Here is a 56,806-nt window from a genome sequence, read left to right on the forward strand (position 1 = left end):
TGCGGTGCGCGCTATTGTCCCATCGCCGCGTAGGGGTTTTGCAGGGCGATGCGCGGCAGGAGCCAGGCGGCGGTACCCATGAAGAGCGTGACGAGCGCGACCAGGCCGATGCGCAACTTCGTTTCGGCGGAGAACCGGGCGAAGGGTCGATCGAGAAGCACCATCAGACGGAGTACGAGATTCACGAGCGCCACCGGCACGGCAGTCACGACGAACCAAGCGGCGCGGCGAAAGTTGGCAAGGCGGGCCTTGAGCGGGATTCGGGCGGCAGGTTCGACGGTTTGGGCCGGCGCGTCGTTCACCGGTTGAGGTTCGGCCGGCTGCTCCGACATCGCCGCGGGATGAAGATGTCCGGTCGTCGCGACCTCTTGAGTTGCGGGCGGTTCGCGATTCGACAGGTCGCCGGATGTGAGTTCATCGGTGATTTCGTCCAGGATCGCGCGAGGAATTGCGCCGGGTGTTTCCGAAGGCGATGCGCCGGATCGGTCGGGAATTGGCTCGGCGGCGCTCGCTTCAAGTTCGCGGGCCTGCATCGGAGAAACCATTTCCGAAGCTTCGTCGAGTATGGCCGTGAGTTCGGCGGCGATGGCCTCCGTATTCTCGATGGCCTGGAGCGGGTCGGCGGCCCGCGGTTGAGTGTCTGACCGCGGCGGCAAGGAAGCATCGAAAGGGACGTCGTCCGCCAGGGGGACTGCGACGGTCCAGGCCGGGTCATCGAGCAATTCGGCGGTCGAGACCGATTCAGCGATCCCATCGGGGGCGACTCCGGGCGTAGTGGAAGCGGGATCGTGGGACGCCGGTACGGGATCGTCGGCAATCTCGCCAACCAGCGACTCGGCTTGCTGAAGCAACTGCTCGACTTCTTCGTCGGTGATGGCCAGGGATGGAGGCTGGGGACTATCCATAAACGGCGATGCCAGCGCGGAGACAGACGCCCGCGTAGACCTTTATCGGCCTTGGCGCGCCGGCCGCTAAATCCCGAGGTATGCGCTGGGAAGCCGGAGTCTTCCCCGTGGCGTTTGCCGGCGGACGGCTGGACAATGGTAGCATGACGCCCCGACGCTTCCTGGTCGATGATCTCTCTCCGGCAGTCATTCGCGTCGTGGGCGAGCAGGCCCGCCACGCGTTGCGGTCGCTGCGGCTGACAGAGGGTGCGGAGGTTCATCTGTTCGACGGCCGCGGGGGCGAGGCTGTGGCGCGGATCACCCGGCAGGGGACTGGAGAGTTCGAAGCGACCGTGACGGACCGAATGGAAACTCCCAAGCCAATCGGTCCGTCGCTCGTCTTGGCAGTGGCGATGCCAAAGGGGCCGCGCGGAGATTGGCTCGTGGAGAAGTGCGCGGAATTGGGCGTTTCGCGGCTCATCCCCTTGTCCTGTGCGCGGTCGCAAGTCGAGCCGGGCGAGGGCAAGCTCGACCGATGGCGGCGCAAGGCGGTCGAGGCGGCCAAGCAGTCGAGACAGTCGTCGGCGATGATGGTGGAGCCGACGACGAGACTTGCGAAGCTGCTCGAATCGCATCGTCGGCCGACGCGTGTCTATTACGGAGCACCTTATCAATCAGCGCGGTCATTTGCCCAAGAGTTGCAGGCGGGCGACGGGAGCGCGGATGCTACCAGTCCGCTGCTGGTCATCATCGGCCCGGAGGGTGGACTGAGCGACGAGGAGTCCGGGGAGCTTGAAGCGGCAGGGGCGAAAGGTGTGACGCTATCACCCACGATCTTGCGGATCGAGACGGCAGCTGTTGCCTTCGCGGCAGTTTGGGCGTGCTGGGTTTCCACGCGTTCATAGGCGATTCCGCCTAGATACTCAGGGCGGCGCCGGCCAATAGGCGTGCTTTGTCAGCCGACCGTAAACATGGTATATTAGAGTGTTTGTTGTTTGTAGAAGACGTTAGAGAGGATGCTGAAAGTGTCGAATGAAACCACCCCGTTAACCACGGCCGAGCGGGCGGCCCGAGACGCGGCCATCGCTGAGTTTGTCGCCAAGTACGCTCCCGGACCCGACCACGAGTATTTTGAAAGCATGATCAAGACGGTCTGCCGGCTGTCGAAAGACGAGACCAGCCGGGCCGAGGTCAAGCTTGTCGATACCGCGCTGGCGGAGCTGCGTTACGCATTCAAGATCTTCGCCCCGTACGAAGACATTCCGAAGGTCTCCATCTTCGGCTCCAGCCGCACTCCCGAGGGACATCCCGACTATGAACAGGCGGTGAAATTCGCCGAGCGGATGCGCGAAAGCAACTGGATGGTGATTACCGGCGCGGGTGACGGGATCATGAAAGCCGGACACGGCGGGGCCGGGGCGGATGCGAGCTTCGGCGTGGCGATCCGGCTGCCATTCGAGCAGCGGACCAACACCATCATTGCGGATGACAAGAAGCTCATCAATTTCAAGTATTTCTTTACCCGCAAGCTCATGTTCACCAAAGAGGCCAAGGCCGTCGCGCTGTTCCCCGGAGGGTTCGGCACGCAGGACGAAGGCTTTGAGGTACTCACCCTTATTCAGACCGGCAAGACGCACCTCGTTCCCGTCGTCCTGGTCGATGCGCCGGGCGGGACGTATTGGCAGCACTGGCGGACCTATGTGAAAGCCGAACTGCTGCGGACCGGCATGATCAGCGAAGAGGATATGAACCTGATCAAAGTGACGGACGACGTCGAGGCAGCCGTGCAGGATATTCTGACGTTTTATCGCCGCTTTCATTCGTACCGCTATGTGAAGGACAAGCTGGTGATCCGTCTGAACGAGGAACTACCGATCACGGCCATCACCCATATCCAGGAGCAATTCGCGGACATCTGCGAAGAGGGCGCCATTGAGTCGATGCGGGCGCTGCCGGAAGAAGGCGACGAGTGGCCGGACAAGCCGCGCCTGGTCATGCGGTTTAATCGGCGCTCGCACGGGCGGCTTCGCCAGATGATCGATTACATCAACACGGCGGGGGTTCCCTCACCGATCGCGGCCGGTCGCGCGTAAGCACCATGGTTCGATCAATTCTATTGATGCTTGCGCTGGCGGCGCCACCGGTTGCGGCGATCGTCGGCGCGGAGGTCCGCGAGCGCCAGCGTTACCCGCGGCGGTTCGCGGAAGTGGTTCCCAACGAAGTCTACCGCGGCGGATTTCCAAGCGTCGATGACATCGTTCATCTGAAGGAAGACAAATCGATTCGTACGATCGTCAATCTTACGGGGCCGACGGATCGGCCGGAAGAACGAGAGATGCTCGCGAAAGTCGAAAGCCTTGGGATTCACCTTCTGCGCTTTCCCATGCCCGGCGACGGGCGCGGGGATTTCGCGATGCTGGAGCAGGCGGCGGTGGCCATTGCGGATCAGGGGAATCGCCCGATTTTTTTTCACTGCGCCGCGGGCAAGCAGCGGTCGAACGCGGCGTGGGCGGCTTATCGGATGAAATTCTGCGGCTGGTCCGTCGAAGAAGCGCTCGCGGAATTGGAGCGCGACTATGATCTCGATCGTAACGCGGAGCGCGCCCTGTGCGATCATCTGCGGGACTACCAGCGCTGGCGGTTCGAGTATCGACCCCAACCGACCACGGCGGCAACGAGGGAAGGACGTTAGCTCATGCTCATCCTGATGAAACAAGGCGCGACGGCGGAGCAGATCGCGGCCGTCTGCCGGCGCATCCGCGAGATCGGTTTTGCGCCCCACGAAATCCCCGGCACGATCCGTACGGCCATCGGCATCACCGGTAACCAGGGGGCGGTCTCACCGGAGAATTTTCAGGACCTGGCGGGCGTCGCGGAATGCGTACCGGTTTCCAAGCCGTACAAGCTGGTCAGCCGCGAGGTGAAGCCGGAGCAGACGATCGTGGACGTGCGCGGCGTCAAGGTCGGCGACGGAACGCTGGCGATGATGGCGGGCCCGTGTTCGGTCGAGTCGCGCGCGCAGACGATGAAGACGGCCGAGGCCGTGTCGGCGAGCGGGGCCAAATTCTTCCGCGGCGGGGCGTTCAAGCCGCGGACGTCGCCGTACGCGTTCCAGGGACTGAAGGAAGAGGGGCTTCAGATTCTGGGAGAAGTGAAAAGGTCCTTTGATCTGCGGATCGTGACGGAAGTCAAGGACGTCGAGAGCCTGGAGGCCGTCGCCGAGGTGGCGGACGTGCTGCAAGTCGGGGCGCGGAACATGCAGAACTTCTCGCTCCTGGAGGCCGTCGGCCGCCTGCGCCGCCCGGTGCTTCTGAAGCGCGGAATCAGCGCGACGATCCAGGAACTGTTCATGGCGGCGGAGTACATTCTGTCGCTGGGCAATTACGAGGTAATCCTGTGCGAGCGCGGCATTCGCACATTTGAGACGATGACACGAAACACGTTTGACCTTTCCGCCGTCGTCATGATCAAACGGCACTCGCACCTGCCGGTGATCGCCGATCCGTCGCACGGCGTCGGGATCAGTTGGGCCGTCGCGCCGCTGGCCCGCGCGGCGGTCGTCGCGGGCGCCGACGGGGTGATGGTCGAAACGCATCCGGAGCCGAGCAAAGCGCTGTCGGACGGGCAGCAGGCGCTGACGCTGGAGGCGTACGGGCGCTTGGCTACGGAACTGGCGGATTTGGCCAGATGGACGGCAAGTCATCGCTGACGCGGGCCCGCATGGCCGCTATGATCCGGGCAGCTTCGCAAGCATGGCCCAGTAGGTGTCCGCTATTCCATCTCCGACAAGCAGCATTTCCCTGAACCATGAAACCGCTCCGTCGCGCCGCGCGTTTGGCGTCTTTGCGGCAGTTTGGCTGGCGGGGACGGGCTTCGCGCTGGTCGGCGGTCCGCACCTGGCGGAGCACGAGGTGATCGTCGCGCAGTCCGCGCGCCAGATGATTGCGTCGGGCGATTGGCTTATTCCCCGCTACCTGGATACTCCGTTTCTGGTGAAGCCGCCGCTCGCTGCGTGGCTGGTGGCGGGGGTGTCCCTGGTGACGCCACGCTCCAACGATACCGCTCAGCCGGTCACGGATTTCGCGGCACGATTTCCATCGGCCGTCGCGGTGGTGCTGACGATTCTCCTGGTCTGGCGTTTGGCCGGGAGCATGTTCGACACCCGTATCGCGGCAATTTCGGCAGTCGTTTGCGCAAGCAGCCTGGGGATGCTTCTGTTCGCGGTCAATGCGACGGCGGAGGCGCTCTTGACGCTGTTTTGTACGTGGGCGTTTGCGGAGTTCTGGTGGGCCCAAACGAAACCCGAGCGCCGGACGATGCACCTCGCCCGGTTCTATATCGCGCTGGGACTGGGGATGCTCGCCAAGGGTCCGATGCCGATGATGGTGGTCGTCGTGCCGCTGGCGGCGTGGTGGTTCGGGCATCGCGGAATTCGAAGACTGACAACGCTCGACCCAGGTCGTATGGCACGTATCGTTCGCTCGACGTTGTTTAGCGCCGGGCTGAGACTCAAAGAGGCGCTGACGACAACCGGGCTGTGGTGGGGATTTCCCTTGTTCGCGGCGATGTTCGTGCCATGGATGGTCCTGGTGGCGCGACGGGAGCCTTACGCCTGGGCCTTGTGGGATTACGAGTTCCTGGACCGGGCCAAGGGCGACTATCCCGGATGCCATTGGGGCGATTTTCTCTATTACCTTCCGCTTTTGTTCGGGCTCTTGCTGCCGTGGTGCCTTTCGCTGCCCGAGGCGCTGGCCAGCCCTTTCTTGCGAGTCTATCGACGACAGCTTCGTCCGCTGACCTACGCATGGTGCTGGGCAGTTGCCGCGCTCGCGCTGCTTTCCATCATGAGTTTCAAGAAACCGTATTACATATTGCCGGCCGTGCCGGGTTGCGCCATTCTGCTCGGGCCCGTTCTGGATCGCCTTTTTTTTCGAAGCGATGTCTCCGCGCGGCTTGCCAAGGCGACCGTCGGTGTGATCGTCGCCATCCTGACGACGATCGCCGTGGTCATGTGGTTTGTCGGGCGCCGGATGTATCCCGAGGAATGGCATGGGATTCTGGCCTGGGGGACGCCGCTGTTTGCGGTGCTCGCCATCGGGGGGATGGCGATGGCAGGATGGTTGTATGTGCGTGGGCGGCGCTGGCCAAGCCTGACCGCCGTGGCGATGTCCGGCCTCGTGACGTTCGGGGGGGTGTGGTGCGTCATTGGGCCGTCGGCGGGAAATATTGATGCGCCCCACCGGCTGGTGGAGGAAATGGCCAAGGCGCGCGTGCCGGACGACGTCGCGGTTTATTGGGCCAGCAATCGCCCGGACGGTCGCGTGACGTTTTACTGGAATCGAGGCCTGCGTCAGGTGGTGGATCCTTACAAACTGATGGCGGAGCGGAGCAAATCTGCCAGCGGGTTTGAACTACGGCTGGAGGTCGCCGGCCGAATCTGCGAATTGCTGGACGGGCCCGGCATCGTTTACATGGTGTTGCAACTCGAGGACTTCGCCAGCCTCCAATCGCATTTCGATCCCAGGGCAAGAGAACTTTGCGTCGTCGATCGCGGGAACAGGGGTCGGGACAAAGACGACTGGGTCGTTATCACCAATCAAGGTGTCGGCAGCGAGGCGACCGGCGTCCGCCTGCACGCATATAAACACTAGCGCAGTAAACAGTTAAGAGAAGCCATCTGGACAACCGGATGGAACTTGACGCGGAGTTATGCTAAGCATACTATGTATTACATAGTACAGGAGATTGGCCATGCAGATCGAACGTGAACTCTTGAAGGGCGTGCTGCCCCTCGCGGTGCTCAAGCTTCTCAAGCGCCGGAGCATGTACGGCTACGAATTGGTGACGGAAGTGACCAAGCGATCGGACGGTGTGCTCAAACTGGGGCAGAGCACGCTGTACCCGCTACTTTACAACCTCGAAGCGCAGGGCCTCGTCGAGAGCGAATGGACAAGTTCTGAGAGCGGCCGCGATCGGAAGTATTACAAATTGACGGACAAGGGTGCGCAGCGGCTGGAGCGCGACCTGACGCAGTGGGAAGCGCTGGTGCGGGGGATGGGACAACTGGTGTTGGGGGGTACACAGGCGCAAAAGGCTTGGCGACTGGCATGAGCGCGGCTCCATCAATTCGTGACGATGCCTCCACCTCAGCGCTGCCCGAAGCACTGAAGGACCTGGTTCGCCGCGTCGTCCGCAAGGCGCGGCTGTGGCCGTCGGAACAGCGCGAGTTGAAGGCCGAACTGGAGAGCCATTTTCGCGAGGGGCTGATCGAATTGACGAAGGACGGCGTTTCATTGGAACAATCGATCGGAATCCTCTGCGAGGATTTCGGAGACCCGGACCTGGCGGCGAGACTCATTCACCGCAGCAAGAAGAGAGGAAGACCCATGATCTGGAAAATAATAACGTCGACGGCGCTGGTTTTGCTGGTGATCGCGGCGGCGGGCGGCGGGTATTTGGCCTATGTCTCGCTGGGCTCGCCGACGCCCACGGTGGACTACATCGCGAAGATCAACGAACCGACGCAGCGGACACCGGAAGGCGATCGGGCCTGGCCGATCCTCCGCGAAGCGCTCCTTCAATTCCGACCGCTTCCGAAGGAATTGGAAGCGACGCCGAAGAGTTTGCCGCGGCCGGGTGATGAAAAGTGGCCTGTGGCCCTGGCCTGGGTGGAAGCGAACCGCGTCATACTCCCGCGCCTCGAAGAGGCGGGAACCAAGCCGACGTGGGGCTTTCTCTACGATCATGAGCAGACCATTGAGTTCATGCGCCAGCGGGCGTTGAGGGGCGGCGAGCCCTTTGAAGAACCGAGCGAAACCGTCGATCCTCTGGTCCCGCCGACGCTCTCGGTGCTCCTGCCGAATCTCTCGGAAGAACGAAATGTCGCGCGTTTCCTGATACTGGATGCTCGAGACCGAATGACAAGGGGCGAATTCGCCGAGGCGTGGCGTTCGCTGGATATCGCGCACCGGCTGGGCGCGTTGCTTTTGTCGGGACAGACCATCATCGAGCAACTGGTCGGGACGGCGATGATTTCGATGTCGACAAACGAAGCGCGCCAAATGTTGCATGGAACGGCAGATGCCCTGACGCCGGAGCAGTTGGCTCTCGTCAAGGCGAGTCATCTCCTGACCATGCCGATCTGCACGCTGAAGGGCGATTTCCGGTCGGAGCTGTTCTTCTTTAACGACGTGGTGCAATACACGTTCACCGACGACGGAAGCGGAAACGGCCGCCTCATTCCCAGCCAATTCGCCAAGGTTTCGGCCTATGGAAACTCCTCGCCAGGAACAGATGAAACGGGCTTCATGAACGACGCCGCACTGGTGGCGATGTCCGCGATCCACGCGGATCGGCGCGAAACGGTCGCCAAATACCACGAGATCTTCGACAAGATGGAGGAGCTGTATTCCCTGCCGCTGTACGACCCGCGGCGGGCGGGCGCCGATCGCGTGCTGGATGGCGTGAAGAGCGACGGGCCGACGGGGCAGCGTTTCGCGCTGATCAACACGATGTTGCCGATCCTGTCGCGGGCGAATCAGCTCATTCGCGAAGCGACGATGAACGAACTGGCGACGCGGACGCTCGTGGCGATCCTGCGTTACCGGCTGGAGCGCGGGGCGCTGCCGCAGCGGCTGGCCGAATTGTCGCCGGACTACCTGGCGGCCGTGCCCGTCGATGAGTACAGCGGGATGCACCTGAAATACGCGGTGGATGGCGGCCGCTTCACGCTTTACAGCGTCGGCAACAATTTGGAGGATGACGGCGGCTCATCCGAGAAGGTCAAGAATGGAGCGTATTTCGGCCGAGAGGGCCCGGCGGATATCGTGTACTGGCCGCCGGCCGATTGAGGACGCTCTGTAAGAAAGGCCGCCCGAATGAGCATTCGGCGGCCTTTTTTGATGCGCGAGGGGGGAGTCGAACCCCCACGGGTTTCCCCACAGGATCCTAAATCCTGCGCGTCTGCCAGTTCCGCCACTCGCGCGCGGGCGCTGCGGTGGATTGTCGCTGCGGGATATTAGCGGGTCAATCGCGCGATCACTTGCGACCGGCGAGGATTCCCCAGATGCCGGTGCCGAGGGCGATGGCGGCGAGGCCGCCGAAGACGGACCAGTGCACGACGTCCTTGGCGATCGGCGAGAGGATCGTCGCGGGCCAGACGCCCTGTAGCTGCGCCGCGGTGGCCAGGCCGATCAGGGCGAGGCTGATGATCCCGAGGATGAGCGTGATGTTCATCGGGACGGCGCCGGGCATGCTCGTGGAAACGGCGGAGCGGGCGGCCATCGCCGGGGCCATGCCCGCTGTCGGCCCGACGTATTCGGCGCCGGACTCCGTGAGCGTGCGCGTGCCGCCGCTGCTTTCGCTGATCGTCTCAGCGGCCTCAATGACTTCGACGGCTTCGCCTTCGGTCTGAGTCTCGGCGGCCTCGGTAGGCGAAATGACGTCCAGCAGGGCGGCGCCGAGGCTGGTGTCGTCGCTTTCCTGCGTCAGGTCCAACAGACCGCTGCCGCTGCCGACCGTCTCCATCTCGGCGACGCCGGCGGAGATGCGCGTCTCGCCCATTGGATCAACGTCGATCTTCAGCTCGTCGTCGTCGAAGACGCTGATGCCGACCTTGCCGGTTTTGGCAGGCTCTTTGGCGGCGGGCTTGACCGGCGTGGACGTATCGTCGAGGCCGGTGGTTTCCAGGCTGATGATGCTCGAACCGGAGAGTCCGAGGTCGGGAACTTCGAGGTCCCCCCCGGGCGCCTTGGCTTCGGGCACGACCGGGGAGAGCCCCATGCTGGAACCCTCGGCGGTCGGGAGCAGGTCGATCTCGCTGGAGAGTTCGGGAATTTCGATTTCGTCCGCCGGGGGAGCGGCGGCGGGGAGGTCCTCCGGGAAGGATTCGGCGTCCAATTCCAGCGGCGGCGAGGGATCCTTGGCCATCAGCTCTTCGACGCCGGGGCTGGGCGTGTTGGCTTCCAGCACGCCGAGACTTGAAGACTCGTCGGCGAGGCTCGACAGGGCGGAGGCGAAGGAGTCGGGCTGGCCCTCGCCGTCGATCTGCGGGCTCATGTCCTCGGCAGCGGCGAGGTCGACGATGCTGCTGCCTTCCTTGGCGGCCATGCGCCGTACTTCGTCGCGCTTGAAGAAGATCTTGCCGGCGTCGCGCAGCTCGTGGAGCCGGCCGTCGGCGACCATCGCCTTGATCTCGGTGTCGGACATCCCGAGCATTTCGCAGGCTTCGTCCAACGTGCAGTATTCGGTATGAGCCATGTCAATCAGCTCCTCATCGCGGGGTAGGTGTTTTCATTTCGTCCTAGGGCGCCGTGGATCGATCGGCCCCGGAGGGCATGCCGGGGACGGTGATACCCAGGGCCTCATCGTCGGCGTCGTCGATGCCCTGCATCTCCCGGCGCTCTTTGATCCGTCGCTGCTCTTCCAACATCTGCTTGACGACTTCGATGGTCGGTCCTTCGAAATTGTGGTCTTCGAGGTAGCGATCGTGGCTGAACGAGCGGGCGGCCACGAGTCGAAGCTTGCGCGTCGAGGGCAGGTACTGGTAGCACCAGACCGTGCGGTTGTCGACATCCACCATGAAAAGTCCGTAGCTGTTCTTGTCGAGCTGGCCGGTGAAGGCAAAGACGCCGCGGGCGCCGACCATGGGAGAGTCGCCGAAGGCCGGGGCGACCCATGAGGAGGCCGAGCCGCGCACGAGCAGCGTCGTGGCGATGACCGCCAGGAGCAGGGCGATGATCCAGAAAACAGTTTGCCGTTCGCGCGGCGCAGTGGCCACGGCCGCGCGGACCGTCGGTTCAGTTTGCATGTCGATTCGTCCTCGGACCCGGCAGGAACGGAAAAACGGCTACCCAAGTGGAAACTGTTTTGGGTACGTTATCTCCCGTTTCAACTTCGTCCTCCTAATGCCCACCCTGTCCTTATCATTATAGACAATGGGCGGCTTAACTCAAGGGTTAGGACACCTCCTCACTGGGGGGCTATACTGCGGGCGCATGGCTCATGATACGCGGGTTCGATGCTATTCGCGGACGATTGATCCGCCCGGTAACGTCGCGGCGTTGCGGCGGGCCATCGCGGCGCGCCCCGGCGCGGCGATGCTGGAGTCCCATGGAGAATCGGATGGCCGCGAGCGGTACTCGATCTACGGATGGGATCCGGTCGCACGATTGACCGTCCCGACGACGGCGTCGGATGATCCCTTCAAGTCCCTGGCCCATAGATCTTCACTGCGGCAAGCGGTCGAAGTTTCGGACGTGCCGTTTGCAGGCGGGTGGATCGGATACATGGCCTACGAGGCGGGGCGATGCGTGGAGCCATCGGCGGGTTGGGGGAAACCTGACCCGCGCTTGCCCCTGGCGCATTGGGGGCTGTACGACACCCTTTTGGTACACGACCAACGGACGAACCATTGGGCCGTTTCGACCATCGAGGTTCCGGAGATTTGCAGCGGCGGACGCCCCGTCGCGAGCGAGCGAATCGGGTCTGTCGAGCGGTTCGTTCGCGCCAGTCGTGCAGCGTCCGATTCAGGGCGTGCCGATGCAGGGCGGCTGAAGGCCGATGGTCGCTGGAACTTTGATCGGGCGGCTTATGTCGCCAAGGTCGGGCGGGCGATGGATTACATCCGCGCGGGGGACATTTTTCAGGTGAACCTCGCCCGTCGGTTTCGCGCAGAATGGAAAGGTGACGCCTCGGCGCTTTACGAGCGGCTCATCTACGAAAACCCCTCCCCGTACGCTGCCTATCTGGATGTGCCCGGCGGCCAGATCGTTTCGTCGTCGCCGGAGCTTTTTCTTGAGTTGCGAAATCGCGTCGTCGTGACGCGGCCGATCAAAGGAACCCGACCGCGGGGGGCGACGGCAGCGGGCGATGAAGAGGCGCGGCGGGCGCTGGAAAACAGCGAGAAAGACCGCGCCGAACTGAACATGATCGTCGACCTGGAACGAAACGACCTCGGCCGCATCTGTGAATATGGAAGCGTGCGCGTGGTGGAGGATGGTCGAATCGAGGCGTATCCGACGGTATTTCATCGGACCGCCACGATTGTCGGGCGGTTGCGCGAAGATGCCGGCGCGATCGACCTCTTGCGGGCGGCGTTTCCCGGCGGATCGATCACGGGCGCGCCGAAGGTGCGGGCGATGCAGATTATCAATGAACTGGAGCCGGACCCGCGCGGGGCCTATTGCGGAGCCATCGGTTACGTCGGGCTGGACGGATCCATGCAGTTGAATCTCGCGATCCGGACGATGAGCCTCGTCAACGGGCAGGTCGATCTGTCGGTCGGCAGCGCCATTGTGGCGGACAGCGATCCCGAGGAGGAATACCAGGAGCTGGCGGCCAAGGCGGCGGGGATGCTTGCGGCGCTTGGGATTCGCGAAGGCGCGGCACCGGTGAGGTCGGGCGGGTATTGCAAACCGGAGCCCGCCCTGTCATGACCCAACACGAGGAATGGGTTTTCCTGAACGGTCACGTCGTCCCCGCCGAGGAGGCGACGGTCTCCGTGTTTGACGCGGGTTTTACGCACGCCGCCGGACTCTTCGAGACGCTCCGGGCGTATCGCGGCAGGGTCATGCGCCTGGACGATCACGTGGAGCGGCTGGCGACGTCCGCGGCGACGCTGGGCTTGCAAATCCCCGTGGATAAGGACCTGATCCGACGTGGCGTGGACGACGTTTTGCAGGTCAACAACCTGAGCGATGCGCGGCTGCGGATCGTTCTCACGCCGGGCGGCGTTCCGCGGCCGGGAAAAGAGGGCGAAACGTCCGCGCCGCCAACGCTACTGATCACAGCGGGGGTAGTGCGGGCGTATCCGCCGGAGCTTTACAAGAGCGGGATGCGGGTGTGTATTTGTCCATACAAGCAAAACCGACTGGACCCGCTGGCGGGGCACAAGACGCTGGCGTATCTGTCGCGGCTGATGGCCATGAAGGAGGCGGCGGACCGGCGATGCAACGAATCGCTGTGGTTCACCACCGAAAACCGGTTGGCCGAAGGATCGGTGTGCAACGTGTTCGTCGTCCATGAAAAGACGATCCTCACGCCGCCGCTGGACACGCCGGTCCTGCCGGGTACCGTGCGCAAGGCGGTCATTGAACTGGCGCGCGAGAATGAGCTGGCGCTGGAGGAGAAGCCGATTGATATTGAAACGCTTCTGGCCGCGAAAGAAGTCTTCCTGACGGGCAGCGTATTGGAGATCATGCCGGTGACGTCCATTGAGAAGCATCAGGTCGGCGAGGGCCTTCCGGGGGAGACGACGCAGCGGCTGTCCACCTTGTACCGCGAACTCGTGGCGCGAGAGTGCGGCGGATGAAAAGAGTTAACCACAGAGGCACAGAGGCACTGAGAACAGCCCTGGCGGGTTTTTTCCTGATTAGTTGTCGTCTCGGTGTCTCTGTGCCTCTGTGGTGAACGTGGTGCGGGGCGATGAAAAAACGCCGAAATATGAAGAGATCAAATCGAATATCCACCATGGCGGCATTGTGCGACGCCATGGAACAGATTGCGCCGACGTGGGCGGCGGCGGAGTGGGATAATGTGGGATTGTTGGCTGGCGGGGCGAAGTGGCCGTTAGCGCGGGTCTTGTTGACGATAGACCTGACGCCGGCGGTGCTGGATGAAGCGATCCGAACGAAGGTCGGGGCCATCGTCTCTTATCACCCACCGATTTTTCGACCGATCAAACGGATGTCGGTCGATCGCGCCGCGTCCGAGGGCCTGGCCGCCGAGGCTGTCGCCCATCGGATCGCCGTTTATTCGCCGCATACGGCGCTGGATTGCTCACCGGACGGGACGAACGACGTGATCGCCGCATTGGCCGGGCTGGAGGACATTGTTCCTTTCGAGATCGCCGCCAAGGCGGATCGCCTTTGCAAACTGGTGGTCTTCGTTCCGGCTCAGCAGGTCGAGAAGGTCTCCGACGCCGTCTTCGCGGCCGGGGCCGGGCGGATCGGCGCATATGAACGGTGCAGCTATCGCGTGAACGGTCAGGGCACTTTTTTCGGGACGGAGTCGACAAGCCCGACGATCGGCCGCAGGGGACGGCTGGAGCGCGTGGACGAGGTGCGACTGGAAGTGATCTTCCCGCGCCAGCGCCTGGCGGATGTAACGGCGGCGGTGCGGAAGAGCCATCCGTACGAGGAGCCTGCATTCGACGTGTACCCGCTGGAAGGATTGCCGGATGGGCGGACCGGACAAGGGCGCATCGGGCGTTTTCGAAAGCCGATTGCTTTAAGCATGTTGGCCAAACGGCTGGCGATGAAGACCGGGGCACGCTGTGCGTCGCGGATCGGCCGGTCGAGTGAGCGGCTGCATCGCGGGTTAGTGTGCGTCGGAGCGGCCGGTTCGCTGCCGTTCGAGATTCCGGGCGAATCCCTGGGCTGGGGCGATGTGGTTATTACCGGCGAGATCCGGCATCACGACGCGCTGCGGTACGCGCGATGCGGCGCCGCGGCGATCGCCCTGGGACACTCAGTCAGCGAGCGGCCGGTGTTGGCGCCGCTGGCCGCACGGCTCAAAAAACTGCTGCCGGGAGTTTCGATAATTGTAAGTCGTGCGGATCGCGATCCCTTCGAGGCGGTATGAGGACGAAAAGTCAAATAGTCAAGAAGTCAAAAAGTCAAAACGCCCTCGCACTCGTCGTCTCAGTGTCTCTGTGCCTCTGTGGTGAATTCGGTGCGTTGCTCCTGGCGGGATGCCATAACCAAGGCAGCGCACATTCCGTGCGCGATCAGCTCGCCGCTTCAGAAGCACCCTCCCAGCGCGCCGATACTAAAGCTCCCGCGCGCCAGGACTCCAAGCCTCAAGCCTCAAGCCTCAAGTCTCGTCCCAACCCCGTCGCCATCGTCAACGGTGAGGCGATTGACCGGGGCGAACTGCTCGCGCTCCTCCTGGAGAGCCGGGGGTTGGCGATGCTGCAACAGATGATCCTGGAAGAAGTCGCGGTGCAGGAAGCCCGCCGCCAGGGACTGAGCGTAAAGGCGGCGGATATCGACCGCGAATACGACCTGACGCTCCAGGCGAATCGCTTCAATGGCCACGATCCGGAAAAGCTGACGCCCGCGCGGCGGGAGAAGATCGTCGACGATTGGTGCCGGAAGAACGGCGTCACACGCGAAGAATTGGCCATCGCCATGCGCCGCCAGGCCCACCTGCGACCGCTGGCGGAGGGGCGCGTCTCGATCACGGAGGCCATGCTCAAGCAGGAGTACGACCGCGTGCATGGCGAAAAGGTCGTCGTGCGGCATATTCAATTGGCCGCGCCGCGGTTCTATCCGCAATTCAAGGAGCGACTCGATCAGGGGGAGTCGTTCGAAGTCCTCGTGACGAAGTTCAGCCAGAATTTGCTGTCGCGGGAACAGGCGGGGTTGCTCCCGCCAATCTCGGCGTCCGACGACACCGTCCCGGCGGTGTTCGTTAAGGCGGCGTTTGCCATGCAGCCGGGCGACGTCTCGAACGTGATCGAGGCGGAGGGCTCGTTCCACATCCTCAAGCTGGAGCGGCGGATCCCCGCGGACGAGGCGAAGTTCGAGGACGTCAGGGCTCATCTGGAGAAGAACTTGCGGGCGCGGTTGGTTGCGCAGGAGATGGAAGCCCTGGCAGAACGACTGCTTCTGGCCGCGCAGTTACAAATCAAGGATAAGGTCTTACACGGGCAATATCAGAAGCAGCTGGGTACCAAAGAGATTGTCGGTCCGCCGCTCGCGGGGCCGTGATTACAACTGAAGTGCAGTATGGTATCGGCGAACCACGGCCTGGCTGCTGCCAGACCGTGCCACCCCGATGGCGTTGACGGTCAAGGTCCCGTTGTTACAATCGCCTCCGCGTCGGCAGGAGGCCGTCGCGAATGCAAGGGATGTGCGGGATGACGCGAACAGCCAGTGTGCGGCAGGGCGTGGGGATGGCGTTTTTCGCCTGCGGCGTGCTGGCGTGCTGCGGGTGCGGTCGCGGGCAGATTGAGGAAACCGAACAAGGGCCGACGACCGAAGAACTGGTGGCCTTCTACAGCCCCCGCACCATCAAGATCCTCCCCTTTACCAAGCCGCGCAGCTTCGACGACGACGCGCTCCCCGATGGCATCGGCGTCTCCCTCCGGGCGCTGGACAGTAGCGGCGATCCCGTCAAGGCGTACGGGACTTTTGTCTTCGAGCTGTATGGATACAAGAACGCGTTGGGCGGTCATCGGGGTCCGCTGATTCAGTCCTGGACCCAACCGGTGCGGGACGTCTCCGACCAGAAAAAATTCTGGGAGCGGATCACAACGATGTACGAGTTTCAGTTGAGCTGGGAGGGCGCGCCCATCCCCCCTCAGAAGAAATACATCCTGGTCGCGAGTTTTCAGGCGGCGGGCAGCGACCGGCTCTTTGATGAGTATGAGTTCGAGTTCACCGTGGCCCGCGAAGAGATTTTGGACGCCCTGTCTCAAAAAGAATAAGAAGGAGTCTTGGCATGCGCAAAGCGTTCTTACTGATCCTCACGTTCGTCGGAATTTTCTCGTTATCCTCGGGCTGCGCCGAGAACAAGCTGACGCGGCAAAACTACGACACGATCGTCGAAGGCAGCTCCAACAAAATGGAAGTGGAGCGGACGCTGGGCAACAAATACATGGCCCGCTCCGGCAACGAGTGGGAATATGAGGACGAAGACCGCAACCTGTCGGTCGTGATCCATTTTGATGCGTCGGACAAGGTGATCGCCAAAGAATGGCGCGACGCCTCGACGGGGACATGGGAGGGCCAGGATCCGAGCATTAACCCCAACCCGCCGGGCCGGAAGGCGTCGGAGTCGGGCTCGACGACGACGATCAAGAAGTAGATGCTGCAAAACTCGTAGAGACGTCGAAACCGATCCACAGATGGCGCAGGTCGAGGAAACCCGACTGTCTTCGTGCGCTTACTTTCGTGTCAGGTTCGCTACGAACTCGAAAAAACAATCGTTCGGATCGCTGAATCCGTTCGATTCAACCGACCAACGACACCGCTTTCTCGTTTCACGTGTAGCTGAACCAGGTCGGCCTGCCGAGTCCCGGGCAGAGCGTGGCTCGCGGTGGCGTTGCTTGCGGCGCGCATCGGTATTCGGCTGAAGGGTACGTGTGTCCTGCGCCGAATATTTCCACGCCATAAGCGTGCGGCCCAACCCAAAGTACGCCGAATCGTTTGCGTCAGGCCCCACATGCCGATGAGCTGCATGTACGCTTCGGCGAAATACAGGCGACTCCTGGGGCGGACCAATGCGATCAAGAACCGCACCGGATTGTAGAAATAGAGATACGCCGCCAGGATATTCAACTGCTTTCGCCAGGGCTTTTCATGGCCCGACGCGACGACATGGTTGCCGTCAAGCAAATGTTGCTCAATCTCCTTGCCGGCAACACTTTCGAACACGAGCCCCGCGGCGAACATTTCTCCATACCCCTTCGACCCATTTGAAGGCGTCATCATCGAAACTTGCAGGCTGATGGCCCCGGCCCCCCGGAGCAACCGAGCCTGGTTGATCAGTCCATAGGGGCTCCCTCGCGTGTAAAGTGGTTGCGAGTCGTGGTGGATCATCATCGGCATGCCGCAGATGCCGCGGTCTCGCAACAGGTGAAACGCTTCCAGGGTCTTGTCGACGCTTTGGCCCTTCTTGACCAGTGTGGCCGTCATGTCTTCGACGCCAAGCCAGAGCGCTCGGAGCCCTGCCTTGCGCATGAGGCGCAAGTGATCCTTCATGACCAGGGTGTCGTGAACGGTGGCCTCCGTGCCCCAACGGAATTTGTGGCGGAAGTTGGCACCGCAGACGGCGGTGCGGGCCATGGTTTCCGCGATATCGAGCGTCCGATTCTTGTCGTTGAAGAAATTGTCGTCGGTCCCAAAGAAGTACCGAATGCCATACTCGCGGTGGAGCCGGACCATCTCGTCGACGATGCGTTCGCCACTTTTGACTCGGTGCTGACGCTGGTTGTAGGCTGGGATCGGGCAGTATGCGCAGGCGAATTTACAGCCAAACGTCATGACGAGGGACCCAATCGGGCTGTACTTCCGGACTTTTCCGGCCTCAAGTGCGCGCGTCGCAAGCGTCGTCCGGTTGCTCGGTGGCTCCAGCAATCGATAGCCGTGAATCGGATGCGGCAACTCATCGAGGTCTCCGACCAGACGTTGAATCCCCGTGTCGACCAACTCTTCGGCAATGCCCTCTACGTTTCCCAGGGGATAAACGAGGCCTGCGATGTCGTCGACCAGACCGCTAATCTTCGATCGCATGAACGTCGTCCGCAGAGCCTCGCCCGGCGCGCGCATCGAAAGCAATCGCTCCAGCAAGCTCAAGAGGACGTATTCCTCCCCGGTGACGGCGCAATCGGCGCCCCACGGGTCGGTCGGATCGACGTTGAAAGCGTCCCACGGCTCGTAAATGGCTTTCGCCCCGCCCACGATGATCAAAGGTCGATGGGCGGGATCGATCCGGCAAGCGTCCCGAATTAGCGCACGACACTGCGCCGAGTGGATTTGCATGCTCGACACCATGAAGATGTCGGGAATTCGACCATCCAAACGGGCCTGCGACGGGCGGAACCTGCGGTTCCATTGCTGAAGGACAATTCGCGTCTTCTCGAATCCCGCATCGAACATGGCTGACCCGATTGCTCGGACGCCGGCCGGGACCATCCGCGTGTCCGCATAGGTGAAGGGAAGCATACGAGTGCGATGGTCGAACGCGCAGGCGATCACACTGGTGAGGTCATGCCGGTGCGCCAAGGGGCGCAGGCGCTGGCGAAGGGCGAGGAGCTTACCGGGTTGCAGCAGCTCGTCGCCTCGATCACGGCGGGGAAGTTCCAAAAAAAATGCTCCGTCATTCTCTCGCCAAATGCAGGAAGGGCAGACTTGGCACGTAGAAAACGACCCTGTTTTCTATCGAACGAATCTCGGCCCGGAGCATACTAATAGCAAACATCTTCGAATGGAATCACCTGCGTCAGATTTCTTTTGCCCGGTTATCTTGCTTTTGGGCCAGTTCAAGGGGTGATTCAGGTCACGCTGAAGGCGGGTGGTGATCGTAACTCGCTATCTCAACGCTCGGAAATCGCCGCCCTGTCGGCACCGTTGAACTTCCAAAACGACGACAGCAGGACCTGCGGATGGGTGATGACCCGCACTCACGACATGCCTGCGCGCCATGGGAAACGGCCGTCACTTTGAGTGGTTAACGGCTTAATAGAGAATTATTGCGACGAGTAAACGAATTGACGAACATGCCTTCTTGACCTCGTCCCGGCGTTTTACTTGCGGTTTTGCTGGCGGCGCGGAGTATCCGAATGCGCTCCGCCGGTTTTAGGCCTGGACTCTTCCCGGATGCTTCCTTATAGTCTGCTCGGTTGGTCCGACGACCGAGCTTCCAGGCTCCGTGACAAGTCCTACGGCTTCTCGCCCCTGTTATTCTCTTTCGCCCCTCCTGCCATTTGGTCCAAATTTCGGACTCTTTCACTTTGACCCTGAAAGCAAAGGCGCGGGTCGTTCGGCACACATCGTTATGAAAGAAAAACATGGGCAAGAAATTGTACGTCGGAAATCTGAGCGTCGGCGTGACGGACTCGGACCTCCAGCAATTGTTCTCAACGCACGGGACTATTGTCAGCGTAAGAGTCGTCATGGACCGTGACACGAACCAGAGCAAAGGCTTTGGTTTCGTGGAATTTACTACCGAAGACGAGGCCCAGACGGCCATTACCGCCCTGAACGGCAAGGAGCACAGCGGGAAAGCCCTCAAGGTCAACGAGGCCAAGCCCAAGTCGCCAAGGACCGCGCCGGCGGGCGCCTCGGCGATGGCGGGGATTGCCAACTCCCCTTGGTAGCACAGAAAACGCGCAAGACGCTTCGTCGGCACGACGATGTTGGACTCGCGGGTACACGGGCATACGCAATTCAGTCGGGCTTGGCCGCCAACCTGGAGGGGGGGTCGGTGGCTGAGCCCCCTGATTGCCAAAGATCGCCAGTTTGAGCTGTTCGCGCGGTGGCATCGCCACGAATCAGTCGGATGAATCGGGTACTTGACGGAGAACGCCCGTGAACAACATAGGGAGATCACGAATGCGCGCCATTCGCCCACTTTTCATTTCGACGTATCCACCGGAGGAATGCGGCCTGGCCACGTTTACGAAGGACTCGGCCGATGCGCTGGATTTGGCCGCGCGGGAGCCGGTGTCGTTGGTGGCCGCAATTCAGAAATCTCGTGCCATCCACTATGACGACCCGCGCGTGGACTACGTGATCAACAATAATCAAGACAACGCTTACCGGCGGGCGGCGGAAGCGGCCAACGATGGACCGTGTGACGTGATCAGTCTACAGCACGAATTTGGCTTGTATCCCGGCGAGTGGGGCGCCGGAGTTCTCGACTTCGTGCTCGGCTGCCACAAACCGATCGTTTTAACCCTGCATACCCTGATGACCGATCCGGCGCCGCTCCCCCGACGCATCATTCGACACCTTGCGGCACACAGCCATGGAATTGTGGTCATGACAAAAATCGCAGCACGGCTACTGGCGAGCGTCTACGATGTGCCGGGCGCAGGAGTACGAGTGATCCCCCATGGCGTCCCCGGTGTCGCCCCCAATAATGAGAAACTTCACAAGAGCCGGCTGGGTCTGACGGGCCGTCGAGTCATTTGCACCTTCGGCCTGATCAACCGCGGCAAGGGATTGGAATACATGATTCAGGCCATGCCGCGCATCGTCGCGGCTGTTCCCGAAGCGATTTATCTGATCGTGGGCGTGACACACCCGGAGGTCAAACGACAAGAGGGGGAGGCCTATCGCGAGCATTTGGTTGCTATGGCTGAGTCCCTGGGCGTCGCTGCGCACGTGCGATTCGTAAACAAGTTCCTGAGTCTTGATGATCTATTGGAACATTTGCAGGCCTGTGATGTCTATGTGACTCCCTATGTAGGCAAAGACCAGATCGCCAGCGGCACATTGGCCTATGCCATCGCCGCAGGGCTTCCGGTGGTGAGCACTCCCTATCTGTACGCCGAGGAAGTGCTGGCCGAAGGACGGGGATTGCTCGTGCCGTTTTCGCAAAGCGGCGGCCTCGCCGATGCGACGTTGCGATTCATGAATGATGAGGCGTTGCGGAGTGAGACGCGCCGTAAGGCGTATGAATATGCCAGGCCCATGCGTTGGCCGAATGTAGGCCGGGAATATCTGAACTTTTTTGATGAGATCGTATCTGCCAGTGCGGATAGACGGCCTCACCCATCCCAGAGGTTTTCCTCAAAATCGGGCTCCAATGGCCGGTCCCGCAAACCCATACCAGGGGGCGTGTCGTGAATAGAAAACAGGGTCAAGTCATCGAAATGGCAAACCATCAAACCGGCGAGTCGGGAGTCCCTAATCGCGCTCACATGACGCCACTGTGCGCAGAGGATCTTCGGCCATGTGGCGTATCCTTGGCCCACTTGGACCGAATGACGGACTCGACCGGGTTGATCCAGCATGCCATCTATAGTGTTCCTCGCCGTGAGAGCGGCTACACGATTGACGACAACGCCCGGGCCTTGCGCCTCTGCACCCGCTTATGGCGTCAGCGCCCGAAGCGTCGCATGCTGAACCGGGTGACGAGATACCTAAGCCTGTTGGAGTACGCTCGACGCCCCGGAGGGGGCTTTCACAATCTCCTGAGTTATCAACGACACTGGTTGCATACGGATAGCAATGGTGATTGCCAGGGCCAGGCGGTCCGCGCCCTCGCTGAGGTACTCGGCAGCAGTTTGCCGGACGACTACAGAGTGTTGGCCCGGGAGTTGATCGAAGCGGTCTTGCCCACACTTGCCGATTTGCGGAGCCTGCGCGCCCAAGCCTATGTAATACTGGCCTGGGGGCATCTTTGGGAGGCAGAGTCGCTCATGCGAGAATCCGATCTCGCAACACTCGAATGCGTGGCGTGGTCCGCGGCGCAGCGATTGGTGGAATGCTATCAGCGGTCCCAGCGACCGGACTGGCCCTGGTTCGAGTCCCGTATGACCTATGCAAACGCCGTGTTGCCGCACGCCCTGTACGTCGCCGCCAAGCGCTGGCCGAAAGAACCGTTTCTCGAAGTGGCTGAGGCATCGTTCAAGTTCCTTGACCGCAAGACCACCGTTGAGGATTACTATTGGCCTGTGGGGAACGCCGGCTGGTACCCGCATGGGGAAGAAAAGGCTCAGTATGATCAGCAACCCGTGGAGGCCGTCACGATGGCCGATGCCGCGATCGCCGCATTCAACCTTCTGGGCGAAGCGAATCACCTGGCTACTTTCCGTCGGGCACGAAACTGGTTTCAAGGTCAGAACAGTCTCGGGCAGCCACTCGTTGATGTCCGGTCGGGTGCCTGCTACGACGGCCTGCTACCGACCGGGGTAAATCGGAACCAGGGAGCGGAATCAACGCTCGCCTACTTGTGGACGGAGATGCAATACGCCGCGGGGCATTCCACGCTGCCCGAAGATCGTCGGGTTGCGGCCGCCGGCGCGTAGTCCGTCGCAAATCCACGCAGGAATCTCGAACCCAGGGTAATCGAAAATGCATAGAGAATCGAAGTCCCCCAGTCTCCACACGGCACTGTTCAATCGCCATAGCGCGAACCCGATCCTTACCGCCCGCGACTGGCCCTATCCGGCGCATACGGTGTTCAACGCCGGCGCTTGTCAGGTGGGCGACGAGACCGTTTTGCTCGTGCGCGTCGAAGACCGCCGAGGCCATTCGCATCTGACCGTGGCACGAAGTAATGACGGCGTTTCGAATTGGCAGATCGATTCGGTCCCCAGCTTTGCTCCCGATCCAAAGAACTTCGCCGAAGAAGCGTGGGGCGTCGAAGATCCACGCTTGACATGGGTCGAAGATCGCAATGAATGGATCATCGCATACACGGCTTACTCCCCCAGCGGGCCCCTCGTGTCCCTGGCGCGGACAAAAGACTTCATCTCCTTCTCTCGCCTCGGCCCGGTCATGCCGCCGGAGGACAAGGACGCCGCCATTTTTCCCCGCCGTTTCGGGAATCGGTACGCAATGATTCATAGGCCGGTGTCTTCCGGCAGTTCCGGCGCGCACATGTGGCTCTCGTTCTCACCGGACCTGATACACTGGGGCAGCCATCACGTCCTCTTGCATGCGCGGCGCGGAGCATGGTGGGATGCCAACAAAATTGGGCTCTCACCGCCCCCTCTGGAAACTCCGGAAGGCTGGCTCATTCTCTATCACGGCGTGCGCAACACCGCGGGCGGGTGCCTCTATCGACTGGGACTGGCCCTACTGGACTTGAACGACCCGCGCCGGGTTCTTCGACGTAGCGACGAGTGGATGTTCGCGCCCGAGATGCCCTATGAGCACCATGGCGATGTAGGTGGCGTGGTTTTTCCGTGCGGCTGGATATTAGACAAGTCGAGCGGCGCAATTCGTCTCTACTACGGCGGCGCCGACTCCTGTCTGGCCCTGGCCACGGCCCACCTCTCCGACCTGCTAAGCTATCTGCGAAAGTGCCCCGCACCACAAGACTGATGCCTTTAGGATGGCTGGCGAGCCGCGACAGACAGTCCCAGCGGCAGACTCTGAAAGAAATCGGCCCCAATCAGAAGCTCGCGGTTCGCCGAGTGTTCAGGGCTTCTCCCAGGCGGCGTTTCTGCATGTTGATCGGACAGGGGTGTTCTCGGCGGACTACCGATCTATGCAGCACATTCCTTCGCAGAAGCGACGCGCTTGAGCAGCCGAACACTGCGACCCCCGTGATGGAATCGGACTTCGTCAAAGAGCGAGCGCATCAACATGACGCCGCGTCCGCTGGGCCGATCCAGTGCCTCGTCGTCCGTCGCGTCGGGGATCAGGCCGGGATCGAAGCCATTGCCCTGGTCGCGTACTTCGATCTCCGCCCAACCGCGTTCCAGCCGGTAACACACGGTGATGAATTTGGAAGGGTCACGTCGATTTCCGTGCGTGAACGCATTGGCCAGCGCTTCTGAGACTCCCAGGGCGATGGCGAAGGTGGCCGCAGGATCGTATCCCTGCCGCTCCACATCTTTCATGAAGTAATTGGTCATGATGTTGATGGCGGCGAGCCCGTTTGGAATTCGCTGCACGGATTCAATGCGTCGCAGTTCCATCGGTCTTGCTCCCGGGCAGGCCCAGGCCCTGAAATCGGCATCTAGGGGAAACGCGACATTGTCCGGCCCTGTCCGCAGTGAACCCCCGGCGGGCCATTCGCCGCTACGGGCAACGCCGTTCCTGTGGACTAACGAGTCGCTTGTCGCTTTGTCTAATAGAGTGTCTGGGCAATAGCACAGGAGAGTCGGCCATGAACCTCGGAAAGACCCATCTGGAAAACTGCGGCTGGCAATCGGTGGCGATTCATCAGGATCATGTCATGCTGCCCAGGCTCAGGGCGGATGATCGCGGATGGACGCCCGTCCCCTTCAGCGTGGGCTATCTTGCGCCTCAATTGATCGCGGGCGGTGACGACTTCGCCCGCGCGTTCTTCAATGAGACTCCGGCCCGGTGACCGCGAGGGGTAAGGCCCCGGCGTGAGTGACCAGGTGCCGGGCGCGACTCGAGGCGCGCCAGAGGATAGCGAATCCGGCGGCGACATGGACCAGGCCCACCCAGGCGGGCCAGGAGGACACCTCGCGGGAGACCGCGTAGGGTGCCAGATAACCCAGCCGCATATAGAGCAACCCCTGTATCAGAAGAATAAGACCGATGGCGGCCGCACGCCGTGACATGCGGCGGTGGAGCGAGAGGCCAAACGCGGTCACAAGGATGATGACCTCGCGCCAAAAAGGGAATACGCCGATTCCATACGACAACGAAACGGGGATGTTGGAGACGACGGTGCCCCAGTCGACTCGCGTCCCTTCGGGCGTGGCGATCAGTGTCTTGTCACGACCGGGGCCCATCCATTCGCCCTGCGGCGTGGAAACCCAGACGTGGCGGAGATCCGTGACGAGCGTGGCGTCGTATCCGAGGCGTTTCATGAGCGAGGCGGCGATGATCGCGCGGCCGTCGCAATCTTCGCGGAGTTCGCCGCCGGCCTCATCAGCTTTTTCGAAGACCTCCGCGACCGTCGGCATGTAATCCGCCGAGCCCCAGAGGTTCCAATCCCACTCGTAGTGGACCTGCTCCAGTACAAACCGCTCCACGTGACGCTGGACGAGTGGCGGGCTCTGGAGCAGCGCGGGTTGCGTCGCGGCGATCGGCCTCAGTCGTTCATCCAGGAGAGTCTGGAGTCGGTCAAGCTGCGGGGCGTCTGGTTCGACCAGCGTCTGCATGTTGCGCAGGTGCTCGACGTGCCTCGCAAACTGTCGTGGGTAGGGAAATAGTACGAAGAACGTGACGAGGGCGAAGGCGGCGCTCTTGAGCGGCATGCGCACGTACCAGCGCAGAACCGTGCCTGGTGGTCGCGCGACGTTCGGAGGGGAGGGAGGGCTTTCAAGCATGCTTGGCGCCTGTCGCGGCAAATCGCGGCGGGCTCCGGCCCGCCCTACGGGGCCGTCGGTTCTTCACGCGGGTGGTGCTTGTGATCGAACCAGAAATTGAGCAGCAGCATCGCCACGCCGACCACCAGCAGGGCATCGGCGATGTTGAAGATCCAGGGCCAGAGGGAGAAATCGCCGATCCGCGCCTCGATCTTGATGAAATCGCGGACGACGGGCTGCGGGCCGGAGCGCGGATCGCTGGGACGATCCATCCATTGCGCATTTGCACCCGTGGGAAAGTCGCCGATCTTGATTCTCCCGTTCGGATCTTCTTCGAGCAGCGTTCCAATGATGCGGCCGCGGTTGGAATAGCTGGCGACATACGCGTTCTGCGTCGTACGGTCGTAGAGATTGCCGATGGCCCCGGCGAGCACCAGGCCGAGCGCGATGTGCATCGAGCGCCGGCTGCGCGTCGAGTGGGCGAAAAGGTAAAGCACGAACATCAGGGCGAGGGCCGAGGCGCCGACGAAGATCGGGGCGAGACCGGCGCCGAGTCCGAAGAGTGCGCCGGGGTTCAGGGAAAGCTGTAAGCTGGCGAGATTGGGGATGAGGGTTCGGGTTTCGTGGGGACCGATTTCCCGGAAGGCCCAGTCCTTGGTCCACAGGTCGGCGACGAGACCGACGACGGCGCATCCCCACAGGCGCGCGTGGCTGGAAAAATCACCGATGGCCCAGCGTTCCCGCGGCTCATCGCTCACGGCGACCAGAGGCTCGGTGGGTTGGTAAGTGGACATCGCGGGGATTGTATGGCGGCGGCCGCCTATCGACGATGGGTGTTTTCTTCCTGGGCGCGCTTGTATTCCAGGCAGTAATTGGCCCAGGGCTTGGCCTTGAGGCGGGCCTTGGTGATCGGCTTGTGCGTGGCGAGGCAGATGCCGTAGGTCTTCTGATCGATGCGCTCGATGGCGGCGTCGATCTCCTTCAGCGTTTCGCGCTCGTTGGCAATCAGGCCGATGGTAAATTCCTGTTCATAATTGTCCGTGCCGATGTCGGCCATGTGAATGGGCATGAGGGAGAGATCGCCGGCGGCGTCGGCCCGGTTCTTGCCGAGGGCCTCGTTTTCCATCGTGGAGACGTCGCCGACCAGTTCGCGCCGCTTGTCCAGTAGCAACTGCCGAAAGTAAGCGAGCTCCTCATCGGTCAAGTGGGTTTTTGGCAGCGGCCCGGTCGCCAGCGACTCGTCGAGCCGGTTTGCTTCCGCGCGGCCGTTGGTGGAGCCGGAGTGCGAGCGGCCGTTGGAAGGTTTCGCCTGGCCGTTGGTCCCGGAGGGTTTCATGTTCTTCGCCGATTTATCAGGCCGACCGTTTTCCCCGCCACTGGTTTCGCGCACGCTGATTCCCTCCGAAGGCCCAACCCTTACGCCCGCGCGCCCGCGCTGTTGCGCAAGCCGTAAAAAACACGTTGCCCGATCCAAGGCGGGCGGCCCGGCCCCTTTGGGCCAAGACATGCTACTATACGATGCCGGAGGGCGCTTGTCAAGGTGAGCGGCGCAGTGGAGAATCGGACGGTCCATCCGCGGACGCGCCGAGATTCTCGGCCTGTGAGTGCCATAATCGTGGCACTTCCGGCGGCCCTGCGCGGCGCAAGAGGTGCGGCATCATCGGCGAGTCGGCGCTGACGTTTGAAGTTCGCTCCACGGATGCGCGGCGGCGCGCGCGCGTCGGCCGCCTGCGCACGCCCCACGGCGACATCGACACGCCCGCCTTCATGCCCGTCGGCACGCGCGGCACCGTCAAGGGCCTCACGCCCGATCAACTGCGCGAGGCCGGCGCGACGATCCTCCTGGCCAACACCTATCACCTGGCGCTGCGGCCGGGGGCCGACGTGGTGAGTACGATGGGCGGGCTCCATCGGTTCATGGCCTGGGATGGGCCGATCCTGACGGACAGCGGCGGGTTCCAGGTCTTCTCCCTGGCGACGCTGCGCAGCCTGGACGACGAGGGCGTCACGTTCCAATCGCACATCGACGGGGCGGTCCTGCGGCTCGAGCCCGCGTCGGCCGTCGCGATCCAGGAACAACTCGGCGCGGACATCATCATGGCGCTGGATCAGTGCCCGGCGCTGCCCGCTCCGCCGGCGCTGCTGGAAGAGGCCGTGCAGCGCACGATTCGCTGGGCGCGGGCCTGCAAGGAAGCCCAGCGGCGCACGGATCAGGCGCTGTTCGGAATCGTGCAGGGCGGTTTGGATGAGGATCTGAGGACCCGCTGCCTCGACGCACTCGTGCAGATCGGTTTTCCGGGTTACGCGCTCGGCGGTCTCTCCGTCGGCGAAACCCCGGACGATATGGCGGCGTTCGTGGAAAAGTTCGCCGGTCGGATGCCGGAGAATCGACCGCGGTACCTGATGGGCGTCGGCCGGCCGATCGACATCGCCCGCGCCGTGGCTGCTGGGATTGACCTGTTTGATTGCGTTCTGCCGACGCGTAACGGCCGCAATGCCTTTGCCTTCGTGGACGCGGGCTTCGTACGGCTGCGAAACGCCCAGTACAAGACGGACGAACGGCCCCTGGAGGAGGGCTGCCCCTGCGCGACATGCCGACAATTCACACGCGCGTATCTGCGGCATCTGTTCCTCGCCGAGGAGATGCTCGGGCCGATACTGGTGTCGCTGCACAACATCGCATACTATCAGCGCTGGATGCGGCGGATCCGCGAGGCCATTTCGACGGGCGCTCTGGAGCAACTGATCTTGGATGGCGAGGCCGCCGCCGCCGGCCCCGGTACCGAGGAAACCGAATGATCACGATGTGGACGCTTATCGCGCAAACGCCGACGACCCAGCCGGTCAATCAGCCGTCGCCGGGGCTCTTTGGCAACCCCCTGATCCTGTTCGCGATGCTGGGCCTCGTCATGTACTTCCTCATGCTCCGCCCCCAGAGCAAGGAGCGCAAAAAGCGCGAGGCCATGCTCTCAGCGGTCAAGAAGAACGACCGCGTCGTCACCATCGGCGGCATCATGGGAACGGTCATTTCCGTCAAGGACGACGAGATCACGCTCAAGGTGGACGAGTCCAGCAATACGAAGATCACGTTCACCCGCTCGGCGATCCAGCGCGTCTCTTCGGCCGCCCCGAGCGAGGCGGTCGAGGCGGGGGCGAAGAAATAGGCGTTGCGCGAGAGCGCAGGGAGGCCGAGTCATAGACCCGCCTTGGTGGGGGTCCCGCCAAGCCGCCGTAGCTCACCGCTTCAATCCCAGCCGCCCTTTATCCCATCGCTCGCCGAAACGCCGAATAGTGCCACATATGTGACACTATTAATAGGTCGCTGTCCCTAACTTTTCCATTTTCCCCAAACGGGCCATGAAGGCGCGTGCGGTACTCGGGCGCTACCGGCTCATCTTGTGAAATAGTGGAAATATGGCGCGACGTCAGACCTGCCCGGGCGTCGGCCCGTCGACATACCATGGGCAGCAACTGACCGATAGAATGCGGCGACAGACGCACTCGGAGTCCACACGAGAAGGGCAATCGTTTGCAGCCGGGCCAACCAGTGGAGTGCAGTTTCAACGTAGCGCACGATCTCGAATGCGTGGGGTGCGGTTACAATCTCAAGTCGCTCCCCTCCAATTCTGTCTGCCCGGAGTGCGGGAGGCCGGTCGCCCAGACGGTGTACCCGGTTGCGTTCCGCTTCACGAGCTGGTCGGCTATTCGATGGGTCCGTCGCGGGCTTATGGTCTGGGTCTTGTCGTTTCTCGTCTGGGCGGCAGGGCTCATATTTTGCACGGCGAGAGTCAGTTGCTCTGGCGACCTCAGATTAAGCGCGCGGTGGTCGCTCTACGCGGTTGTGATGGACGATTTGGCGTGGATCACCGAGTCGGTTGCCGTGATATGTTTCAGTCGCGGCATTGCTATTCAGTGGCGTGGAAGACGGCGTGCAATCGTGGTGGTCGTCGCGCTCATCGCGGCTGCTTCCTGCCTGCTGGATCTGAACTACGTTGCGTTCATTTTTTATGGGCGAGGAGTTCCTTCATCCATCATCTCCACGTCCGTCGAGCTCTGTGCAGAGTTCGGACGACCCCTGGCGTCGGCGGCCGCATGGCTCCTCCTAGCGCTCGCCATCCGCCCTCCACGGGGATGGCTCATACTGCCAGCTCTGATCGCGATGGCAATTACTTGCGCATGGCCTCTGATCGGCGGCGCGATCAACATAGTTCGCAGCCTCCTTACTTGTGATCCTGATTTGTTGCGACTGGGATGGACTTTCTGGGCAGAGGACAAACAATCGCTGGCCAGGTCCTACATGTGGATGACGGTCGCCATACTTCTGACCGATCGTGCGCTTCGAGGCGGGACCAAACAGTCGATCCTCACCGGCTAAAACGCGCCGGGCTGCAGCTCGCCGTAGGCCAGTAGAGAAAACGGGGCATCCTACTTTTTTAATTCCCTAGTGCTCTTCGCCTGCCGCCGCGAGCCCCAATAATCCACTCCAAACCTCGCCCCGCTCGACCGCGCAAGAAAACTTCCGACCGACTTGCCTATTTCAGGTTACATGGCTATATTAGGGTTATATTAGGTATAACGATTGGGCCGCGCGGCCCGCGAGGGCCGCCGGTCCGGGAGCGCGCTCGCGACGACGAATGCCGCCGAAAGTGAAAATCGCGTCCGTTTTTCCGGCTAGTTTCGCTTAGTTTCAGCCCCCCCCCTCCCCCGGGGGTCACGGATCCGGAGTCGGCGATTCAGGGTTCGTCCCTCGCGCCGGCCGGACCGATCCCTTCATCCGCGCCGGCAAGCCGCCCCAGAGTTCGTATTCGCCGACGACGGTGCTGGGCTTGATGGCCGAAAACGGTTCGATGACGGCGCCGCGCTTGATGTGCACGCCGCAGCCGATGCCGCAATAGGCGCCGATGGTGACGTCGTCTTCAATCACGACCTTGTCCATGATGATGTAGTCGCGCTCCTGCAAGTGGCAGGTGATGGACGAGGCGAAGCCGAGCGTGACGTTCTTGCCAATCTCGATGCCCCACGGGTCCATGAGATTGGGATCGAGGAAAAAGCTCGACTGCGTGCGCGGACCCATCGAACAGCCCAGCAGCCAGCGAAACGGCATGATCGACGCTAACTGGGAAACGAAGATGCCGGGGAACGGCGGGTGGTACCGGGCCTTGGTCAGCAGGGCGATCACGCCGGCGAGGATGATATTGCGGTTCAAGGACTTCCCCGTCCGATGAACGCCGCGCTGCGGGTGGGGAAAGGGAAGTCGGACGACGACGAGCGTCAGCACGTAAGCCACGTTGAACAGCAGGATGAAATTGGTCAGCGTCGTGGCCAGGGCCCACGCCCCGCCCCAGGTCATCAGCCCATCCCACGACAGCGACCGGGCGAAGGTCGTTCGCGACATCACGAGCAGCGTCGCGGTCAGGGCCACGGCCCAGATCATCGACCTGACCCAGATGTCGAGCAAAAGGAGGAACTGCAAGGGGATACTGGGGTTCTGCGCCTTGTTGGTCGGTCCATCTTCAGATCGCGGCATCTGACAAATACCTCCGGCTGACTGAACACTGATTCCAGGCCGCCCATGATCGGAGCCAGGCCCGAACCCCGGGCGGCGGCTGAATCGTACCCGATGGCCGTGGCGGTGATTACTGGAGCCGCCCGGGGAGCCCGGTAAACGATTAGGGCGGCGATCGGCATGCCCCGCGCAAACGTTGCCGATCGCCGGACTTCCTACGGTGGCGGTTTTGAGTGCGACCGCAGCGGGCTCGGTCGATATAATAGAAAAGACCCTCTGGGCAAACGGCCCGGCGGTCGTGAGCGTTGTCAGTCAGTCAATAAGGGGAGAGCCGAACGATGCAGCAAGACACTCGAAAAGGCAGCGCGGTAAAAAAGTGGCTGCTCGTCGCCGTCCTCGGCTCGGTGACGGCCCTTGGCGTTGGCACGGCCTTGGCGCAGGTGACCGGGACGAACCCCGACTTCTTCACCTTGCTCCAGCAATTCCAATCGCTCTTCGGTACGGGCACGGGTACAACGACGCAGCCCTCAACCCCCACCACGCCCCCGACGACGTCTCAGCCCGGCACCGGGGAACGAGAGCCCACAATCATTGATAACCAATTCAACACTACCAGCGGCGCCTCACTGCAGGCCCGCGCGCCGGGCACCTGGATCCAGAACGCCCAGGCGGTCCAATCGGGAGAGACAGAGTTCTCCATTGGTGGTCCGGGCGAGCCGGACGGTTTCATCAAGACGACGATCGATACGATTTTGCTGGAGATCCTCGACTCGGTCAGCACCTTTCTCACCGGCCTGGACCTTCTGACCGGGAGCGGGTTGCCCGGCCTGCCGGGGCTCGGAGGAGGAACCGGCGGACTGACGACGATCCCCAACTCCACGACGACCGGTGCCGGCACCAGCACCCCCGTACAATAAGCTCGCGTTATACTGGTCTCTGACGAGCGCGGAGTACGGTCATTGCCGTGCCGCCGCTCTTCGTTTTGGAATCAACGCGTGTCCTCGACATTGCCACAAACCGCTCGCGCCGCCGTGATGGCGGACTTCAATCGGCCGGTCGAAGTCCGCGCGCTGCCAATGCCCGGATTGCTCGGCGCGGGCGACACGCTGATCAAAATCGAAATGGCCGGCGTGTGCGGGACGGATGTCCACCTGCACAAAGGCCAGCTCAGCGTGCCATTGCCGCTGGTCATGGGGCACGAAACGGTCGGGACCGTGGCGGCGCTGGGCGGCGAGGTCAACGACTGGCTGGGTGAGCCCCTGGCGATCGGCGATCGCGTATCGTGGACCGTAGGGATGCCGTGCGGTCAGTGCCGGTATTGCCGCGTCCATAAGCTGCCGAGCCGCTGCGTCAATCGCAAGGCATACGGCGTGAATACGCCGTGCGACAAGCCGCCGCATTTGTTGGGCGGCTACGCGGAATATCACCACCTCCGCGCGGGCACGGCGATTTTCAAGCTACCTGCCGATCTGCCATCGGAGGCGTTGATCGGCGCGGGCTGCGCGCTGGTCACGATGATCCACGCCTATGAGAAGATGCCGATCCGCTGGGCGGAATCGTGCGTCATCCAGGGGGCCGGTCCGGTCGGTCTGGCGGCGCTGGCGATCGCGTCGGACGCCGGCGCGCGGCCAATCATCGTGATCGGCGGGCCGACGGATCGGCTGGAGCGCTGCAAGCGATTCGGAGCCGACGTGGTGATCGACATCGACGAGGTGAAGAATGCAGACAAGCGCCGCGGAGTCGTGCTGGAGCATACAAACGGACTCGGCGCGGATGTCGTCATCGAGTGCGTCGGTCATCCGGCCGCGGTGCAGGAGGGCTGGCCACTGGCTCGCGACGGCGGTCGGTACATGGTGCTGGGTCAATACTGCGACGCAGGCCCGATCGCACTGAACCCGCATCTGATCACCAAGAAGGAGTTGGAAGTCTACGGCTCCTACGGCAGCGAACCGACCCACTGGGCCAAAGCGATCGAGTTCCTCCGCGCCCGTCGCGATCGATTCCCGTTCCACGAGCTGATCACACATCGCTTCAGGCTGGATCAGGTCAACGAGGCGCTCGACGCCGTGGCGAACTGGCGGACGGGCAAGGCCGTGATTTGCCCCTGAAAACCCAGCAGGCCCCCGTCACACGGTACTGATAGATACCTATTTGGACACCCTCTCGACCGTCGATAAACTCGTATCCACGCCGCTACGGATGGCGGCGGTGCTCGGGACCTTTCAGCGGCGAGGGCACCATGAAACGGACGCTGATTTTAGCTTGTCTTTTCTCCATCGTCGGATGTCAAACCCAGGAACGCGCTCCCGCGCCGGAGGGCCTGTCGAAACGACTGGCGGTCGTCGAGCGCGCGCGGCTCAGCACCTTTAATGACCAACCGACGATGCCCGGATCGCGGGTTCGCGCCCAGGGAATGGCGGACGCGCGCGCGGGCCGGAGCGCCGCCTGGGTACGTGAGGCGGCGGCGTCGGACGACGCTTCGCGTCATGACCTTCGGGCCCTGACGCTGGGCGAGACGGGAGAAACGTCGCGCTTCGAACTGCAAACCACCGACGAAGCCGGGTCGGGCGAAGTCGAGACGACGGCGACGAGTTCGGAGGAACGAACGACGCGCGATCCGCCCCTCGCATCATTCTGGGAGACGGCCAAGCGCGACATCAAAAACATGCCGTGCGATTTGTGGCGGGATACCAAGCGCGTGTATGGCAGCCCGGTCAACCTCGTGATCCTCGGCACGGCCTACGCCGGTTCCCTGGCGATCCAGGAGACCGGTCCGGACGACACGGTGGAACATCGCTTCAATCGAAACAACGACTTCCGTGCCCCCGACCACATCATGAACAGCAGCGACTGGCGCGACGCCTTCGGGGCCATCGGCAATCCCGGCACGCATTTCGCGCTGGCCGGGGCGTGGTACTTGCTGGGGCAGCAGACCTGCAACGATAAGACCTACGAAGTGGGCAAGACGCTCTTCTCCGCGCTGACGATCAACGGCTTGACGGTCATGGTCGGTCAAGCCGCTTCGTGGGACAAATCGCCGAATGGCGAGTACGGCACCTTCCCGTCGGGACACACCTCCAGCAGTTTTGTCGTGGCCAGCGTGATGCACGAGGCGTATGGCCATCTCGTCGGGGTGCCGCTCTACGGCCTGGCTGCACTGGCGGGACTCGAGCGCCTGGACGACCGCGAGCACTATTTCTCCGACGTGGTCATGGGCGCGGTCTTGGGCACCGTCATCGGCCACAGCGTCGCCTCGGGCCGCGATCCGGAGTTCTTCGGATGGAAGCTGCTGCCCTACGCGAGCCCGGAAGGCGGGGCGGGGGTGGCGTTTATGAAGTCGCTGGATTAGCGACTAGTCCTCGTCGGGGATGGCGTCTTCCTGCGGCGGTGGGCCGTCAGGCCGGTCGGGGCGAGGGCCACGGCGTCCTCGGGGTGAACCATCATCCGGGCCGTGGCGACCGCGCGGGGGGTCTTCGCCGAATCCGTCGGGACCGCCGGGGCCGGGGCCGCGACGGTCGAAGGGGCGGCGCAGCTCGCCTTTCTTGATCTCTTCGACCCGCCGCGCGACCTGTTCTTCAAGTTTCGATCCCGCCTCCTCATGGTGTTTTCGTTGTCGTTCCAGCGCCGCCTGCTGCTCCTGGATGCGTTTTTCGAATTGTTCGAGCCGGAATGCCATGCGCTGGTGGTGCAGATCGATCTGGCGGCGGACGAGGGGTTCGATCTCCCCGGCAATGGCGGATTGCGCCGCGGGGTCTTTGGCCGCTTCCCGATAGCGGCGCGACAAATCGCCGAGTTTCCTTTCATTCTTGAATTCCTCAATGATTCCGGCGGCCAGTTCCGGCTTCTCGTCCTTGAGGAGCATGTATTCCTTGAAGATGGGGACAATGCGCCGAACGGCGCCCCTGAACATCTCCGGATTCTGTTCGCGCCGCTTGATCAGCCGCGCGTGATATTCCGGGAAATTGTCGCGCAGCATATCCAGGATGCGTTCGATCATCTCCGGCGGAAGACCGTCGTTGGGGCCCATGCCATCCGGCCCGCGGTTTTCACGCCAGCGGCGGAGGCGATCGCGCGGTCGATCATCGCGCGGACCGAAGCGACGATCGTCGGGACCCGCGCGCGAAGGGCCATCCGGGCCGTCGTCAGCGCGGCGATCGTCCGGTGGCGGTTGGTCTTGAAGAGCGACGGACGTATTCGGAATGAACCACGTCAGCATCAAGACCGCACTGAGGAGAACGCTATTGGCGATCTTCTTCGAATATTGGAGCATCGATCATCCTCGAAAAATCAGCCCCGCGATCGGCTGGTCCTGGCGGGAGTAGCCGGGTTCGGCTGGCTCGTCGTATTCGCATCCAGCGCCTCTTCCAGAGCGTAGTAGAGGTCGGCGCCGCCGGCGCTCCACGACTCGTCGGACGACCATTCCTCTAAATCGGAAATCTCATCATCCATCGCGACAAGCACGGTCGTTTGCTGTTGGGTCATCTCGGGCCAAAGCGGCTGAACGTCCGCCTCCGCCATCATCATCGACGTCATCGCGGGTTGATGCCTCATCGCATACCAGCCGACGGTCACACAGAGGGCCAACGCCGCGGCGGCGGCAAGCGTCCCGTGCCAGGCTTTCCAGGATCGAGCACCCGCACCACCGTGCATTCGCGCAAGTTCGCGGCGGGCGGCCTGTTTCGCGCGCGCAACGGCTTCGGCCGACGGAGCGGGAGTGACAAAACGGGCCAGCCACGCTTCGTTGGCTTCGATCTCTCCGAGTTGTCGCTCCTGCTCGTTCACGAATCCGTCTCCAGACATCGCACCGGTTAAGAGCCGGTGCCACACATGATTTCTCGCAACTTCGCCAAGCCTCGATGTCCTCGGGCCAACGCCGTCCCCAACGGCACACCCGTCGCCTCGGCGATCTCCCTAAACGTCATCTGCGAAAAATGTCGCAGCATGATGGTCTCTCGTTCCGCGGCCGGCAGCTCGTTCAGCGCCGCGTGCAGGGCGTCCGCTTCCTCTCCACGCCTTAGCCCGGCGTCGACCGGCTCTTCCGCCGAGGCGAGATCGTCCATCGACGTCACGCCGGAGTGCCGCGCGCTTTCGGCATCCGACTCGACCAGGGCCAGGACCCTGGGCGAGCGGCCGAGCTTGCGGACGCGGTCGCGGGCCAGGTTCGCCGCAATCCGAAAGAGCCATGCCTCGAAGCGACCGTCGTGCTGGTAGACGCCGATCATCCTCACCAGCCGGACGAATACCTCCTGCATGAGGTCCTCGGCGTCCTGCCGGGAGCCGGTCATCCTGTAGAGAAAGCCGAAGATTCGGCCCGCAAAGTGCTCGACCAGGCGGTCCAGGCAGGCTGAATCGCCGCGCTGGGCTCCCAGGATCGCCGCCGACAGCGCTTCGCCGTCCATCAGACCTCACTTAGCCAAACGCTCCCCCCGGGCGTTAATTGCCAGGATTGTAAGTTCCGCCGGAGGGCTAGATTACGAGAAAGAAGCAAAGACCGTAATGCCCGGTTCCCGCCGGAGAACTACGGTGTCCCTCTTGACAAACCAAATAGTTTGTATATACAATAACATCACGGCGGCATGAAGTGGGAGCCGAGCCTATGCAAGCGATGATTAACAAGGTCGCCAGTGAGTGCGTTGCCGTTCGGCTACGCATGCTGAATCGCGTCATCACCAACATCTATGACGATGCCATGCGGTTGCTCGACCTGAAGGTCAGCCAGATGAATATTCTGGTCGCCGCCGCCAAGATGGGGACGGCTCGCCCCATTGAAGTTTGCAAACATCTCCATCTCGATGTTTCCACCCTCAGCCGCAACGTCGAACGAATGAAGGCTCGTGGCTGGCTGGAAGTTGTGCCCGACGAGGATGGCCGCTCTCAGCCTTTTCGCCTGACAACGCAGGGACGCAAGCTCCTGGAAAAGGCACTTCCGGCCTGGAGCGAGGCGCAACAGCAGGTTAAGAAGGTTTTTGGGGATGGGTTCGTAGAGCAGTTGAACCAAGCCATGAAGCGAGTCAGCAAAGGGGCCGCAGCAAAGTGACTTTTTTTTCACATATAGTTGCATATACAACAAGGAGACAGCCATGAAGCTCGAAGAACACCCGACCGTGCAGCGGATGCACCTCAAGGTCGTACCTTTCGATCCGCCGAAGAAGGAGTCGCTGGATGCCAGTTGGCTGAAGCAACTGGTTCTTGATGCAGGCGCCGATGACGTGGGATTTGTGGAGATCGGTAGACCCGCTTTGGACGATCAGCGCCAAAACATTCTCCAGGCGTTCCCCCACACTAAGACACTGATCAGCTTCGTGGTTTGCATGAATCGAGAGGCCATTCGGACACCGGCTCGCTCGGTCTCCAATAATGAATTCCACCATAGCGGGGATGAGGTCAATGACATTGCCCGGCGCGTGGTTCAGACTCTGGAAGACCGCGGAATCCGAGCAATGAACCCAGCGATGGGCTTCCCGATGGAGATGGATCGGTTCCCCGGCAAGGTTTGGGTCGTGTCACACAAGCCGGTCGCAGTGGCGGCAGGGCTGGGAATGATGGGCATTCACCGCAACGTGATCCATGAGAAGTTCGGCAATTTCATCCTGTTGGGGACCATCCTGTTGGATGCCGAGGTTTCAGAGTCCAGCCAGCCGATCAATTACAACCCTTGTCTGGAATGCAAACTGTGCGTGGCCGCATGTCCTGTGGGGGCCATCTCGCCGGAAGGGGATTTTAGCTTCTCGGCCTGTTACACCCATAACTACCGAGAGTTCATGGGCGGCTTCACCAACTGGGTCGAGCAGGTAGCCGACAGCAAAAACGCCCGCGACTACCGCCGTCGGGTCAGCGATGCGGAGTCGGCCTCGATGTGGCAGAGCCTGTCCTACGGCGCGAACTACAAAGCGGCTTACTGCCTGGCGGTCTGCCCAGCGGGAGAAAACGTCATCGGACCGTACATCACCGATCGGAAGGCACATATCAAAGAAATCGTGCGGCCGCTTCAAGAGAAGGAAGAGACGGTTTACGTCACCAAAAATTCCGACGCTGAGGATCATGTCGCGAAACGGTTCCCCCACAAGAAAATCAAGCACGTAGGCAACAGCCTGCGGCCGAACACCATAGGGGTTTTCCTCAGCGCAGTGCCGCACGTCTTCCAGCCGGGAAAGTCGGCGGGATTGAACGCCACTTTCCACTTCACCTTCACCGGCCGTGAGCAGCGGCAGGCAACGGTCGTGATTCAAGAACAGAAGGTCAGCGTGAAAGAGGGGCATATCGGCCAGCCCGATCTGCACGTTACCGCCGACTCGCAAGCGTGGATCGGCTTTCTGAGGAAGGAAAGAAACGTACTGTGGGCACTGCTGCGGCGGAAGATTCGGCTGGATGGCCCATTAAAGCTGCTGGTGGCGTTCGGAAAGTGCTTTCCCCAGTAAAGGTGGAGCGGATTACGGGTTTCTTCGTAGCAGCCGTAGCCCAGGGCCTCGAATCAGATGATGTCGTGCTGGGCCCAGAAGGGCTGTTGGACGCCTTGCAAACGCTGGCGAATCGGCTATAGTGAAGGGCTCGAAATCGATTTAGGACATCCCGCATCGAAGGTGTATTATGCCCCGTGTCTGTCACTTTACCGGCAAGCGAACCACCACCGGCCGCCAGTATACCCACCGCGGCAAGGCCAAGTACCTGGGCGGCGTCGGCACCAAGGTGACGGGCAAGACGAAGCGGAAGTTCAAACCGAACATCCAGCGGGTGCGGGCGGTTATCGACGGGCAGATTGTACGAATCAAGGTGTCAACCAAGGCGATCCGCATGGGGCTGATCAGCAAGCCGATGAAGCGGAATTACAAGCCTGAGGCACAAGCCGCCAGCGCCTGATACACTGGCGCCCATGTCCGCGAAGATAGACCCCGAAAAAGTCCGGCATATCGCCCACTTGGCGAGGTTGAAATTGTCCGAGGAGGAGATTGCGCGCTTCGGGGCGCAGCTCGGCGGGATTCTCGAATACGTTGAGAAGTTGAACGAGGTCGATGTGACCGGCGTGGAGCCGACGGCGCATCCGCTGGACGTGTGCAATGTCCTGGCGGACGACGTACCCGCCGCGTCGCTTGGCGTGGAAAAGGCCCTGGCCAACGCTCCGTCGCCGGCGCCGCCGTATTTCAAAGTGCCGAAGGTGCTGGATCAGGAGACGGCATGAGCGGCTCGGCTACCGAACAAATCGGCGCGGCGCTGGAGCGGATCGCGCGGGTCGATCCACAGCTTCGATGTTGCCTGAGCACGCTCGACGATGATGCGAAGCGGCGGGCGGCGGCGCTCGATGGACAGCCCCAGAAGTCGGGGCCGCTGTTTGGCGCGCCCATTGCGGTGAAGGACAATATCTGCACCGCCGCGGGAACAACGACCTGCGGGTCGAAGATCCTGGCGAATTATCGCTCGCCCTACGACGCGCATGCCATAGAGCGACTGCACGCGGCCGGGGCGGTCATTGTCGCCAAGACCAATCTCGATGAGTTCGCCATGGGCAGTTCCACCGAGAACTCCGGGTTTTTCACGACGAAAAACCCCTGGGATCCCGAGCGCGTACCGGGTGGGTCTTCCGGCGGATCGATCGCGGCCGTTGCATCGCGGATGGTCCCGTATTCGCTGGGTAGTGAGACCGGCGGGTCGGTGCGGCAGCCGGCATCGTTTTGCGGTGTGTGCGGGTTGAAGCCCACGTATGGACGCATTTCGCGCTACGGGCTCGTCGCCTTTGCCAGCAGTCTGGATCAGATCGGGCCGGCGGCGGTGGATGTTCGGGGCGTGGCGGAGCTAATGCGTGCGATCGCCGGTCGCGATCCGCGCGATTCGACGAGCGTCGACGAACCGGTGCCCGATTACGTCGCGATGCTGGATGAGCCGGTTGGAAAGATGCGGATCGGCTTTGCCCGCGAGTATTTCGGCGAGGGATTGCACCCGGAGACGCGCCAAGCGGTTGAGGCGGCGATTGAGGTTTACAAGAAGCTGGGGGCGGAGGTCTTTGAAATCTCGCTGCCGCACAGCCCGTACGTCATCGCGTGTTATTACCTCGTCTGCACGGCGGAGGCGTCGAGCAACCTGGCGCGATTCGACGGTGTCCGCTATGGCCATCGAGCCGCGAATCCCACCGACTACATTGATCTGTATAGCGCGTCGCGCGAGGAAGGCTTCGGCGCGGAGGTCAAGCGGCGGATCATGCTGGGGACATTCGCGCTGTCCAGCGGGTATTACGACGCGTATTACCTCAAGGCCCTTAAGGTACGGACGCTCATCAAGCGCGACTTCGTCGAGGCTTTCAAAAAGTGCGACGTAATCCTCTCGCCGACGACGCCGACGCCGGCGTTTAAGCTCGGCGAGAAAGCGGATGACCCGCTGGCGATGTACCTCGCGGATATCTACAACTGCGCCGCGAACCTCGCGGGTATCCCGGCGATCTCGATTCCGTGCGGATCTACTGCGTCAGGCCTGCCGATCGGGTTGCAATTGATGGGCCCGCATTTCGGCGAGGGGCGGGTACTCCAGATCGCCAACGCCTACCAGGAGGCCACGTCGCATCATCATCGCCAACCGCCGATTTGCGCGAAGTAGTTATCCGGGGTAATGGCCCTTCGAATTTAGACCTCCCCCTTGAGTCTCCGGGTCATCAACTCGGTCAGTGTCGCGATCACTTCCTTGCCTTCGAAGAGCACGCCGTGGACCGCCTCGGTGATGGGCATTTCCACGCCGTGCCGCTGGGCAAGTTGGTGGACGCTCTTCGTCGTGGGGATGCCCTCGATGACCGATGGCGTCGACCCAATCACGTCTGTGACCTTGCGGCCCTGGCCGATGAGCTGACCGGCCGAGCGATTGCGGCCCAGTGGCGAGACGCAGGTGGTGACGAGATCGCCCAGACCGGCGAGACCGGCGAAGGTGTCGTGCTGGGCCCCCATGGCGACGCCGAGGCGGGTTATTTCGACGAGACCTCGCGTAAGCAGAGCGGCTTTGGCGTTGTCCCCGGCCTTCAGGCCGTCGATGATGCCCGCGGCCAGGGCGATAATGTTCTTGGCCGCGCCGGCGATCTCGACTCCCAGCAGGTCGTCATTCGTGTAGACGCGGAACCACTGCGAAGAAAAGGTCTCTTGGACATTGCGGGCAAGTTCGAGGTCGTCGCTCGCGGCCACGACGGTGGCGGGCATGCAGCGGGCCAGTTCCGCGGCGATGCTGGGCCCGCTCAGAGCGGTCACGGACACGGGCCCGACGCACTCGCGAATGATCTCACTGGGCCGCATCAGTGTTTCGTTTTCGATGCCCTTGGCGACATTGACGACGGGCGTGCCGCGCGGGAATGCGGGGGCGATCCGCTGCCAGACGCTGCGCATGAACTGACAGGGAACGGCCGAGACGACGACCTCCGCGTTCGCGAAAACCGCCGCGGCATCCGTCGTGAAGGACACCCGATCGGGGATCTTCAGCCCCGGCAGATAGCGCCGGTTCTCGTGCGTCGCCTTCATGGCCTCGACGTTCTGCCGGTCGTTGCCCCAAAGGCGGACACGGACGCCGCGGTCCGCGAGCATGACGGAACAGACGGTGGCCATCTGACCGTCGCCGATCATGGCGACTTGTTCGAACATGGGGGCATTATCGTTTAATGGGCAGCAAACTCAACCGTGGCTTGGCGGCATAATTGAGCGATTTGTTACCGTCTAGTCCGTTGCGGCTGCATGATCTCGATGAACCGCCGGGCGGGCGGGGAGAGGAAGCGGTCTTTGCGCGTGACGACGCCGTACGTGCGGCGCTGGAAATAGGCGTTGAGCGGGACTCGCGCGAGCCGCTCTTTGCCCGTCAGGCATATGCTGGTAACGATCGAGACGCCCACGCCCATCTGCACGTATTTCTTGATGACCTCCCATCCGCCGGCCTCCAGGCCAATCTCATAATTGAGCCCGCGCTTTTTGAAGGCCTCGTCCACGAGCCGCCACGTGGTCAGGGCCTTGGGCGGGAGGATCAACGGGTATTGGCTGATGGCTTCCAGCGTCACGCCGCGACGCTTGGCCAGCGGATGACGGGGCGCGGTAATAAGCACGGGATCAAACGTAAACAAAGGCTGATAAATAATGTCGTCGGGCTGGTCGAGCATCGAGCCAACCGCGAAATCGACGTCGCCGGATCGGAGCATCGCCAGCCCATCGCGGCCGGGGACGTTGTGCAGCTTCACCTCGACGCGGGGGTGCGCCCGGGCAAAGCGCTGCACAAAGCGGGGCAGGACATAGAGGATCGTGGCTTCGCCGGCGGCGATGTCGAGTCGGCCGGTCTCGACGCGATCGTGCCGGGCAGTGAAGGCCTCGTGGAGGGAATCCATGGCCTCGACGAGCGGGGCGGCGAGCTTGAAGAGGGCCTGACCGTCGGCGGTGAGCGTGATCTTCGGTCCGCGTCGGGCGAAGAGCGTGGCGTGAAATTCGCGTTCCAGGGCCTGGATTTGAAGCGAGACGGAGGGCTGGGTGAGGTCCATCCGCTGCGCGGCGCGGGAGACGCTGCCCGCCTGGGCGGCGTAGCAAAAGCCCCGCAGTTGTTGCAGGCGGTTCTGTTTGTAGTAGTGGGTGGCGGTTCGGGTCGGCATGGCGGGCGCTCCTCAACTATTAGTATTACTAATATTATTTATTGAAATGATTGATTTGTCAAATACTTACACTTCCGGTAAGGATCAGACAGGTGTTCGTCAGGTCTCCGTGGAGGGGATGGGTGGGGGTTTCGTACGCGCGAGGTCCCCGGATTCGTGTTTTTTGGAAAGAAGGAGCTGCGGCATGGCGGCCACGGCACAAGCGAGCAGAGACGCAGGCGTGCGCATCAACGGGCGCGTGACACCGGAATACGCGGCGATTCTTTCGCCCGAGGCTCTGGAGTTCGTCGCCTCGCTGCATCGCGCGTTCTCGGACCGGCGCAATCAATTGCTTGAGCAACGCCGGCGTCGCCAGGCGGAGATAAACGCCGGACGAATGCCGGATTTCCTGCCCGAAACGCGCACCATCCGGGAAGGGGATTGGCGGATCGCCTCGATTCCAAAAGAGATCGAAGACCGCCGCGTCGAAATCACGGGGCCCGTCGAGCGCAAAATGGTCATCAACGCCCTGAATAGCGGGGCGAAGGTCTTCATGGCGGATTTCGAGGATTCCCACAGCCCGACGTGGGACAACACACTTCAAGGGCAGATCAACCTGTGCGACGCGGTGCGGCGGCGCATCTCGTATGTCAGCCCGGAGGGCAAGAACTACAAGTTGAACGACCAGACCGCGGTGCTCTTCGTCCGTCCGCGCGGCTGGCACCTGCCGGAAAAACACGTCCTCGTCGACGGCCGACCGATCATCGGCGGGCTCTTCGATTTCGGGCTGTATTTTTTCCACAACGCACGGGAGTTGCTCGACCGCGGCACCGGGCCATACTTCTATTTGCCCAAGCTGGAATCCCATCTGGAGGCGCGGTTGTGGAATGACGTTTTCGTCATGGCCCAGGAAACGCTCGGCATCCCGCGGGGGACAATCAAGGCCACGGTCCTGATCGAGACGATCCTCGCCGCGTTTGAGACAGAGGAAATCCTGTACGAACTGCGCGACCATTCCGCGGGGCTCAACTGCGGTCGTTGGGACTACATCTTCAGCTTCATCAAGAAGTTCAGCCGCCGGCCGGATTACGTCCTGCCCGACCGTGCGCAAGTGACGATGACCGTGCCCTTCATGCGGGCCTATTCGCAGCACGTGATAAAGTCGTGTCACCAGCGCGGGGCGCACGCGATGGGTGGCATGGCCGCGCAGATTCCAATCAAGAACGATCCGGCGGCAAACGAGGCGGCCCTCGCCAAGGTCCGTGCCGACAAGGAGCGAGAGGCAGGCGACGGTCACGACGGCACGTGGGTCGCGCATCCGGGACTCGTGCCGATCGCGATGCAAGTGTTCAACGCGAAGATGCCGACGGCGAATCAGATCGCGCGGCTGCGCGAGGACGTAAACGTGACGGCGGTGGACCTACTCGCCGTGCCGTGCGGGGAGATCACCGAAGCCGGTCTGCGGACAAACGTAAACGTCGGCGTGCAATATCTCGAGGCGTGGCTGGGCGGGAACGGCTGCGTACCGCTCTACAACCTGATGGAGGATGCGGCGACGGCGGAGATCTCGCGGACGCAGATCTGGCAGTGGATTCACCACGCGGGCGGCACGCTGACCGACGGGCGAAGGGTGACAGCGGAGCTGTTTCGCAAGGTCATGGAAGAGGAATTGGCGAAGATCCGCGCGGCGCTGGGGGCGTCGCGTTTCGATAACGGCTGTTTCAAGCGGGCGGCGGAGTTGTTCGACCGGTTGTCCACGGCGGATGAACTGGCGGATTTCCTGACGCTGCCGGCGTACGAGTACTTGGATTAACGAACCGGCTAATAACCTGTTCCACACTTGGGAGGGACTCAAATGATTCGCGATACACGAGATGAGGCGGCGGCGATGGAGCGGCAGTGGAAAGCTGATGCACGCTGGCGCGGGATCATTCGCCCCTACTCGGCGGCCGATGTCATGCGGTTGCGCGGGACCGTCGTCGTGGAACACACGCTCGCAAGGCTGGGCGCTGAGCGGCTGTGGAAGCTTCTGCACAGCGAGCCGTACATCGCCGCGCTCGGGGCGATGAGCGGCAACCAGGCCGTGCAGCAAATCCACGCCGGTCTCAAGGCCATCTACATGAGTGGCTGGCAGGTCGCGGCCGACGCCAACCTCTCCGGTCAGACCTATCCGGACATGAGCCTGTACCCGGCCAACAGCGTCCCGACTCTCGTGCGGCGGCTCAATGCCGCGCTCATGAGGGCGGACCAGATCGCGCATTCGGCGGGCAAGAACGGAACGTACTGGTTCGCACCGATCGTCGCCGACGCCGAGGCCGGCTTCGGCGGCAATCTCAACGCCTTCGAATTGATGAAGGAGATGATCGAGGCCGGCGCGGCGGGCGTGCACTTCGAGGACCAGCTTTCGTCGGCCAAGAAATGCGGCCATATGGGCGGCAAGGTCCTCGTGCACACGGGCCATGCGATCGAGAAGCTCATCGCTGCGCGGCTCGCGGCGGACATTCTCGACGTGCCGACGATCATCGTCGCCCGGACCGACGCCGACAGCGCCAAGCTCATCACCAACGATAGTGACGAACGGGATCATCCCTTCCTGACCGGCGAGCGGACGGTCGAGGGGTTCTTCCGCCTGCGCGGCGGGCTGGATTGTGCGATCGCCCGCGGGCTGGCGTACGCCCCTTACGCGGACTTGGTCTGGTGCGAGACGGCACATCCCGATTTGGAGGAGGCGCGGGCATTCGCCGAGGGGATTCATGCGAAGTATCCCGGCAAGCTGTTGGCGTACAACTGCTCGCCATCGTTCAACTGGAAGGCCCAGCTCGACGACGCGACGATCGCCAGGTTCCAGCGGGAGCTGGGGGCGATGGGCTACAAGTTCCAGTTCATTACCCTGGCGGGCTTCCACGCCTTGAACCTGACAATGTTCGAGTTGGCCCGCGAGTACAAGACCGAGGGGATGTCGGCGTATGCCCGCCTGCAGTCCCGCGAGTTCGAGTGCGCCGAGAAGTATGGTTACTCCGCGACGACGCACCAGAAGTTCGTCGGCACGGGCTACTTCGACGAGATTGCTACGCTGATCACCGGCGGCTCGGACGAGACAGCGGCGCTGGCGCATTCGACGGAGGCGGAGCAGTTTGGGCCGTGCGCGGGGAAGGCGGCTCCGTAAAGACGCCGCCACGCAGTCTCCTACTGGATGAGGAGTCTATCGACGAACAACGGCACGTCGGATGCATCGACGGCGCCGTCGTCGTTCATATCGTACGCACAATAGCCGCGTGTCATCGGACCGCGGTTGAGGATGGAATCGACGAACCGCTGAAGATCGGCGCCATCGGACGTGTCATTCAAGTCCCCGTCACCGGTGTTCGAAGAAAGGACATAAAGAAAAGCGTCGTAGCTTTGCGTCTCGCCACACGGACCCATTACGGTTACGTCGTAGCGCGCGGCGTCGGTTCGAACCACGCGCCCAAAATGAACGTGGCGGTGGTCCTCGCCCTCCATCAATACACCGTTTTTCCGCCATCGGTACCCGAGAGGCTGACGGCCAGTCACTTTGACGGAAAGGCTCGTAGGTTCTCCGGCGCAGACAATTTGAGTGACCGGATGTCGTGTGATGACGGGCTTCGGTCCGTGAAGTGACCACTTGGCGATCCCCAACGACTCTTTGTCCCCCGCTCGACTGAAGAAGCCTCCGACATACAGCGCCGGGCCGAGAGAATCCGGGAATTCAGTCATCGCATAGACCGGGTTCGAATACTCGTCTCCTCCAATTCCTCCTTCGAGTACGGACCATTCGGCTCCGTCCCACTTAGCGATGTTGTGCGTGGCCAGCGGCCCCGCGGAGTCAAAGAGGCCGACGACGTAGAGCGCGAGTCCGTTCCCGTCGTCAAAGACGCTTAACGCCGTGACAATACCAAAGTCCCAACCTGAGTACTGTACACCGCCGCCCACGTCCGACCACTCGCCGTCCTTCCATCGGGCGAGGCTGTTAACTGCCGCGTTTCCGGCCTGCGTGAAGAAACCGCCAGCGTAGAGGGCGGGGCCATCGCCATCGTCAAACACCGCAAGGGCCCAGACCTCGGCGTAATCGCCGGGAATGCCGCCGCCGACGGGCGTCCACGTTTCGTCCTTCCACTTGGCGATGTCGAGAATGGGTGTGGCGCCCGAACTGTTGAAGTTTCCGGCGGCGTAAAGGGCGGAACCGGTCCCGTCGTCATGAATGACCAGAGCGCGGACACCCTGAAACTCGTCGTTGCCTTGGTTGTCGCCCTGGAATCCTTCGCCGACGGCGGACCACGCATTACCATCCCAGCGCGCAATTTTGTCGGCCGCCAAACCACCGGCAAAAGCGAAACTCCCGCCGACGTAGAGTGCGCGCCCAGTTCCGTCGTCGTATACGGCCAGTGATCGCACTTCATTCCCCAGACCGGTGACGCCGCTCGAGAGCGGCGTCCACGTTGTTCCATCCCATCGGGCAATTGAGTTTGCGGAGATTCCTCCTGCACTTTCGAAATCCCCGCCAACGTAGAGCGCGGAACCCGATCCATCGTCAAAAGTCTCAACCGCGTACGCAACGGAATGCTCTTCCGAGAGCCCGCCGACAAGCGACGACCACGCTTCACCGTCCCAACGCGCAATGTGATTGACCCTCAGACCTCCCGCCCATAGAAAATCGCCCCCGGCGTAAAGGGCGGGTCCCTGGCCATCATCAAAGCGCTTGAGTGAATAGATGATTCCCCCAAAGTCGTATGGCCCGTATTCTACGCCGCTGCCAAGCCTCGACCATTTTGAATGCCGCCATCGAGCCATGTGTGCGGTGTAAACGCCACCGGCGTAATAAAAGTTACCGGCCACAAAAAGCGCAGGGCCGGTACCGTCATTGTATTCACATAAGGACAGGGCCGACGCGTTAAGGCCGCTTTGAAGAGACAGCCAATCGCTGCCGTTCCACTTGGCGATTCGTCTGACAGTATTCCCATTTGCAGCAACAAATGTGCCGGCCGCATAAAGGGCTGGACCGGTACCGTCATCATGGCTGCAAAGGGAATTCACCCTATCGTCCATGCCGCTGCCGAGTGCCGACCATGCGTTGCCGTTCCATTTGGCAATTCGGTTGCCGCTGAACCCGCCCGCCTCCGTAAAATCGCCGCCGACGTATAACGCTGGCCCCGATCCATCATCGAAAGAATAAAGACATCGAATCTGGCCGTTCGTGCCGTTAAGCGGTCCCTCACCGACACTGCTCCACGCCGCCCCGTCCCACTTCGCAATGTTCCGGACACTGACCCCCCCAACATTGGTGCGGCTACTGGCCACGAAAAGAGAGGGCCCCGTCCCGTCGTCGAACACCGTCATGGCACCGAAGCCCATCGTTTCGGCTTCGACGAGAGATTCCCAGCTCGTCCCGGTCCACTTCACTATCGTCAACTTGAAATTCGAACTCATACGTGCGCTGGCGTAGAGCGCCGGGCCGTGGCCATCGTCGAAGACGGCGAGGGCACCGACCGACCGGAGCCCATCTCCGACATGTGACCACGTCTTTCCATTCCATTTGAATACCCCGCGCATTTCAATGCCGCCGGCATACGTAATATCACCGCCTGCGTACAGCGCCGAACCCGTTCCATCATCAAAGACGGCGAGAGCGACGACGGGTTCAAATCCTCCGACCGGACCATCTCCGAGACTCTGCCACTCGGTGCCGCTCCACTTTCCGAGGTAGGCGGTACCGACGTGAGGATCGTAAAAACTTCCCGCGGCATAAAGAGCGGGCCCGAAACCGTCGTCGAAGACGATCATGGCGCGAACGTTACTCGGGGTTGGCCCAAGATCGTGGAACTCAGAAGCCCAATCATACTGGCACTGCGCGCGCAAGTTGGCGTTGTATAGCAGCCCAGTGGCAACCGCTCCAAGCATGAGAATTCGCAAGATTCCGACCACTATGTTTCTCCGAACTGGCTGGACCCCGATTCGAGCACCAAAATAATGGAGTCTTCGCCAGCTTATGAACACCAATACTCACCAAGTTATTCCTGATTGTGGGGGCAAACCAGCAGGATAGGCCGCCGGCTCGGTTTTCCAATAGAATGCCCCCATGTCCCTCCCCATCGTCGCCATCGTCGGCCGGCCCAACGTCGGCAAGAGCAGCCTCCTCAACACCCTCGCCGGCAGGCGGATCAGCATCGTCGATCCGACGCCGGGGGTGACGCGGGATCGCGTCTCCGCCGTCTGCGAGGTGGACGATCGCTACTTCGAGTTGATCGATACCGGCGGGTACGGGATCGAGGATGCGGACGACCTGACGGCGCATGTCGAACAGCAGATTCAACTGGCGATCTCGGGTGCGTCGCTCATCCTCTTCGTCGTGGATGTTCAGCAGGAGATCACACCGCTGGATTCAGAAGTGGCGCGGTTGCTGCGCGGCGGTAAAGGTGGTGCGCAACAGCCCAAGGCGCCCGTACTCCTTGTCGCCAACAAGGCGGACATCGACCAGCACAAGTTGCAGGCGGGCTCGCTGATCAAGCTCGGCTTCGGCGAGCCGATTTGTGTCTCCGCCCTTCATGGACGGGGACGGCGCGAACTCCTGGAGACGATCATCGAGCGCTTGGGCGATGAGGCGGGCGAGGAGCCGGTCGCGCCGGTCATGCGGGTGGCGATCATCGGCAAACGCAACGTCGGCAAGAGCACGTTCATCAACGCGCTAGCGGGGGAGGAGCGGGTGATCGTCAGCGAGGTGCCCGGCACGACGCGCGATTCGATCGACGTTCGCTTCGAAATGGCCGGTCAATCGTTCGTCGCCATCGACACCGCGGGCGTCGGCAAGAAGGCGCGGCTCAAGAGCAGCGTCGAGTTCTACGGCTACACGCGGGCGCTGGCTTCGATCCGCCGGGCGGATGTCGTACTCTTTCTCATCGACGCCACCGCCGACATCAGCGACGTCGACAAGAAGCTGGCGCGGATCGTCATCGACGAATTCAAACCGTGCGTCATCGTCGTGAACAAGTGGGACCTCGCCAAGGGCCGCGCGGGGGCCGAGGATTACGGCGAATACCTGACGAAAGTCATGCCCCACATGGCGACCGCCCCGATCGCCTTTACGACGGCGACGGTCGGCAAGAACATCCGCGCGGCCATCGAGACCGCCCAGGGGCTTTTCAAACAGGCCCGGCAGCGCGTCACGACGGGGCAGCTCAACCGGGCCATCGAGGAGACGCTGGCGGCCTATCAGCCGGTCGCCAGCAAGCACGGGGCGCAGCCTAAAATCTACTATGCGACGCAGATCAGCACGTGCCCGCCGACGATCGTGCTGTTTGTGAATAACCCCGCGATCGTGCGGGAGCAGTACCGGCGGTTCGCGGAGAACCGGATTCGCGAAACTTTACCCTTCGAGGAGGTGCCGGTACGATTCGTCTGGCGGGCGAGGAAGAGCCGGGAAGTGGCCAGCGGGTAATGCCGACATGCGGCTGTGGCGGCGGGCGACCCTGCCGGCCGTAGAATTGAAAATCGACACAGGTCAATAACCTGTGCCACTAAAAACATGGCCATCGAATTTCATTGCAATCACTGCAACCATCAGATCAAGGCGCCGGATGAAGCAGCGGGGCGGCAGGGGAAATGTCCGCACTGCAATGGCGTCAACTATGTCCCCCGCCCAATGACGCCCGATGAAGGCGAGTTGGACCTTGCGCCGTTGGACGATGAGGAGGAGAAGAAGCGCCAAAAAGCGTCGCGGGAAGACGCCGCCTACCAGTGGAAACTCCTGCACGAAAAATCGATCCCCGGCGACATGCCGGGTAAGGGCGTCAAGCGGGCGTCCACCGGCGCATCGTCGGCGCCGCCGCCGCCCTCCAGGCACATCGCCTCGCTCATTGTGCGGTTTGTCGAATCGATGAGCGGCGGAAAGCTTCAACAGGCCGACGAAGTGGCCAATCAACTGGCAGGCCATCGGATGCAGGCGATGTCGATGCTGGATGAAATGGCCGCCGAGGATTTGACCGCTTACGGATTTCCGACACTGCCGCGACCAGTACTCCAGGGTTTTCTCAAGCAGCTTCGTGGCCGGTTGTAGGGCGGGTTGCCCCGCCATCTGGATTAAACCGCGGACGGAGCCCGCCCAACACCCTGAGCGGGGCCCTATAAGCAACCTTCCGAATGGACGCTGGAATGACACCGGGCTGTAGGAATAAGATCAGAATGGGGTCTTCTTTACCGAGGCGCGGCCGAGCGTGAAACCGACGGTCCAAAATGAAGCAAACTTGGCGCCGGATCGGCGCGTGGCCGTCGTCTGCCCGGAGTGTAAGCAGGGCTACAAAGTCGCCGCACGGCTCCTCGGCCGGCGAATGGTTTGTCGACATTGCCGCACTGAATTTCGCGCGGTGGAGAAAGACTCGAACGGCGCCAAAGCGGCGGTCGTTGCCAAAAGTGAGCCGCCGTCGGATTCCGGCAAGGCCGTGCTGCCCGGCGACGCGCTGCCGTCGGCCGGTTCGCGGTCGATCGCGATCGATACAAGCTGGGCGGGCCAGATTCTCGGTCGCTACAAGGTGCTTTCCATCCTGGGCCAGGGCGGCATGGGCGTCGTCTGGCGCGGCCACGACGATAAGCTCAAGCGCGATGTCGCGCTGAAAATCCTGACGAAGACCAATAAGGATAAGGGCAGCGGCCACATCGGCGGCCTCTCCGCCGATCTGTTCATGCAGGAAGCGCGGGCCGTCGCCAAGCTGCAACACCCCGCCGTCGTCTCGATCTTCGAAGTCGCCGAGGACCAGGGACAGGTCTTCCTCGCCCTGGAATTGATGGAAGGCGGCACGCTCAAGGAATTCGTCGAGCGGATGGGCCCGATCCCGCCGCGGCAACTCTTCGACTGGATGGTCGGCCCGGTCAAGGCGCTGGCCCTGGCGCACAAGCGCGGGATCATCCACCGCGACGTCAAACCCGGCAATCTCATGTTTGACGATCATGGGCACCTCAAGCTGATGGACTTCGGCCTCGCGGACGTGAGCCACGAGGAGACGAGCGCCAAGCTTCGCGGCAAGGCGGTCGGTTCCCTGGGCTGGATCGCGCCGGAGACCGCCCGCGGCAAGAACACAACCCCGCTCAGCGATATCTACTCGATGGGGCTGGTACTTTTGTACGCGATGCGCGGCCGGCCGTGGATTCACGCCGATTCCCGCTCCAAGCTCGTCGCCATGCACCAGAATCCGCCGGCGCCGGATTTTTCAGGGATCAAGGGGCTGACCGCCAAAGGGCAGGAGGTCCTGCGGCGCTGCCTCGCTGTCGAGCCGTCGGAGCGCTACCAAAGCGCCGACGAACTCGTCGCCGCCATCAAGCTGTGCGCCGACGAAGACCCCGTCATGCGTTCGCGCGAGCGCGTCAGCCATGCAGGCATTGCGATTTGCGGCGCGGTCATCGGCGTCCTGCTGGGCATCGCCGCCGTGCTCTACTACTTCCTCAACCTCAACGACAAGCTGGATCAGATGCGCCAACCGGCGATTCAGTTCCCGGATCGGCCGGCCTCTCCCGATGCGGCGCCCGCCGAGGAAACCAAACCCAAGTCCGAACCGGCGCCCAAGCCGACCGCCGCCGCGTCGTCCGAGCAGAAGTTCGCGACCCTGGAAGAGGCGAAGGTCCCGTGGCCTCAGGTGCCGAACCTGGTGGATCCCGCCAAGGTTCAGTTCGTGGGAACGAAGAACGGCGCGGTCTTCCATTCCGCCGCCAGCGATTGCGGACGCAGCGTCTTCGCCTCCAATCTCGTGATCTACGAATCGGCGGAGAAAGCCGTCGCGGCGGGGCGGCGACCCTGCCCGCGCTGCAAGCCTGCACCGCAGGCGCACGCCGACGTGGTACTCGGGAACGACGAATAGCAGCTATTGGGGATTGCTTTCAACCGGCCAGAAGTTCGACTGCGCGCGGGCCCATGGCGCCTCTCAGTTTGGCCAGGGCGCGTACCTCGAGCTGTCGGACGCGCTCCTTGCTCAGACCCAGTTCCTGGCCGATCTCATCCAGCGTTTGGCCGTCAGGCGGGCCTTCCAAACCAAAGTGTCGCTGGAGAATGACGCGCTCCCGAGGTTCGAGCGTCTTGAAGCCGTCCGCCAGGGCGAGTCTGAGACACTCCACCGCAGGCGCCGCCTCTTCATCGCACTCGCCCGTCGTCGCCAATACTTCCTCGCAACCCGTCTGGAAGCGATCGGCATGCGAAATCTCGTCGGGCACGCTTCGCGCAAAGCCGCGGGTGATGGCCCACGTCGCATAGGTGCTGAAGCGGAAGCCCCGGGCGTAGTCGAACTTCTCCACGGCGCGGAACAGCGAGAGATTGCCATCGCTGATCAGTTCAAACAGGTTGATCGCCGGATGGCCGAAGACGTGGCGCTTGGCAATGCTGACGACCAGTCGCAGATTGGCCTGCACGATACGGCCCTTGAGGCCGTTCGCCGCTTCGAGCTTCACTTCGACGGCATGAATGTCGGTGGCCGATGCTGCCTCGGGCGCGGCGGCGATCTTGCGGCGGAGCAACTCCGCCTGATGGAGCAGGAAGTTCATCCGTCGGAACAGATCGACTTCCTCCTCTCGCGATAAGAGCGGCGTCCGGTACAGCTCCTGGAGATAGACGGGCATCTCGCCGGGCGTCCGCGCCAGCATCGCGTCGGTCGCCGACCGGCCGTCCGCCGCCAGCGGGGCGGGGCCGTTCAGGATTTGTTTCTCAGCGTGCCGCGCATCAAAGGTCTCGTTATGGACGTATGCGATCGGCGTGGCGGCTAATTCGGCCGCGCGGGCCCGATCCAGCAACCGGCGAATCTCGCTCTCGCGCTTGGCGAACCGCGCGGCCAGCGTCGGAATGGACGCCCCCGCCACGAACGCCGCACGGACCAATGCCGCCTCGTCCACGGCGCGGGGCTGCTCGCTGCAATCAAACAGGGCCTGGTCCGGATGGTCGCGATCAAAACGCCGGATCGTCAGGCGAACCGTCTCCGCCGCGCGGCCTGTTTCCTTGGCGAGGTGCAGGGTGAGCGCATGGAGCGAGGGTCGGTTGGAAGCTATCAGCACGCGGGCCCGCTCGATGATCCGCCGCCGCTCCTCATCCCCCATGACCGCGAACGCCGAACCGCGGCGAACGAAATCCAGGTGACGGGCGACGAACTGCTGCACCATGCGGCCGGTAAACGCCAGGCGCGGCTTCTCGTCGGCCGACGCATACCATGCCCCGGCCAGACCGCGAAGTTTCCAGCGAGAGATCGTCTTGGTGGAGACATTGAAACGCTGCGCGAGCGCCTCGACGTCGTACAGCGGGCCGTCCGCCGCCTCGATCGGAATCGGGCACGCGGCCGTCAACTGGCTCATCAATTCAACAAGGTCGGCCCGCAGGGGCTCGCCGGAGAGGACGGCATCCTCCGACCGGCGCCGCGGTCGGTAACCGGTGATCGTGAAGCAGATGAAGGAGTACGGGTAGTCGCGCTCCGGATCGACCAGTTCGATCGCCCGGGCGATGCCGGCAATCTGCCGCAGCCGATGGCGAGCCGGTGAGAGGGCCAGCTCGTGGGCGAGCTGATTGATCTCAGGATGCCGGAACGTCTTCACGGTGCCTCCAGGGCCGGCGGGTCTGTCCACGGATCGCACTGGTGGGTCGCCCATGGTGAGTCGCGTCAGGCCGTCAAAAAGCCCGCAGCGCAGTGGGCAGCAATCCGCACTACCACACTATATTATCGCCCGGAATCGCGGTAAAGTCAATCCGGCCTGTGTGTTGCCGAATCCGCCCCACCCCGCTGAAAAAGAACGCCCCAGGAGGACCTTCCCCATGAAAAATCATAATAAATCCGCACCATCCCGAGCCGCCACACGCAACACTTGCCGTTCGTCTCAATTGCCAGTTCGGGTGGCACGGTCTCGCAGCAGCGAGGCCGTGGTGCACATCTCCAACACGGCCTGCCCGCTTCGCGGTCAGACCGTGCCACCCCAGAACCCCTACCTTCAACGGAGACATCGCACAAAGGTCGTAGTCCTTTCCGGTCTGGCCGCCTGCACCCTGTTGCAGGCCGCGGCCCAGCCCCTCGTCGCCGCCCCGCCGCCCCTGCCCCGGCGACCGGTCAGCACCTACTCGATCGTAGCCCGCGACCCGGCGACCGGCGAGATGGGCGTGGCCGTCCAGTCGCACTGGTTCAGCGTCGGCAGCGTCGTGCCCTGGGCCGAGGCAGGCGTCGGGGCGGTCGCCACGCAATCGATGGTCGATCCGGCGTACGGGCCGCTGGGCCTGGAGATGATGCGCCTCGGCCGCAGCGCACCGGATACGCTGACCGCGCTCGTCGCGGGCGATGAGGGTCGCGAAGTCCGCCAGGTCGCGATGGTCGACGCAAACGGCAAAGTCACCGTCCACACCGGTAAGCGCTGCATCCAGCCCGCCGGTCACGTGCTGGGCAAGGACGAGCAGTTTTCCGTGCAGGCCAACCTGATGGCCAACGAGCGCATCTGGCCCGCGATGGCCAAAGCCTACCGCGAGGCCAAAGGCGATCTGGTGGAACGTATGCTCGTCGCGCTCGAGGCCGCCGAGGCGGAGGGCGGCGACATCCGCGGCCGCCAATCGGCGGCGCTTGTCGTCGTCGCGGCGAAATCCACGGGCAAGCCCTGGGCCGACCGCCGCTTCGACCTTCGCGTGGAGGATCACCCCCAGCCGCTCGTCGAGCTGCGCCGCCTCGTCAAGCTGCAACGGGCCTACCTGCACATGAACGCCGGCGACCTTGCCATTGAGAAAAACGACTTCGCCCAAGCCGCGAAGGAATACACCGCGGCGCAGACCGACGCCCCGCACATCATCGAGATCCCCTTCTGGCGCGCCGTCTCCCTCGCCAACTCCGGCCACGTCGACGAAGCACTGCCCCTCTTCAAGGAAGTCTTCGCCAAAGAGCCGGTCTGGGCCGACCTGATTCCCCGCCTCGTCGAGTCGCAACTGCTCAAGGTCGAGCCGGGCGTTATGGCGAAGATCGAGGCTCAGCGTCGGTAGCGTCAGCTTCGGCGCGGTCGTTGCTGCAAGCCAGACGGAGGGGTGGGGCAAGATCAAGGGATTGAGGGACTGAGGGATTAAGGGATTGAGGGGCGGGAGGAGAGCGATCGGGGCCCTCTTTGAGCAACCGCAGGTGTCGTTGGCGCATCACTTCGAGGGCCTCGGCCTTCAGGCGGAGGTGGTCGCGGTCGTGATCGAGGCGGGCGCGGGCCCGGTGGGATTCTTCGGCGAGGCGGCGGTCGTGAAGTTTTGTCCTTACGGACCGGTCGTGGGAGGCGAGGAGCGCGGCGATTTCCTTGTTGAGTTCGGCGCCGTCGGAGTTGAGGAGGAGTTCGAAGAGACGGCGGTCGGCGAGTTTGCGGATGGCGCCGTCGAGACCGGGGTCGTCCTCGGCGGCGAGACCGGCCGCCTCGACGAGGTTGACGCGGTCGCGGAGTCGGCGGGCGTAGCGGTAGAGGGCGTAATAGCTGACGCCGAACTTGCCCAGCTCGAACTGCATCCAGATGGCGCGGAAGTTGGGCGGGCAGTGTTCGATGATGGCGACGTTGACGGCGCGGCGGAGGTCGGGCGGGAGTTTTTCGAAGACAGAAGAGCGAGAGTTGTCTTGTTGGGCGTCGTTGGACATGCGAATTACCTCGGCGAATTAGTTTTCATGCGCAATCGAGCGCAATCGAGCGCAATTGACGGCTTGAGGCCTGGGGCTTGAGGCTTGAGTGATTGAAAATGCTGATAATCATTTTCATCGCGCGGAAACTCCGAAGCCGTAGTGGCCATTGTTGAGTGACTCGTGGCCAGTACTGCGTAGGGCGGAGACTCCTCCGCCTCCTTTTGTTCTCTGACATGTATCCTTGCTCAGCGCTCCCTTAAAAGTGAGGGATTTAGGGGAACAGGGGTTAAGGCCCTTTCAGCCAAGGGTTTAAGATTGAGGGTGCTTGGTTTACGGCGGGCCGTCGTAGGATTGATTTGGGGAGAACCGCGATTGCAACGGCGGAGCCCGAATTAACTGGGCGATGAGGGACTCGAACCCCCGACCCCCTCGGTGTAAACGAGGTGCTCTAACCAACTGAGCTAATCGCCCGCGGGCAGTGAACGATTCTATCGTGAAAGCGGGGTGTAGGCACGGCCAAGCCTACGGCATTGGGAAATCAGAAGGTGGGTACGGCCCACCCTACGGCATAGGCGGGTGGAACCCGCCCTACCGGCTTTCGCCATTCGCTATTCGCAATTCGTAATTCCAGAACCTACCGTACCGGCCCGTGGCCCAGCTCGTCTTCCGACATCACCTGGAACTTGCGGTTCTTCAGCACGTTGGCGGCGGTCTCGACGCTGTCGGTGTGGATCGCCAGCGCCGCGTTGCCGGTCGGGCGGACCAGGAGCGGATAGGCGTAGTCGATGTTCACCTCACCGGCCAAAAGGGCCGAGCAGATGGACATCAGGCCGTGACCGTGGG

At 62.4% G+C, this 56,806-nt stretch carries 53 protein-coding genes and 2 tRNA genes (1 of these 55 running past the window's edge); 35 read left to right on the forward strand and 20 right to left on the reverse strand.

The features are described from left to right. Positions 1 to 11: 11 nt before the first annotated feature. Positions 12 to 905 carry a hypothetical protein gene (locus VJZ71_03330; GenBank protein ID HKQ47087.1) on the reverse strand — a complete coding sequence of 298 codons (894 nt, stop codon included), beginning with the start codon at positions 903 to 905 and terminating at the stop codon, positions 12 to 14. Positions 906 to 1,012: 107 nt separating this feature from the next. On the opposite strand from VJZ71_03330, the gene VJZ71_03335 reads away from it, so the two are divergent. The 7 genes from VJZ71_03335 to VJZ71_03365 all read left to right on the forward strand — a co-directional run bounded on the left by VJZ71_03335 (position 1,013) and on the right by VJZ71_03365 (position 8,734). Continuing rightward, positions 1,013 to 1,789 (forward strand): RsmE family RNA methyltransferase, encoded by a 777-nt coding sequence (locus VJZ71_03335; protein HKQ47088.1) that lies wholly within the window; start codon positions 1,013 to 1,015, stop codon positions 1,787 to 1,789. A 120-nt stretch (positions 1,790 to 1,909) separates the two neighbouring features. Further along, positions 1,910 to 2,977, forward strand: a complete 1,068-nt coding sequence (locus VJZ71_03340) for an LOG family protein (GenBank protein HKQ47089.1) — start codon at positions 1,910 to 1,912, stop codon at positions 2,975 to 2,977. Positions 2,978 to 2,982: 5 nt separating this feature from the next. Then, positions 2,983 to 3,576, forward strand: coding sequence for a hypothetical protein (locus VJZ71_03345; protein HKQ47090.1), 594 nt, complete (start codon positions 2,983 to 2,985; stop codon positions 3,574 to 3,576). Between the two features lie 3 nt (positions 3,577 to 3,579). After that, positions 3,580 to 4,593 carry a 3-deoxy-7-phosphoheptulonate synthase gene (aroF, locus tag VJZ71_03350; protein ID HKQ47091.1) on the forward strand — a complete coding sequence of 338 codons (1,014 nt, stop codon included), beginning with the start codon at positions 3,580 to 3,582 and terminating at the stop codon, positions 4,591 to 4,593. Positions 4,594 to 4,648: 55 nt separating this feature from the next. Continuing rightward, entirely contained in the window at positions 4,649 to 6,535 is a 1,887-nt protein-coding gene (locus VJZ71_03355) for a glycosyltransferase family 39 protein (GenBank protein HKQ47092.1), read from the forward strand. Positions 6,536 to 6,635: 100 nt separating this feature from the next. Next, positions 6,636 to 6,995 (forward strand): helix-turn-helix transcriptional regulator, encoded by a 360-nt coding sequence (locus VJZ71_03360; GenBank protein HKQ47093.1) that lies wholly within the window; start codon positions 6,636 to 6,638, stop codon positions 6,993 to 6,995. Then, positions 6,992 to 8,734: a hypothetical protein gene (locus VJZ71_03365; protein ID HKQ47094.1), complete on the forward strand. Its 1,743-nt coding sequence runs from the start codon at positions 6,992 to 6,994 to the stop codon at positions 8,732 to 8,734. Before VJZ71_03360 ends, VJZ71_03365 begins: the two co-directional genes overlap by 4 nt. Positions 8,735 to 8,786: 52 nt before the next feature. Here VJZ71_03365 and VJZ71_03370 read toward each other — a convergent pair. The 3 genes from VJZ71_03370 to VJZ71_03380 all read right to left on the reverse strand — a co-directional run bounded on the left by VJZ71_03370 (position 8,787) and on the right by VJZ71_03380 (position 10,692). Next, positions 8,787 to 8,868, reverse strand: a tRNA-Leu gene (locus tag VJZ71_03370). Between the two features lie 53 nt (positions 8,869 to 8,921). Next, positions 8,922 to 10,142: a helix-turn-helix domain-containing protein gene (locus VJZ71_03375; protein HKQ47095.1), complete on the reverse strand. Its 1,221-nt coding sequence runs from the start codon at positions 10,140 to 10,142 to the stop codon at positions 8,922 to 8,924. Positions 10,143 to 10,185: 43 nt separating this feature from the next. Beyond that, positions 10,186 to 10,692, reverse strand: coding sequence for a hypothetical protein (locus VJZ71_03380; protein HKQ47096.1), 507 nt, complete (start codon positions 10,690 to 10,692; stop codon positions 10,186 to 10,188). A gap of 187 nt (positions 10,693 to 10,879) precedes the next feature. On the opposite strand from VJZ71_03380, the gene pabB reads away from it, so the two are divergent. From pabB to VJZ71_03410, 6 genes are all read left to right on the forward strand, one after another. Beyond that, the gene (pabB, locus tag VJZ71_03385; GenBank protein ID HKQ47097.1) at positions 10,880 to 12,319 is read left to right on the forward strand and encodes an aminodeoxychorismate synthase component I; all 1,440 of its coding nucleotides are present in this window, start codon (positions 10,880 to 10,882) and stop codon (positions 12,317 to 12,319) included. Continuing rightward, on the forward strand, positions 12,316 to 13,194 hold the full coding sequence (locus tag VJZ71_03390; protein HKQ47098.1) for an aminotransferase class IV: 879 nt from the start codon (positions 12,316 to 12,318) through the stop codon (positions 13,192 to 13,194). The genes pabB and VJZ71_03390 overlap by 4 nt, the downstream gene beginning before the upstream one ends. A gap of 158 nt (positions 13,195 to 13,352) precedes the next feature. Continuing rightward, positions 13,353 to 14,465 carry a Nif3-like dinuclear metal center hexameric protein gene (locus VJZ71_03395; protein HKQ47099.1) on the forward strand — a complete coding sequence of 371 codons (1,113 nt, stop codon included), beginning with the start codon at positions 13,353 to 13,355 and terminating at the stop codon, positions 14,463 to 14,465. Positions 14,466 to 14,602: 137 nt separating this feature from the next. Further along, positions 14,603 to 15,595, forward strand: a complete 993-nt coding sequence (locus VJZ71_03400) for a peptidyl-prolyl cis-trans isomerase (GenBank protein ID HKQ47100.1) — start codon at positions 14,603 to 14,605, stop codon at positions 15,593 to 15,595. Between the two features lie 149 nt (positions 15,596 to 15,744). Beyond that, positions 15,745 to 16,314, forward strand: a complete 570-nt coding sequence (locus VJZ71_03405) for a hypothetical protein (GenBank protein ID HKQ47101.1) — start codon at positions 15,745 to 15,747, stop codon at positions 16,312 to 16,314. A gap of 14 nt (positions 16,315 to 16,328) precedes the next feature. Next, positions 16,329 to 16,694, forward strand: coding sequence for a hypothetical protein (locus VJZ71_03410; GenBank protein HKQ47102.1), 366 nt, complete (start codon positions 16,329 to 16,331; stop codon positions 16,692 to 16,694). A 98-nt stretch (positions 16,695 to 16,792) separates the two neighbouring features. Here VJZ71_03410 and VJZ71_03415 read toward each other — a convergent pair whose 3' ends face one another. After that, complete coding sequence (locus tag VJZ71_03415) at positions 16,793 to 18,694, reverse strand: radical SAM protein (GenBank protein HKQ47103.1); 1,902 nt, start codon at positions 18,692 to 18,694, stop codon at positions 16,793 to 16,795. Positions 18,695 to 19,398: 704 nt separating this feature from the next. On the opposite strand from VJZ71_03415, the gene VJZ71_03420 reads away from it, so the two are divergent. The 4 genes from VJZ71_03420 (at position 19,399) to VJZ71_03435 (ending at position 23,386) form a co-directional block, all read left to right on the forward strand. Continuing rightward, positions 19,399 to 19,707, forward strand: coding sequence for an RNA-binding protein (locus tag VJZ71_03420; protein ID HKQ47104.1), 309 nt, complete (start codon positions 19,399 to 19,401; stop codon positions 19,705 to 19,707). A 235-nt stretch (positions 19,708 to 19,942) separates the two neighbouring features. Continuing rightward, a complete protein-coding gene (locus tag VJZ71_03425) occupies positions 19,943 to 21,181 on the forward strand; it encodes a glycosyltransferase family 4 protein (GenBank protein HKQ47105.1) in 1,239 nt (412 codons plus the stop codon). Between the two features lie 137 nt (positions 21,182 to 21,318). Further along, on the forward strand, positions 21,319 to 22,365 hold the full coding sequence (locus tag VJZ71_03430) for a hypothetical protein (protein ID HKQ47106.1): 1,047 nt from the start codon (positions 21,319 to 21,321) through the stop codon (positions 22,363 to 22,365). 46 nt (positions 22,366 to 22,411) lie between these two features. After that, a complete protein-coding gene (locus VJZ71_03435) occupies positions 22,412 to 23,386 on the forward strand; it encodes a glycosidase (protein HKQ47107.1) in 975 nt (324 codons plus the stop codon). Positions 23,387 to 23,550: 164 nt separating this feature from the next. Here VJZ71_03435 and VJZ71_03440 read toward each other — a convergent pair whose 3' ends face one another. After that, positions 23,551 to 23,985, reverse strand: coding sequence for an ATP-binding protein (locus tag VJZ71_03440; protein ID HKQ47108.1), 435 nt, complete (start codon positions 23,983 to 23,985; stop codon positions 23,551 to 23,553). Between the two features lie 191 nt (positions 23,986 to 24,176). On the opposite strand from VJZ71_03440, the gene VJZ71_03445 reads away from it, so the two are divergent. Further along, positions 24,177 to 24,380: a hypothetical protein gene (locus tag VJZ71_03445; GenBank protein HKQ47109.1), complete on the forward strand. Its 204-nt coding sequence runs from the start codon at positions 24,177 to 24,179 to the stop codon at positions 24,378 to 24,380. Here the strand turns inward: VJZ71_03445 and VJZ71_03450 are convergent. From VJZ71_03450 to VJZ71_03460, 3 genes are read right to left on the reverse strand one after another with little or no spacing between them, the layout of a single operon-like run. Continuing rightward, positions 24,358 to 25,314, reverse strand: coding sequence for a hypothetical protein (locus tag VJZ71_03450; GenBank protein ID HKQ47110.1), 957 nt, complete (start codon positions 25,312 to 25,314; stop codon positions 24,358 to 24,360). The two genes, VJZ71_03445 and VJZ71_03450, sit on opposite strands and share 23 nt — an antisense overlap. 44 nt (positions 25,315 to 25,358) lie before the next feature. Continuing rightward, positions 25,359 to 26,087 (reverse strand): signal peptidase II, encoded by a 729-nt coding sequence (locus VJZ71_03455; protein ID HKQ47111.1) that lies wholly within the window; start codon positions 26,085 to 26,087, stop codon positions 25,359 to 25,361. A gap of 26 nt (positions 26,088 to 26,113) precedes the next feature. Beyond that, positions 26,114 to 26,683, reverse strand: a complete 570-nt coding sequence (locus VJZ71_03460; protein HKQ47112.1) for a TraR/DksA C4-type zinc finger protein — start codon at positions 26,681 to 26,683, stop codon at positions 26,114 to 26,116. Positions 26,684 to 26,811: 128 nt separating this feature from the next. On the opposite strand from VJZ71_03460, the gene tgt reads away from it, so the two are divergent. The 3 genes from tgt (at position 26,812) to VJZ71_03475 (ending at position 29,668) form a co-directional block, all read left to right on the forward strand. Beyond that, positions 26,812 to 28,092 carry a tRNA guanosine(34) transglycosylase Tgt gene (gene tgt, locus VJZ71_03465; GenBank protein ID HKQ47113.1) on the forward strand — a complete coding sequence of 427 codons (1,281 nt, stop codon included), beginning with the start codon at positions 26,812 to 26,814 and terminating at the stop codon, positions 28,090 to 28,092. Next, the gene (yajC, locus tag VJZ71_03470; GenBank protein HKQ47114.1) at positions 28,089 to 28,457 is read left to right on the forward strand and encodes a preprotein translocase subunit YajC; all 369 of its coding nucleotides are present in this window, start codon (positions 28,089 to 28,091) and stop codon (positions 28,455 to 28,457) included. Before tgt ends, yajC begins: the two co-directional genes overlap by 4 nt. A gap of 365 nt (positions 28,458 to 28,822) precedes the next feature. After that, positions 28,823 to 29,668: a hypothetical protein gene (locus VJZ71_03475; GenBank protein ID HKQ47115.1), complete on the forward strand. Its 846-nt coding sequence runs from the start codon at positions 28,823 to 28,825 to the stop codon at positions 29,666 to 29,668. A gap of 336 nt (positions 29,669 to 30,004) precedes the next feature. Here the strand turns inward: VJZ71_03475 and VJZ71_03480 are convergent, their stop codons facing one another. Further along, a complete protein-coding gene (locus VJZ71_03480) occupies positions 30,005 to 30,820 on the reverse strand; it encodes a hypothetical protein (GenBank protein HKQ47116.1) in 816 nt (271 codons plus the stop codon). 317 nt (positions 30,821 to 31,137) lie between these two features. Between VJZ71_03480 and VJZ71_03485 the strand changes: the two genes are divergently transcribed. The 3 genes from VJZ71_03485 (at position 31,138) to VJZ71_03495 (ending at position 34,148) form a co-directional block, all read left to right on the forward strand. Next, on the forward strand, positions 31,138 to 31,716 hold the full coding sequence (locus VJZ71_03485) for a hypothetical protein (GenBank protein HKQ47117.1): 579 nt from the start codon (positions 31,138 to 31,140) through the stop codon (positions 31,714 to 31,716). 78 nt (positions 31,717 to 31,794) lie between these two features. Next, positions 31,795 to 32,907: a zinc-binding dehydrogenase gene (locus tag VJZ71_03490; GenBank protein ID HKQ47118.1), complete on the forward strand. Its 1,113-nt coding sequence runs from the start codon at positions 31,795 to 31,797 to the stop codon at positions 32,905 to 32,907. A 131-nt stretch (positions 32,908 to 33,038) separates the two neighbouring features. Beyond that, the gene (locus VJZ71_03495; protein ID HKQ47119.1) at positions 33,039 to 34,148 is read left to right on the forward strand and encodes a phosphatase PAP2 family protein; all 1,110 of its coding nucleotides are present in this window, start codon (positions 33,039 to 33,041) and stop codon (positions 34,146 to 34,148) included. A gap of 3 nt (positions 34,149 to 34,151) precedes the next feature. Here the strand turns inward: VJZ71_03495 and VJZ71_03500 are convergent, their stop codons facing one another. Genes VJZ71_03500 through VJZ71_03510 form a run of 3 tightly spaced genes read right to left on the reverse strand, consistent with a single transcriptional unit; the run spans position 34,152 to position 36,198 of the window. Then, on the reverse strand, positions 34,152 to 35,069 hold the full coding sequence (locus VJZ71_03500) for a hypothetical protein (protein HKQ47120.1): 918 nt from the start codon (positions 35,067 to 35,069) through the stop codon (positions 34,152 to 34,154). 17 nt (positions 35,070 to 35,086) lie between these two features. Next, a complete protein-coding gene (locus VJZ71_03505; protein ID HKQ47121.1) occupies positions 35,087 to 35,581 on the reverse strand; it encodes a hypothetical protein in 495 nt (164 codons plus the stop codon). 26 nt (positions 35,582 to 35,607) lie between these two features. After that, positions 35,608 to 36,198: a sigma-70 family RNA polymerase sigma factor gene (locus VJZ71_03510; protein HKQ47122.1), complete on the reverse strand. Its 591-nt coding sequence runs from the start codon at positions 36,196 to 36,198 to the stop codon at positions 35,608 to 35,610. 197 nt (positions 36,199 to 36,395) lie between these two features. Here VJZ71_03510 and VJZ71_03515 point away from each other — a divergent pair, with 197 nt between their 5' ends. The 5 genes from VJZ71_03515 (at position 36,396) to gatA (ending at position 40,381) form a co-directional block, all read left to right on the forward strand. Then, positions 36,396 to 36,836, forward strand: coding sequence for a MarR family winged helix-turn-helix transcriptional regulator (locus tag VJZ71_03515; GenBank protein HKQ47123.1), 441 nt, complete (start codon positions 36,396 to 36,398; stop codon positions 36,834 to 36,836). Positions 36,837 to 36,912: 76 nt separating this feature from the next. Next, positions 36,913 to 38,217 carry an SCP2 sterol-binding domain-containing protein gene (locus VJZ71_03520; GenBank protein ID HKQ47124.1) on the forward strand — a complete coding sequence of 435 codons (1,305 nt, stop codon included), beginning with the start codon at positions 36,913 to 36,915 and terminating at the stop codon, positions 38,215 to 38,217. A gap of 169 nt (positions 38,218 to 38,386) precedes the next feature. After that, positions 38,387 to 38,656 carry a 50S ribosomal protein L28 gene (rpmB, locus tag VJZ71_03525; protein HKQ47125.1) on the forward strand — a complete coding sequence of 90 codons (270 nt, stop codon included), beginning with the start codon at positions 38,387 to 38,389 and terminating at the stop codon, positions 38,654 to 38,656. A gap of 13 nt (positions 38,657 to 38,669) precedes the next feature. Next, positions 38,670 to 38,975 carry an Asp-tRNA(Asn)/Glu-tRNA(Gln) amidotransferase subunit GatC gene (gatC, locus tag VJZ71_03530; protein HKQ47126.1) on the forward strand — a complete coding sequence of 102 codons (306 nt, stop codon included), beginning with the start codon at positions 38,670 to 38,672 and terminating at the stop codon, positions 38,973 to 38,975. Further along, the gene (gene gatA / locus VJZ71_03535; protein ID HKQ47127.1) at positions 38,972 to 40,381 is read left to right on the forward strand and encodes an Asp-tRNA(Asn)/Glu-tRNA(Gln) amidotransferase subunit GatA; all 1,410 of its coding nucleotides are present in this window, start codon (positions 38,972 to 38,974) and stop codon (positions 40,379 to 40,381) included. The genes gatC and gatA overlap by 4 nt, the downstream gene beginning before the upstream one ends. A 26-nt stretch (positions 40,382 to 40,407) precedes the next feature. On the opposite strand, the gene VJZ71_03540 is transcribed toward gatA, so the two are convergent. Beyond that, positions 40,408 to 41,403 carry an NAD(P)H-dependent glycerol-3-phosphate dehydrogenase gene (locus VJZ71_03540; GenBank protein HKQ47128.1) on the reverse strand — a complete coding sequence of 332 codons (996 nt, stop codon included), beginning with the start codon at positions 41,401 to 41,403 and terminating at the stop codon, positions 40,408 to 40,410. A gap of 65 nt (positions 41,404 to 41,468) precedes the next feature. After that, entirely contained in the window at positions 41,469 to 42,389 is a 921-nt protein-coding gene (locus VJZ71_03545; GenBank protein ID HKQ47129.1) for a LysR family transcriptional regulator, read from the reverse strand. Between the two features lie 184 nt (positions 42,390 to 42,573). Between VJZ71_03545 and aceB the strand changes: the two genes are divergently transcribed. Together aceB and aceA are read left to right on the forward strand one after the other, a co-directional pair. Next, entirely contained in the window at positions 42,574 to 44,181 is a 1,608-nt protein-coding gene (gene aceB, locus VJZ71_03550; GenBank protein ID HKQ47130.1) for a malate synthase A, read from the forward strand. A 42-nt stretch (positions 44,182 to 44,223) separates the two neighbouring features. Beyond that, positions 44,224 to 45,534 (forward strand): isocitrate lyase, encoded by a 1,311-nt coding sequence (gene aceA, locus VJZ71_03555; GenBank protein HKQ47131.1) that lies wholly within the window; start codon positions 44,224 to 44,226, stop codon positions 45,532 to 45,534. Positions 45,535 to 45,554: 20 nt separating this feature from the next. Here the strand turns inward: aceA and VJZ71_03560 are convergent, their stop codons facing one another. Next, positions 45,555 to 48,167, reverse strand: coding sequence for an immunoglobulin domain-containing protein (locus VJZ71_03560; GenBank protein HKQ47132.1), 2,613 nt, complete (start codon positions 48,165 to 48,167; stop codon positions 45,555 to 45,557). A gap of 295 nt (positions 48,168 to 48,462) precedes the next feature. Between VJZ71_03560 and der the strand changes: the two genes are divergently transcribed. The 3 genes from der (at position 48,463) to VJZ71_03575 (ending at position 52,228) form a co-directional block, all read left to right on the forward strand. Beyond that, on the forward strand, positions 48,463 to 49,818 hold the full coding sequence (gene der, locus VJZ71_03565) for a ribosome biogenesis GTPase Der (GenBank protein ID HKQ47133.1): 1,356 nt from the start codon (positions 48,463 to 48,465) through the stop codon (positions 49,816 to 49,818). 87 nt (positions 49,819 to 49,905) lie between these two features. Next, on the forward strand, positions 49,906 to 50,436 hold the full coding sequence (locus tag VJZ71_03570) for a hypothetical protein (protein ID HKQ47134.1): 531 nt from the start codon (positions 49,906 to 49,908) through the stop codon (positions 50,434 to 50,436). 157 nt (positions 50,437 to 50,593) lie between these two features. Further along, complete coding sequence (locus VJZ71_03575; GenBank protein ID HKQ47135.1) at positions 50,594 to 52,228, forward strand: protein kinase; 1,635 nt, start codon at positions 50,594 to 50,596, stop codon at positions 52,226 to 52,228. 19 nt (positions 52,229 to 52,247) lie between these two features. Here VJZ71_03575 and VJZ71_03580 read toward each other — a convergent pair whose 3' ends face one another. Beyond that, positions 52,248 to 53,939, reverse strand: a complete 1,692-nt coding sequence (locus VJZ71_03580; GenBank protein ID HKQ47136.1) for a sigma-70 family RNA polymerase sigma factor — start codon at positions 53,937 to 53,939, stop codon at positions 52,248 to 52,250. A gap of 325 nt (positions 53,940 to 54,264) precedes the next feature. Here VJZ71_03580 and VJZ71_03585 point away from each other — a divergent pair, with 325 nt between their 5' ends. Further along, on the forward strand, positions 54,265 to 55,356 hold the full coding sequence (locus VJZ71_03585) for a DUF1028 domain-containing protein (GenBank protein ID HKQ47137.1): 1,092 nt from the start codon (positions 54,265 to 54,267) through the stop codon (positions 55,354 to 55,356). Here the strand turns inward: VJZ71_03585 and VJZ71_03590 are convergent. The 3 genes from VJZ71_03590 to VJZ71_03600 form a co-directional block, all read right to left on the reverse strand. Then, on the reverse strand, positions 55,325 to 55,981 hold the full coding sequence (locus VJZ71_03590) for a hypothetical protein (GenBank protein ID HKQ47138.1): 657 nt from the start codon (positions 55,979 to 55,981) through the stop codon (positions 55,325 to 55,327). The two genes, VJZ71_03585 and VJZ71_03590, sit on opposite strands and share 32 nt — an antisense overlap. Positions 55,982 to 56,360: 379 nt before the next feature. Next, positions 56,361 to 56,434: transfer RNA gene (locus VJZ71_03595), tRNA-Val, on the reverse strand. A gap of 163 nt (positions 56,435 to 56,597) precedes the next feature. Next, positions 56,598 to 56,806, reverse strand: the 3' end of a protein-coding gene (locus tag VJZ71_03600; GenBank protein HKQ47139.1) for an acetolactate synthase. 271 nt of this gene lie beyond the right edge of the window; 209 of the gene's 480 nt are visible here — the last part of the coding sequence; the start codon falls outside the window, past its right edge — the gene reads right to left on this strand; the stop codon is at positions 56,598 to 56,600.

This window comes from Phycisphaerae bacterium, assembly GCA_035275405.1.
Classification (GTDB): domain Bacteria; phylum Planctomycetota; class Phycisphaerae; order UBA1845; family UTPLA1; genus DATEMU01.

Excerpts from the sequence above, each read along its gene's own strand:
- VJZ71_03430 (HKQ47106.1), top strand. The coding sequence starts at position 21,319 with ATGACGGACTCGACCGGGTTGATCCAGCATGCCATCTATAGTGTTCCT.
- VJZ71_03515 (HKQ47123.1), top strand. The coding sequence starts at position 36,396 with ATGCAAGCGATGATTAACAAGGTCGCCAGTGAGTGCGTTGCCGTTCGG.
- VJZ71_03330 (HKQ47087.1), bottom strand. The coding sequence starts at position 905 with ATGGATAGTCCCCAGCCTCCATCCCTGGCCATCACCGACGAAGAAGTC.
- gatC (HKQ47126.1), top strand. The coding sequence starts at position 38,670 with ATGTCCGCGAAGATAGACCCCGAAAAAGTCCGGCATATCGCCCACTTG.
- VJZ71_03360 (HKQ47093.1), top strand. The coding sequence starts at position 6,636 with ATGCAGATCGAACGTGAACTCTTGAAGGGCGTGCTGCCCCTCGCGGTG.
- yajC (HKQ47114.1), top strand. The coding sequence starts at position 28,089 with ATGATCACGATGTGGACGCTTATCGCGCAAACGCCGACGACCCAGCCG.
- VJZ71_03445 (HKQ47109.1), top strand. The coding sequence starts at position 24,177 with ATGAACCTCGGAAAGACCCATCTGGAAAACTGCGGCTGGCAATCGGTG.
- VJZ71_03590 (HKQ47138.1), bottom strand. The coding sequence starts at position 55,981 with ATGTCCAACGACGCCCAACAAGACAACTCTCGCTCTTCTGTCTTCGAA.
- VJZ71_03485 (HKQ47117.1), top strand. The coding sequence starts at position 31,138 with ATGCAGCAAGACACTCGAAAAGGCAGCGCGGTAAAAAAGTGGCTGCTC.
- VJZ71_03420 (HKQ47104.1), top strand. The coding sequence starts at position 19,399 with ATGGGCAAGAAATTGTACGTCGGAAATCTGAGCGTCGGCGTGACGGAC.
- VJZ71_03560 (HKQ47132.1), bottom strand. The coding sequence starts at position 48,167 with ATGATCGTCTTCGACGACGGTTTCGGGCCCGCTCTTTATGCCGCGGGA.
- VJZ71_03405 (HKQ47101.1), top strand. The coding sequence starts at position 15,745 with ATGACGCGAACAGCCAGTGTGCGGCAGGGCGTGGGGATGGCGTTTTTC.
- gatA (HKQ47127.1), top strand. The coding sequence starts at position 38,972 with ATGAGCGGCTCGGCTACCGAACAAATCGGCGCGGCGCTGGAGCGGATC.
- aceA (HKQ47131.1), top strand. The coding sequence starts at position 44,224 with ATGATTCGCGATACACGAGATGAGGCGGCGGCGATGGAGCGGCAGTGG.
- VJZ71_03395 (HKQ47099.1), top strand. The coding sequence starts at position 13,353 with ATGGCGGCATTGTGCGACGCCATGGAACAGATTGCGCCGACGTGGGCG.
- VJZ71_03540 (HKQ47128.1), bottom strand. The coding sequence starts at position 41,403 with ATGTTCGAACAAGTCGCCATGATCGGCGACGGTCAGATGGCCACCGTC.
- der (HKQ47133.1), top strand. The coding sequence starts at position 48,463 with ATGTCCCTCCCCATCGTCGCCATCGTCGGCCGGCCCAACGTCGGCAAG.
- tgt (HKQ47113.1), top strand. The coding sequence starts at position 26,812 with ATGCCGGAGGGCGCTTGTCAAGGTGAGCGGCGCAGTGGAGAATCGGAC.
- VJZ71_03570 (HKQ47134.1), top strand. The coding sequence starts at position 49,906 with ATGGCCATCGAATTTCATTGCAATCACTGCAACCATCAGATCAAGGCG.
- VJZ71_03375 (HKQ47095.1), bottom strand. The coding sequence starts at position 10,142 with ATGGCTCATACCGAATACTGCACGTTGGACGAAGCCTGCGAAATGCTC.
- VJZ71_03435 (HKQ47107.1), top strand. The coding sequence starts at position 22,412 with ATGCATAGAGAATCGAAGTCCCCCAGTCTCCACACGGCACTGTTCAAT.
- VJZ71_03425 (HKQ47105.1), top strand. The coding sequence starts at position 19,943 with ATGCGCGCCATTCGCCCACTTTTCATTTCGACGTATCCACCGGAGGAA.
- VJZ71_03545 (HKQ47129.1), bottom strand. The coding sequence starts at position 42,389 with ATGCCGACCCGAACCGCCACCCACTACTACAAACAGAACCGCCTGCAA.
- VJZ71_03380 (HKQ47096.1), bottom strand. The coding sequence starts at position 10,692 with ATGCAAACTGAACCGACGGTCCGCGCGGCCGTGGCCACTGCGCCGCGC.
- VJZ71_03345 (HKQ47090.1), top strand. The coding sequence starts at position 2,983 with ATGGTTCGATCAATTCTATTGATGCTTGCGCTGGCGGCGCCACCGGTT.
- VJZ71_03450 (HKQ47110.1), bottom strand. The coding sequence starts at position 25,314 with ATGCTTGAAAGCCCTCCCTCCCCTCCGAACGTCGCGCGACCACCAGGC.
- VJZ71_03455 (HKQ47111.1), bottom strand. The coding sequence starts at position 26,087 with ATGTCCACTTACCAACCCACCGAGCCTCTGGTCGCCGTGAGCGATGAG.
- pabB (HKQ47097.1), top strand. The coding sequence starts at position 10,880 with ATGGCTCATGATACGCGGGTTCGATGCTATTCGCGGACGATTGATCCG.
- VJZ71_03520 (HKQ47124.1), top strand. The coding sequence starts at position 36,913 with ATGCACCTCAAGGTCGTACCTTTCGATCCGCCGAAGAAGGAGTCGCTG.
- rpmB (HKQ47125.1), top strand. The coding sequence starts at position 38,387 with ATGCCCCGTGTCTGTCACTTTACCGGCAAGCGAACCACCACCGGCCGC.
- aceB (HKQ47130.1), top strand. The coding sequence starts at position 42,574 with ATGGCGGCCACGGCACAAGCGAGCAGAGACGCAGGCGTGCGCATCAAC.
- VJZ71_03495 (HKQ47119.1), top strand. The coding sequence starts at position 33,039 with ATGAAACGGACGCTGATTTTAGCTTGTCTTTTCTCCATCGTCGGATGT.
- VJZ71_03365 (HKQ47094.1), top strand. The coding sequence starts at position 6,992 with ATGAGCGCGGCTCCATCAATTCGTGACGATGCCTCCACCTCAGCGCTG.
- VJZ71_03440 (HKQ47108.1), bottom strand. The coding sequence starts at position 23,985 with ATGGAACTGCGACGCATTGAATCCGTGCAGCGAATTCCAAACGGGCTC.
- aroF (HKQ47091.1), top strand. The coding sequence starts at position 3,580 with ATGCTCATCCTGATGAAACAAGGCGCGACGGCGGAGCAGATCGCGGCC.
- VJZ71_03510 (HKQ47122.1), bottom strand. The coding sequence starts at position 36,198 with ATGGACGGCGAAGCGCTGTCGGCGGCGATCCTGGGAGCCCAGCGCGGC.
- VJZ71_03410 (HKQ47102.1), top strand. The coding sequence starts at position 16,329 with ATGCGCAAAGCGTTCTTACTGATCCTCACGTTCGTCGGAATTTTCTCG.
- VJZ71_03390 (HKQ47098.1), top strand. The coding sequence starts at position 12,316 with ATGACCCAACACGAGGAATGGGTTTTCCTGAACGGTCACGTCGTCCCC.
- VJZ71_03480 (HKQ47116.1), bottom strand. The coding sequence starts at position 30,820 with ATGCCGCGATCTGAAGATGGACCGACCAACAAGGCGCAGAACCCCAGT.
- VJZ71_03500 (HKQ47120.1), bottom strand. The coding sequence starts at position 35,069 with ATGCTCCAATATTCGAAGAAGATCGCCAATAGCGTTCTCCTCAGTGCG.